Origin of the sequence: Curtobacterium sp. PhB172 (assembly GCF_003752545.1) — a bacterium.
Classification (GTDB): Bacteria; Actinomycetota; Actinomycetes; order Actinomycetales; family Microbacteriaceae; genus Curtobacterium.
In genome coordinates, this window is record NZ_RKIF01000006.1 from 230,687 (window position 1) to 288,357 (window position 57,671).

The 57,671-nt window shown below is 71.2% G+C and carries 51 protein-coding genes (2 of these 51 running past the window's edge); 43 read left to right on the forward strand and 8 right to left on the reverse strand.

Features of this window, described 5'->3' with window-relative positions; all coding sequences use genetic code 11:
* The 6 genes from EDF42_RS05450 to EDF42_RS05475 all read left to right on the forward strand — a co-directional run.
* Window positions 1-2,086, forward strand: partial view of an Ig-like domain-containing protein gene (locus EDF42_RS05450; RefSeq protein WP_123671687.1) — the 3' end only. The gene continues 3,740 nt to the left of window position 1, outside the view; the window shows 2,086 of its 5,826 coding nt (coding positions 3,741-5,826); its start codon lies beyond the left edge, outside the window; the stop codon is at window positions 2,084-2,086.
* A gap of 28 nt (window positions 2,087-2,114) precedes the next feature.
* Complete coding sequence (locus EDF42_RS05455) at window positions 2,115-3,086, forward strand: MoxR family ATPase (RefSeq protein ID WP_123294288.1); 972 nt, start codon at window positions 2,115-2,117, stop codon at window positions 3,084-3,086.
* The gene (locus EDF42_RS05460; RefSeq protein ID WP_111083878.1) at window positions 3,083-4,495 is read left to right on the forward strand and encodes a DUF58 domain-containing protein; all 1,413 of its coding nucleotides are present in this window, start codon (window positions 3,083-3,085) and stop codon (window positions 4,493-4,495) included. The genes EDF42_RS05455 and EDF42_RS05460 overlap by 4 nt, the downstream gene beginning before the upstream one ends.
* Window positions 4,492-6,951, forward strand: a complete 2,460-nt coding sequence (locus EDF42_RS05465) for a DUF3488 domain-containing protein (protein WP_148067625.1) — start codon at window positions 4,492-4,494, stop codon at window positions 6,949-6,951. Before EDF42_RS05460 ends, EDF42_RS05465 begins: the two co-directional genes overlap by 4 nt.
* A gap of 68 nt (window positions 6,952-7,019) precedes the next feature.
* On the forward strand, window positions 7,020-8,837 hold the full coding sequence (locus EDF42_RS05470; protein ID WP_221181004.1) for an FHA domain-containing protein: 1,818 nt from the start codon (window positions 7,020-7,022) through the stop codon (window positions 8,835-8,837).
* A gap of 70 nt (window positions 8,838-8,907) precedes the next feature.
* The gene (locus tag EDF42_RS05475; protein ID WP_123671690.1) at window positions 8,908-9,594 is read left to right on the forward strand and encodes a hypothetical protein; all 687 of its coding nucleotides are present in this window, start codon (window positions 8,908-8,910) and stop codon (window positions 9,592-9,594) included.
* A gap of 5 nt (window positions 9,595-9,599) precedes the next feature.
* On the opposite strand, the gene EDF42_RS05480 is transcribed toward EDF42_RS05475, so the two are convergent.
* Window positions 9,600-10,592 (reverse strand): asparaginase, encoded by a 993-nt coding sequence (locus EDF42_RS05480; RefSeq protein WP_123339735.1) that lies wholly within the window; start codon window positions 10,590-10,592, stop codon window positions 9,600-9,602.
* A gap of 58 nt (window positions 10,593-10,650) precedes the next feature.
* Here EDF42_RS05480 and EDF42_RS05485 point away from each other — a divergent pair, with 58 nt between their 5' ends.
* Together EDF42_RS05485 and EDF42_RS05490 are read left to right on the forward strand one after the other, a co-directional pair.
* A complete protein-coding gene (locus EDF42_RS05485; protein WP_123339734.1) occupies window positions 10,651-11,160 on the forward strand; it encodes an OsmC family protein in 510 nt (169 codons plus the stop codon).
* Between the two features lie 6 nt (window positions 11,161-11,166).
* A complete protein-coding gene (locus EDF42_RS05490; protein WP_123339733.1) occupies window positions 11,167-12,138 on the forward strand; it encodes an FKBP-type peptidyl-prolyl cis-trans isomerase in 972 nt (323 codons plus the stop codon).
* Between the two features lie 75 nt (window positions 12,139-12,213).
* Here EDF42_RS05490 and EDF42_RS18640 read toward each other — a convergent pair whose 3' ends face one another.
* A complete protein-coding gene (locus tag EDF42_RS18640; RefSeq protein ID WP_148053826.1) occupies window positions 12,214-12,693 on the reverse strand; it encodes a hypothetical protein in 480 nt (159 codons plus the stop codon).
* Window positions 12,694-12,791: 98 nt separating this feature from the next.
* On the opposite strand from EDF42_RS18640, the gene dxr reads away from it, so the two are divergent.
* From dxr to rbfA, 10 genes are all read left to right on the forward strand, one after another.
* Window positions 12,792-13,883 (forward strand): 1-deoxy-D-xylulose-5-phosphate reductoisomerase, encoded by a 1,092-nt coding sequence (dxr, locus tag EDF42_RS05495; protein ID WP_123671691.1) that lies wholly within the window; start codon window positions 12,792-12,794, stop codon window positions 13,881-13,883.
* 174 nt (window positions 13,884-14,057) lie between these two features.
* Window positions 14,058-15,392 (forward strand): RIP metalloprotease, encoded by a 1,335-nt coding sequence (locus EDF42_RS05500; RefSeq protein WP_185040792.1) that lies wholly within the window; start codon window positions 14,058-14,060, stop codon window positions 15,390-15,392.
* Between the two features lie 24 nt (window positions 15,393-15,416).
* Complete coding sequence (locus tag EDF42_RS05505) at window positions 15,417-16,889, forward strand: cytosine permease (protein WP_123671693.1); 1,473 nt, start codon at window positions 15,417-15,419, stop codon at window positions 16,887-16,889.
* Window positions 16,886-17,446: a cysteine hydrolase family protein gene (locus EDF42_RS05510; protein WP_123671694.1), complete on the forward strand. Its 561-nt coding sequence runs from the start codon at window positions 16,886-16,888 to the stop codon at window positions 17,444-17,446. Before EDF42_RS05505 ends, EDF42_RS05510 begins: the two co-directional genes overlap by 4 nt.
* A 74-nt stretch (window positions 17,447-17,520) precedes the next feature.
* On the forward strand, window positions 17,521-18,654 hold the full coding sequence (ispG, locus tag EDF42_RS05515) for a flavodoxin-dependent (E)-4-hydroxy-3-methylbut-2-enyl-diphosphate synthase (protein WP_111083888.1): 1,134 nt from the start codon (window positions 17,521-17,523) through the stop codon (window positions 18,652-18,654).
* Between the two features lie 461 nt (window positions 18,655-19,115).
* Window positions 19,116-20,867, forward strand: coding sequence for a proline--tRNA ligase (locus EDF42_RS05520; protein WP_123671695.1), 1,752 nt, complete (start codon window positions 19,116-19,118; stop codon window positions 20,865-20,867).
* A 159-nt stretch (window positions 20,868-21,026) separates the two neighbouring features.
* Window positions 21,027-22,022, forward strand: coding sequence for a transcription termination factor NusA (nusA, locus tag EDF42_RS05525; protein WP_111083890.1), 996 nt, complete (start codon window positions 21,027-21,029; stop codon window positions 22,020-22,022).
* Window positions 22,023-22,088: 66 nt separating this feature from the next.
* A complete protein-coding gene (locus EDF42_RS05530; protein WP_111083891.1) occupies window positions 22,089-22,400 on the forward strand; it encodes a YlxR family protein in 312 nt (103 codons plus the stop codon).
* A 73-nt stretch (window positions 22,401-22,473) separates the two neighbouring features.
* Window positions 22,474-25,326: a translation initiation factor IF-2 gene (gene infB, locus EDF42_RS05535; RefSeq protein ID WP_123294300.1), complete on the forward strand. Its 2,853-nt coding sequence runs from the start codon at window positions 22,474-22,476 to the stop codon at window positions 25,324-25,326.
* A gap of 111 nt (window positions 25,327-25,437) precedes the next feature.
* Window positions 25,438-25,902 (forward strand): 30S ribosome-binding factor RbfA, encoded by a 465-nt coding sequence (gene rbfA / locus EDF42_RS05540; protein WP_123294301.1) that lies wholly within the window; start codon window positions 25,438-25,440, stop codon window positions 25,900-25,902.
* A gap of 61 nt (window positions 25,903-25,963) precedes the next feature.
* Here the strand turns inward: rbfA and EDF42_RS05545 are convergent, their stop codons facing one another.
* Window positions 25,964-26,854 carry an A/G-specific adenine glycosylase gene (locus EDF42_RS05545; protein ID WP_395865179.1) on the reverse strand — a complete coding sequence of 297 codons (891 nt, stop codon included), beginning with the start codon at window positions 26,852-26,854 and terminating at the stop codon, window positions 25,964-25,966.
* Between the two features lie 121 nt (window positions 26,855-26,975).
* Here EDF42_RS05545 and EDF42_RS18855 point away from each other — a divergent pair, with 121 nt between their 5' ends.
* The 5 genes from EDF42_RS18855 to EDF42_RS05570 are packed head-to-tail and all read left to right on the forward strand — an operon-like array spanning window position 26,976 to window position 30,229.
* The gene (locus EDF42_RS18855; RefSeq protein ID WP_185040795.1) at window positions 26,976-27,422 is read left to right on the forward strand and encodes a hypothetical protein; all 447 of its coding nucleotides are present in this window, start codon (window positions 26,976-26,978) and stop codon (window positions 27,420-27,422) included.
* Window positions 27,423-27,444: 22 nt separating this feature from the next.
* On the forward strand, window positions 27,445-28,404 hold the full coding sequence (gene truB / locus EDF42_RS05555; RefSeq protein WP_123671696.1) for a tRNA pseudouridine(55) synthase TruB: 960 nt from the start codon (window positions 27,445-27,447) through the stop codon (window positions 28,402-28,404).
* Complete coding sequence (locus EDF42_RS05560) at window positions 28,401-28,766, forward strand: hypothetical protein (protein ID WP_111083896.1); 366 nt, start codon at window positions 28,401-28,403, stop codon at window positions 28,764-28,766. Before truB ends, EDF42_RS05560 begins: the two co-directional genes overlap by 4 nt.
* Window positions 28,767-28,811: 45 nt before the next feature.
* Entirely contained in the window at window positions 28,812-29,258 is a 447-nt protein-coding gene (locus EDF42_RS05565; protein ID WP_123339724.1) for a hypothetical protein, read from the forward strand.
* An 8-nt stretch (window positions 29,259-29,266) separates the two neighbouring features.
* Window positions 29,267-30,229: a bifunctional riboflavin kinase/FAD synthetase gene (locus EDF42_RS05570; protein WP_123671697.1), complete on the forward strand. Its 963-nt coding sequence runs from the start codon at window positions 29,267-29,269 to the stop codon at window positions 30,227-30,229.
* A gap of 101 nt (window positions 30,230-30,330) precedes the next feature.
* On the opposite strand, the gene EDF42_RS05575 is transcribed toward EDF42_RS05570, so the two are convergent.
* Both EDF42_RS05575 and EDF42_RS05580 read right to left on the reverse strand, forming a co-directional pair.
* The gene (locus EDF42_RS05575) at window positions 30,331-31,563 is read right to left on the reverse strand and encodes a DUF349 domain-containing protein (RefSeq protein ID WP_173168634.1); all 1,233 of its coding nucleotides are present in this window, start codon (window positions 31,561-31,563) and stop codon (window positions 30,331-30,333) included.
* Between the two features lie 113 nt (window positions 31,564-31,676).
* The gene (locus EDF42_RS05580; protein WP_123671698.1) at window positions 31,677-32,489 is read right to left on the reverse strand and encodes a peptidylprolyl isomerase; all 813 of its coding nucleotides are present in this window, start codon (window positions 32,487-32,489) and stop codon (window positions 31,677-31,679) included.
* Between the two features lie 129 nt (window positions 32,490-32,618).
* Here EDF42_RS05580 and EDF42_RS05585 point away from each other — a divergent pair, with 129 nt between their 5' ends.
* The 9 genes from EDF42_RS05585 (at window position 32,619) to aroB (ending at window position 43,286) form a co-directional block, all read left to right on the forward strand.
* The gene (locus EDF42_RS05585; RefSeq protein ID WP_111084157.1) at window positions 32,619-33,971 is read left to right on the forward strand and encodes a replication-associated recombination protein A; all 1,353 of its coding nucleotides are present in this window, start codon (window positions 32,619-32,621) and stop codon (window positions 33,969-33,971) included.
* A 223-nt stretch (window positions 33,972-34,194) separates the two neighbouring features.
* Entirely contained in the window at window positions 34,195-34,824 is a 630-nt protein-coding gene (gene rpsD / locus EDF42_RS05590; RefSeq protein WP_111083900.1) for a 30S ribosomal protein S4, read from the forward strand.
* A 408-nt stretch (window positions 34,825-35,232) separates the two neighbouring features.
* A complete protein-coding gene (locus EDF42_RS05595) occupies window positions 35,233-35,415 on the forward strand; it encodes a hypothetical protein (RefSeq protein ID WP_111083901.1) in 183 nt (60 codons plus the stop codon).
* Between the two features lie 80 nt (window positions 35,416-35,495).
* Window positions 35,496-38,153 carry an alanine--tRNA ligase gene (gene alaS / locus EDF42_RS05600; RefSeq protein WP_123671699.1) on the forward strand — a complete coding sequence of 886 codons (2,658 nt, stop codon included), beginning with the start codon at window positions 35,496-35,498 and terminating at the stop codon, window positions 38,151-38,153.
* Window positions 38,154-38,161: 8 nt separating this feature from the next.
* A complete protein-coding gene (ruvX, locus tag EDF42_RS05605) occupies window positions 38,162-38,605 on the forward strand; it encodes a Holliday junction resolvase RuvX (RefSeq protein ID WP_181437412.1) in 444 nt (147 codons plus the stop codon).
* A gap of 89 nt (window positions 38,606-38,694) precedes the next feature.
* Entirely contained in the window at window positions 38,695-40,266 is a 1,572-nt protein-coding gene (gene mltG / locus EDF42_RS05610) for an endolytic transglycosylase MltG (RefSeq protein ID WP_260235141.1), read from the forward strand.
* Window positions 40,267-40,309: 43 nt separating this feature from the next.
* Window positions 40,310-41,530 carry a chorismate synthase gene (gene aroC / locus EDF42_RS05615; protein ID WP_123671700.1) on the forward strand — a complete coding sequence of 407 codons (1,221 nt, stop codon included), beginning with the start codon at window positions 40,310-40,312 and terminating at the stop codon, window positions 41,528-41,530.
* Complete coding sequence (locus EDF42_RS05620; RefSeq protein ID WP_260235144.1) at window positions 41,527-42,192, forward strand: shikimate kinase; 666 nt, start codon at window positions 41,527-41,529, stop codon at window positions 42,190-42,192. Before aroC ends, EDF42_RS05620 begins: the two co-directional genes overlap by 4 nt.
* Window positions 42,189-43,286 (forward strand): 3-dehydroquinate synthase, encoded by a 1,098-nt coding sequence (aroB, locus tag EDF42_RS05625; RefSeq protein ID WP_173168631.1) that lies wholly within the window; start codon window positions 42,189-42,191, stop codon window positions 43,284-43,286. Before EDF42_RS05620 ends, aroB begins: the two co-directional genes overlap by 4 nt.
* Here aroB and EDF42_RS05630 read toward each other — a convergent pair.
* On the reverse strand, window positions 43,283-44,596 hold the full coding sequence (locus tag EDF42_RS05630) for an LLM class flavin-dependent oxidoreductase (protein WP_123671701.1): 1,314 nt from the start codon (window positions 44,594-44,596) through the stop codon (window positions 43,283-43,285). The two genes, aroB and EDF42_RS05630, sit on opposite strands and share 4 nt — an antisense overlap.
* Window positions 44,597-44,992: 396 nt before the next feature.
* On the opposite strand from EDF42_RS05630, the gene EDF42_RS05635 reads away from it, so the two are divergent.
* Window positions 44,993-45,607 carry a deaminase gene (locus EDF42_RS05635; protein ID WP_123671702.1) on the forward strand — a complete coding sequence of 205 codons (615 nt, stop codon included), beginning with the start codon at window positions 44,993-44,995 and terminating at the stop codon, window positions 45,605-45,607.
* Window positions 45,608-45,614: 7 nt separating this feature from the next.
* Here EDF42_RS05635 and EDF42_RS05640 read toward each other — a convergent pair whose 3' ends face one another.
* Together EDF42_RS05640 and EDF42_RS05645 are read right to left on the reverse strand one after the other, a co-directional pair.
* A complete protein-coding gene (locus tag EDF42_RS05640) occupies window positions 45,615-45,794 on the reverse strand; it encodes a hypothetical protein (protein ID WP_123671703.1) in 180 nt (59 codons plus the stop codon).
* Window positions 45,794-46,096, reverse strand: a complete 303-nt coding sequence (locus tag EDF42_RS05645; RefSeq protein ID WP_123294312.1) for a hypothetical protein — start codon at window positions 46,094-46,096, stop codon at window positions 45,794-45,796. The genes EDF42_RS05640 and EDF42_RS05645 overlap by 1 nt, the downstream gene beginning before the upstream one ends.
* A 135-nt stretch (window positions 46,097-46,231) precedes the next feature.
* On the opposite strand from EDF42_RS05645, the gene EDF42_RS05650 reads away from it, so the two are divergent.
* The 10 genes from EDF42_RS05650 to pyrF all read left to right on the forward strand — a co-directional run.
* Entirely contained in the window at window positions 46,232-47,923 is a 1,692-nt protein-coding gene (locus tag EDF42_RS05650) for an AarF/ABC1/UbiB kinase family protein (RefSeq protein ID WP_123671704.1), read from the forward strand.
* Window positions 47,924-48,014: 91 nt separating this feature from the next.
* On the forward strand, window positions 48,015-48,578 hold the full coding sequence (gene efp / locus EDF42_RS05655; protein ID WP_111083909.1) for an elongation factor P: 564 nt from the start codon (window positions 48,015-48,017) through the stop codon (window positions 48,576-48,578).
* Window positions 48,579-48,588: 10 nt separating this feature from the next.
* On the forward strand, window positions 48,589-49,041 hold the full coding sequence (nusB, locus tag EDF42_RS05660; protein ID WP_123339715.1) for a transcription antitermination factor NusB: 453 nt from the start codon (window positions 48,589-48,591) through the stop codon (window positions 49,039-49,041).
* Window positions 49,042-49,065: 24 nt separating this feature from the next.
* A complete protein-coding gene (pyrR, locus tag EDF42_RS05665) occupies window positions 49,066-49,665 on the forward strand; it encodes a bifunctional pyr operon transcriptional regulator/uracil phosphoribosyltransferase PyrR (RefSeq protein WP_111083911.1) in 600 nt (199 codons plus the stop codon).
* Window positions 49,665-50,624, forward strand: coding sequence for an aspartate carbamoyltransferase catalytic subunit (locus EDF42_RS05670; RefSeq protein ID WP_123294316.1), 960 nt, complete (start codon window positions 49,665-49,667; stop codon window positions 50,622-50,624). The genes pyrR and EDF42_RS05670 overlap by 1 nt, the downstream gene beginning before the upstream one ends.
* The gene (locus EDF42_RS05675) at window positions 50,621-51,979 is read left to right on the forward strand and encodes a dihydroorotase (RefSeq protein WP_123671705.1); all 1,359 of its coding nucleotides are present in this window, start codon (window positions 50,621-50,623) and stop codon (window positions 51,977-51,979) included. The genes EDF42_RS05670 and EDF42_RS05675 overlap by 4 nt, the downstream gene beginning before the upstream one ends.
* Complete coding sequence (locus tag EDF42_RS05680; RefSeq protein WP_123671706.1) at window positions 51,976-52,539, forward strand: hypothetical protein; 564 nt, start codon at window positions 51,976-51,978, stop codon at window positions 52,537-52,539. Before EDF42_RS05675 ends, EDF42_RS05680 begins: the two co-directional genes overlap by 4 nt.
* Window positions 52,536-53,735: a glutamine-hydrolyzing carbamoyl-phosphate synthase small subunit gene (gene carA, locus EDF42_RS05685; protein ID WP_123671707.1), complete on the forward strand. Its 1,200-nt coding sequence runs from the start codon at window positions 52,536-52,538 to the stop codon at window positions 53,733-53,735. Before EDF42_RS05680 ends, carA begins: the two co-directional genes overlap by 4 nt.
* Window positions 53,735-57,028 (forward strand): carbamoyl-phosphate synthase large subunit, encoded by a 3,294-nt coding sequence (gene carB / locus EDF42_RS05690; RefSeq protein ID WP_123671708.1) that lies wholly within the window; start codon window positions 53,735-53,737, stop codon window positions 57,026-57,028. Before carA ends, carB begins: the two co-directional genes overlap by 1 nt.
* On the forward strand, window positions 57,025-57,671 hold the 5' portion of the coding sequence (pyrF, locus tag EDF42_RS05695) for an orotidine-5'-phosphate decarboxylase (protein ID WP_260235145.1). Its footprint extends 238 nt past the window's final position; 647 of the gene's 885 nt are visible here — the first part of the coding sequence; it begins with the start codon at window positions 57,025-57,027; its stop codon lies off the right edge, out of view. Before carB ends, pyrF begins: the two co-directional genes overlap by 4 nt.

Sequence of the window (57,671 nt, forward strand, 5' to 3'; positions counted from 1 at the left end):
CGGGAAGGGCCGGGTCGCGACCCTCGTGCTCCCGGTCGCCGTGACGCCGCGGTCGAACCAGCCGCCGGCGTTCACCGGATCGGCGGTCGAGATGCAGCCGGGCGAGACCCGCACCGTCGACCTGACCAAGCTCACCGACTACCCGTACCCGAAGGACCTGCCGGAGTTGCGGTACTCCGTGGTGAGCAAGCCGACCAGCGGTGCCACCGCGACGATCTCGGGCCAGCAGCTGACCATCGCCGTGCCGGACACCGCGAAGAAGAACACGACGGCGTCGATCGGCATCGGCGTGCAGGACGACGCCAACGCCGGACGTGCCGGCACCGTGACCGTCGGCGTGGTGGCGTCCACCCGCCCGCTCGTGCAACCCGGCGCCGACAGGTCGATCACCAAGCGTGGTGCGACCACGACCATCGACGTGCTGACGAACGACCAGCCGACCAATCCGTTCCCCGGTGAGCGGCTGCGCGTCGTGAACATCCGCGGGCTCTCCGGCGGCCTGCCGAGCGGTGTCTCGGTGACGCCGAGCGCCGATCGCTCCCGCCTGCAGGTCCGGGTCTCCGACACCGCGAAGCCCGTCGACGCCCACCTGCAGTACCAGGTCGCGGACGCCACGAACGACCCGGACCGGTACGTGTGGGGCGACGTGACCGTCTCCGTGCAGGACGTCCCCGACGCCCCGGGCACACCGACCCGCACCGGCTCGTACGACGGCGGTCAGGCCACGTTGACCTGGTCGACGCCGCAGGGGAACAACTCGCCGATCACCGGGTACCGCGTGACGGGCACGAACGGCGTCTCGAAGAACTGCGGCACCGCGACCGTCTGCACGCTGACCGGGCTCGACCCGAAGGCGTCCTACCGGTTCCAGGTCATCGCCACCAACGCGATCGGCGACTCGAAGCCGTCGGGCAGCTCCGCTCCGATCAGTGCGGACTTCGTGCCGGCGCCGCCGAAGGGCATCACCGTCACGCCGAACGCATCGACGCCGAACCAGCTCGACGTGAAGTGGAACGCCGTCGCCACTCCGAACCGGGGCAGCGCGGTCGACAACTACGTCGTGACGATCGAGGGTCCGGGGCTGTCCGACACCCGCAACACCGGCACTGCGACGAACACCTCGTTCGTCGGTGCCCAGAGCGCGGCGCAGTACACGGTGACCGTGTCGGCGCGGAACAGCGCTGATCGCAACGGCACGGTGGTGCAGTGGAACTCGGCGTCGGCGACGGGCTCGGCGATCGGTCGACCCGGAACCCCCTCCCTGAGCGCGACGGGGAACCGTCAGGGCTCGACCACTGCTGTCTCGTTGAACGCGACCGAGTCGAACTGGGCCGGTGGAGCACCGGGATGGACGATCGCGAAGTACGCTGCCAACACTCCGATCCCGGCCGGGTGTTCGACCGACGGCGCGGAGAGGACCTGGTCGAGCAGCAGCGTCAGCGACACGATCACGAGCCAGTACCGCTACGTCGCGTACGCCGACAACGGCCTGTTCTGCGCGCCCTCCCAGCCCGCCGGCGTCGAGGGCTACCAGACGCCGGACGCGCCCACCGGCACCGTCAGCATCGGAACCGACGTCCGGAACCCACAGAACCACGTCGTCGACATCGCTGCGAGCGGGACGACCCGTTACCTGTACTACTCGGTGAACGACGGTCCCCGGGTTCGGTTCAACGGCAGCGCTTCGCTCGGTGCCGGCGCCGGGAACGGGATCGAGTCGAGGGTGGTCTTCACCGCGTGTGCGACCGATGGTGACTACTGCGCATCGAGCAGCGAGTCGAAGGGCACCGCGTACACCACCCGCGCCTCGGTGGTGAGCGCCGTGGTCGGCCAGGCGCCGGTCGTGAACCCACCCGACAACAGCAACAACGCGGCTCTGGTCCCCACGTACAAGGTGGAGTACTGCACCGACGGGCTTCTGGGAAGCTACAACTGCACCGAGGACAAGCCCGACGGTGCGGGGAAGTACGCGCTGAGCGACAACGTGCCGGTCGGGTTCGATGCGATCCGTGTCACCGCAACCGTCAACGGCACGCCCGACCCGAGCCCGGACACGTTCGTCATCACCCCCGCCGCCGGCAACTGACCATCCAGAAGGACGAGGACCACCCCGCATGAGCATGACCCCGGAGCAGGCCACCTGGTTCGCCGACGTCGCAGGCCGCATCGTGACCAACGTCGAGCAGGTGCTCCTCGGGAAGACGTTCGTGATCCGCCTCGCGGTGACGGCGATGCTCAGCGAGGGCCACCTGCTCCTCGAGGACGTCCCCGGCACGGGCAAGACGAGCCTGGCGCGGGCGATGGCGCAGAGCGTGCAGGGGACGACGAACCGCATCCAGTTCACCCCCGACCTGCTGCCCGGCGACATCACCGGCATCAGCGTCTACGACCAGCGCACGCAGGAGTTCGACTTCCACCGCGGCCCGGTCTTCGCGAACATCGTCCTCGCCGACGAGATCAACCGTGCGAGCCCGAAGACGCAGTCTGCCCTGCTCGAGGCGATGGAGGAGTCGGCGATCACGGTCGACGGCGTGAACCACCGCCTGGCGGCCCCCTTCATGGTCATCGCGACGCAGAACCCCATCGAGCAGGCCGGCACGTACCGTCTGCCCGAGGCGCAGCTCGACCGGTTCCTCATGAAGACCTCGATCGGCTACCCCGACCACGCCGCCACCGTGAAGATCCTCGAGACCTCGTCGGCTCCGTCGGCATCGGTTCCGCTCGCGAGCGTCGTGCCCGCGGCGACGATCACCGAGATGGCCGCGCTGGCCCGCACGGTGCACGTCGACGCCGTCATCGCCGACTACGTCGCACGGTTGGTCGACGCGACGCGTTCGGCCAGTGAGGTCCGCCTGGGCGTCAGTGTCCGCGGCGCGATGGGCCTCATCCGTTCGGCACGCGTGCTCGCCGCGCTGAGCGGCCGCCACTACGTCACGCCGGACGACGTCAAGGCCCTCGCCGTCCCGGTGCTCGCGCACCGCCTGGTGCTCGACGCCGAGGCGGAGTTCGACGGTGTCAGCGCGCCGAGCGTCATCGCACAGCTGCTGGTGGAGACGCCGCCGCCGGCCGACCGAGTCACGACGTGACGGACCGCCGGCCCGTCTCCACGCGCTCACGCCGTCCGTCCTCGACGCGGTCGCGTCGCGGGACGACGGCGTACGAGCGCACGGGGACGGTCGCCGGCCTGACCAACGTCCGCTCGCGCATCGTCGGTGACCGTGAAGGCGTCGCCGCGGATGCGGTCGTCGGGATCGTCCGGGTGTGGGCAACGGCCTGGAGGCTCGTCAAGCGTTCCTGGGGCGAGGTCTCGTCCGTCGTCACCGGGCTCGGGTGGACGGTCGCGGCCCTCACGCTCGTCGCGTTCGTGGCCGGCTACCGGTTCGGCCTGCGGGAGATCGTCGTCGTCGGGTTCGCGGGAGCGGTGCTCGTCGTCGTCGCCGCGATCGCGCTCATCGGTCGCACGCGGCTGGTGATCCGGATGCGCCTGCCGCAGCACCGTGTGGCGGTCGGTGACGAGGCCGGTGTGGTGGTCACGGCGGAGAACCCGACGCGTCTGCCCTCGGTGCCGACGACGGTCGAGGTGCCGGTCGGCCCGGGTCTCGTCGACGTCGCGATCCCGGCGATCGGCGCGCACGGCACGTTCGAGCAGCTGGTGCCCGTGCCGACCGTGCGCCGCGGCGTGCTCGATGTGGGGCCGGTCACCGGTGTCCGCGCCGACCCCGTCGGTCTCGTCCGTCGCGAGGTCGTCTGGACCGCACGCGAACAGGTCATCGTGCACCCGCGCACGATCGCGATCCCGTCGACGAGCACCGGCCTGGTGCGTGACCTCGAGGGGCAGGCGACCACCGACCTGTCGCCGGCCGACATCGCGTTCCACGCCATCCGCGAGTACATGCCGGGTGACGACCCCCGCACCATCCACTGGAAGTCGACGGCGAAGTCGGGCGCGCTGATGGTGCGCCAGTTCGAGGACACGCGCCGCTCGCACCTGGTCGTGGCGCTGGGCATCGCCCGGTCGGAGTTCGGGGACGACGAGGAGTTCGAGCTCGCGGTGAGCGCTGCGGCCTCGCTCGGTGCTCGTGCGATCCGCGACGGCCGAGAGGTCTCGGTCGTGGTGTCGGAACGCACCCCGGAGTTCGCGAAGCGTGCCGTCTACGCGGTGCGGACCCTGCCGACGGTCACCCCGACGCGACTGCTCGACGACTTCGCCTCGGTCGGACTCGCCGATGCTTGCCTGCCCATCGCCGAGGTCTCCCGGATCGTCGGCAGCGACACCGAGGGCATCTCGGTGGCGTTCCTGGTCGTCGGTTCGACGATCGGACTGCCGGCGCTCCGGCTCGCGGCGACGCGCTTCCCCGTCGGGGTCGAGGTCGTCGCGGTGATCTGCGAGCCCGAAGCACAGCCACGGTTCCTGCGGGTCGCGGGCCTGACCGTGATGACCATCGGCTACCTGGACGACCTCCGGCACGCCCTGCACCGATCGGCCGCCGCGTGAGCGCCCCTCCGGTGGCCGCGCCGACGCCGCCCGCGGAGCGTGCCCGTCGGTCGACCCGGCGTTCCGATCGCCGCGATGCCCGGCGGCTCGTACCGTTCCGTCTGGCCGGCGGGACCCTCGTCGTGTGGCTCCTGCTCGCGGTCGCGAGTGTGTCGTGGTGGCCGGTCTACCGCGACGACTCGATGATCGTCGCGGCGGTGACCGCGATAGCGTTCGGCACGCTCGTCGCCCTCGTCGGCGCGGTCCTGCGGCTGCCGCTGGTCGTGGTGGCGGTCGCGACGGTGGCGGCGTTCACGCTCGCCGGTGTGCCCGCCGCCGTGCCCGGTCAGGCCAACGGGGTCCTGCCGACGGGCCCGGGCCTGCTCGCGCTGTTCGCCGGCGTCGCGCTGGGATGGAAGCAGCTGGTGACCATCAGCCTGCCGGTCGGCTCGTACGAGGCGCTCCTCGTGCCGTACTTCGTGACGCTCCTCGTCGCCACGGTGACGGCCGTGAGCGTGGCGACCCGGGCCTCCAGGCAGGAACTCGCGAGCATCCCGGCACTGGTGCTGTTCGCGATCGGGGTGGTCGTCGGGCCGAGTCGGCTGGACACGTCGATCGTGACGGCCGTCGTGCTCGTCGCCGTCGCGCTCGTGTGGGCGCTGACGGTGCGGCACGCCCGTCGCGCGGTCGCCGTGGCGACCACGATCGGGTCGTCGGTACCGATCGCCCGGTCGGTCGTCCGCCCGGCGCTCGTCGGCACGGGGACGATCGTGGCGGCGGCCGTCGTCGCGACGGGGCTCGGGCTGGTCGCACCGCCGGCGAACGAGCGCACCGTGGCCCGGACGGACGTCGTCAAGCCGTTCGACCCTCGCGACTACGTCAGCCCGCTGAGCGGCTTCCGCGCGTACGAAGAGCAGAGCGCGGCGGACACCGCACAGCTCCGGGTCACCGGACTGCCGGAAAACGGGTTCGTGCGCATCGCGACGCTCGACACCTACGACGGCGTGGTCTACCGCGTCGGCGGGTCGGACGGCTCCTCGTCGTCGGGGACGTTCGAGCGGGTGCCGACGTCGGTCGACGTCCGTGGCGTGGACGGCACCACGGTGCGCGTCGGGGTGACCGTCGACGGCTACAACGGGGTCTGGCTGCCGACGGTGGGGGACCTGGAGCGCGTCGACTTCACCGGGACCGACGCTGACGACGAGCGCGGGTCCTTCTTCTACAACGGCTCGACGCAGACGGGCGCCGTGGTCGGCGGTGTCCGCGAAGGCACTTCCTACGACCTGACCGCCGTGGTCCCCGACCAGCCGACGGACGAGCAGCTCGCAGCCGCCCGCCCGGGCAGTGCCGCGGTCCCGACGGCGCGCGAGGTGCCGGACGCCGTCCGCGAGACGGTCGAGGCGACGACCGACGCCGATGCGGCGTCGGGTGCGAAGCTCGTCGCGGTGATCCAGGCGCTCAAGCGCAACGGGTACGTCAGCCACGGCGTCGGTGACGACCGGATGAGCCGTTCGGGGCACGGCGCCGACCGCATCCAGGAGCTCCTGACGTCGCCGCTGATGATCGGCGACCAGGAGCAGTACGCCGCCGCCGCAGCGCTGATGGCCGACGAGCTCGGGTTCCCGGCACGGGTGGTCATGGGCTTCACTGCGGGCGGCGACTCGGGGTCCGGCGGGGCGTCGGTGAGCGGCGGCACCACGACGTTCCGCGGCTCGGACGTCACCGCGCGCATCGAGGTCGACACCGCGCAGTGGGGGTGGGTGATGCTCAACCCCAACCCGAGTGTCCGCGAGATCCCGAACGAGCAGCAGCAGACGCCGCAGCCGGTGACCCGTCCCGAGACCGTCGTGCCGCCGCCTCCCGTCGACCAGCAGGACCAGGACCAGCAGGCGCCGCCGCAGAGCGATCGGAACACGCCGCCCGTGCAGCCGCTGTGGTTGCAGATCCTGCTGGCAGCGCTGCCGTGGGTGCTCGGTGCACTGGGGCTGATCGCCCTCGTGCTCCTGCCGTTCGGGGTGATCGTCCTGCTGAAGCGGGTCCGCCGCCGTCGGCGGCGTCGTGCTCCGACGCCGCGCGGTCGCATCGTCGGGGCCTGGGACGAGTACCGCGATGCGCTCCTCGACCGTGGACACGACGTGGCCGGATCGGCCACGCGACGCGAGACCGTGGCCGGTGCTCCGGGTGAGGGCGGGACCGGACTGGCCGCCCTCGCCGACCGGGCGGTGTTCGGACCGAGCGACGTCGACCAGGCCGCCGCCGACCGGATGTGGTCGGCGACGGACGACGCGGTGGGGACCCTGCGCGCCGGTCGGACGCGCCGTGAGCGGTTCCGCACCGCTGTGTCGCTCCGGTCCCTGCGCGGACCCGAACGACCGCGCGCGACCACCGGTCAGGGCTCGGCGAGACGCGGTGACTACGATGGCCGGAGGCCTGACGAGCGTCGTGGACGGCCGAGTGAGGACAGAGGCAGACCGTGATCAGATGCGAACACTGTGGATCGATGCTCCCGGAGGGGGCGATCTTCTGCGGTGAGTGCGGACGCGCGGTGACCGCCGGAGCGAGCCGCCGGCCGGTCGCTCCGACCCCCGTCGAGCAGGCGCCGCCACCGCCCCTGCAGCAGCCCGACTCCCACGGACGTCGCTCCGACCCTGCGGCTGACGCATGGTTGCCCGAGTCGACCCTCGACCCAGCCACCCGCGCCTGGCTGACCGGTGCCGACCGCCGCAGCACCGAACCGCCGCCCGCGGTGCCGGTCCAACGCCCCGACGACCTCGCCCCGCGCGAGGCGCCGTCGCACGTGCACGGTGCGGGCTCCGGCCTCGGCGACTGGTCGAACGCGGCCGCGCAGCCCGACGCCGTCCCTGCCCCGGACGAACCGCCACTGGACCCGGACGCCTACCGCTCCGAGCCCGCAGACGCCCTCGCCGACGACCCCGAGCGGACCCGGCTGGCTCCTGTCGAGGACCGTCCCGCGACCCCGCCTGGTGCTGACGAGGCGCCGGCACCCGTGTGGGCGCCGCCGGTCGCTCCGGCCCCGACCGCGGCGCCGGCCGGACCGTCCTGGTGGGTCGGCCGCGGTGCCACCACCGAGGCCGCGCAGCTCGCGTCCGGAGCCGAGTCCGCTCCTGTCGTCCCGCCGGTCCCGAGTGCACCGGCCGCCGCTGACGACACGCCCGACGACACCGCGGCGTCCCCGCACGCGACGGTCGACGCGCCCGTGCACGTCGAGTCCGACGACGCCGACGACACGTCGTCCACCCGCTCCGGCGAGCCCGTACAGGACGGTGTACTCGACGAACCGACCGCCGCCGCGCCCGTCGTGTCGCCGCCGCAGCCGGGGGACACCGCCGTCGTCGAGCCCCTGATCGACCGCCGACCGCCTCGGCCCGCGCCGCTCGTCACGCCGGGCATGCACGCCACGACCATCTGCCACGTCTGCGGCAACCGCCTCGAGCCCGACGACATCTTCTGCGGCGAGTGCGGAGCAGTCCGCCCCGCCGTGACCGCCGCGTTCACCGGACCGGTCGTGCCGCTGCCGATGGCGCGTCCGGACTGGGCGACCGAGCACTCCGGTGTGGAGTCGGCCGGCGCCGGCGGGTCGTCGTCGACCGACGTGCCGGACGACGAGATCCCGGTCGATGCGCCCGCGGACGACCAGATCACGAGCGACGAGACCGGGTCCGACGAGACCGGGTCCGACGAGACTGGGTCCGACGAGACCGTCGCCGATGACGAGTCGGCCCTGCCGGACAGCGAGGCCTCGCGCCCGGGTGGCCGTCCCCGCGGCGCACACGCGGCGCCGGTGACCGAGCCGACCGAGCCCGGGGACGCGGCACCGCACGGAGAACCGCAGGACCCCGACCGGTCCTGGGCCCCGCCGGCGCAGGCCCCGCTCGCCGCGCCGCTGCCTCCGGTCCCCGGGGCGACGGCACCCGAGCTCCCGCTCCCGCCGTCGGACCGTCCCGAGGCCAGTGCGGACGCCGACGAGCTCGACGAGGACGTCGACGAGACCCGCATCGTCTCGAAGACCCCGACGCGCGCGCCGTTCCTGCTGCACTTCAGCACGGGCGAGCGGTTCGGGGTGCACGGCACCGGCCTGCTCGGTCGTCTGCCTCGTCCCCAGCCGGGGGAGCGCTACGACGACCTGCTGACCGTCCACGACCCGGGCAAGTCGGTGTCGAAGACCCACCTCGAGCTCGGCCGCGACGGTGACGACCTGTGGGTGTCCGACCGGTTCTCCGGCAACGGCACCGTCGTCCGCCACATCGACGGTTCGATCCGTCGCTGCGAGCCCGGTCGTCGGTACCGCGTGGAGCGCGGGGCTCGGGTGGACATCGGCGAGCAGTTCTTCCTCGTGCAGTAGCGCTGCCGGACTTCTCCACAGATCGGTCGTCGGCGCCCCGGAGACGCCGCCGTCCTGCTGCGATGGAGGCATGACCCCGTTCGCTGCTCGGTGCGTCCTGGTCGGGACCGCCGTCATGCTCGTCCTCGCCGGGGTGTTCGCGCCCCTCGACGGTGCTTCGCGTGCGGTGGTGTTCGCAGCCGCCGGGTGCTGCGCGGTGCTCGACGTCCTGCTGCACCGGTCCGGCGCAGGCGGGCCCCGCGAACCGGAGTCGCTGGCCGGCGACTACTCCGCCGCGGCGGTCGAGCCCCGCTGTCCGAGCGGATCCGGACGGCTCCTGCTCGGCCACGGCCCGGACGGTGTCCCGTGGGAGACTCACGCGGCCGGTCACGTCGTGGTCGTCGGCACCGGGGCACTCGCCGCCGCGGTGTTCCAGGCGATCGCCGAACAGCTCCGCGCCACCGCCGATCCGTGGGACGACCTCCGCGCAGCCGGCACACTCGGAACTGTCGCTGGGGACGCCGCGGCGCTGCCCACCGGCGCGGCCCTACCCAACGGTACGGCCCTACCCGACGGCACGGCGGTGCTCGCCCGCCTCGACCGCTCCGGACGTCCGAGCGGCACGGTCGTGCTCGTCCCGGGCCTCGGCGCGATGCCACGGCTGTGGGACGCCGCGGTCGAGGTCACCCGCTACGGCTGCACCGCGCGTCGTCCACCCGACCGACGCGGTGTCACGCTCAGACCGGTGCTCCCGGTGCTCCCGGAGCTCGTCGGGTGACGGCCTCAGCGCAAGCCGGAGCCGACCCGGACCGCGCCGACCGGCACGCCACCGCCGAGAACCTGCTCACCCGTCGCGGCCAGGACGTCGGCCACGCCGTCGGCACCCACCAGCCCGTTCCGCTGCAGCAGGGTCAGCGCTGCGAGCGTGCCTGCACGCTGCGACCCGTCCAGCACCTTCACCGCGACCGCGGCCCCACCGGGCAGCCCCATCACCATGACGCCCTCGGCACCGAGCTTCGCCAGGACCTGCAGCCGCTCGATCGTGACGGTGTTGGCCCGCCCGACCCCGTCGATCGCCCACGGGTGCGCCAGCACGGCGTCGGTCAGCGCCGCGGAGTCGTCGTCGGCCCGAGCGACGACACCGGCGAAGCCGCGTGCCAGTGCGGTCAGCGTGAGCGGGAACACGGGAGCCCCGCAGCCGTCGGTGCCGACCAGGTCGACCGTCTCGTGCGTGTACTCCTCGACGACCGAGCGGACGCGCTGCTGCATCGGGTGCTCGATGTCCAGGTACGTCGCCTCGTCCCACCCGTTGACGCGGCAGGCGGCGAGCATGCCGGCGTGCTTGCCCGAGCAGTTCATCGCCAGGCGCCGGGGGCCGTCCATCGTCCGTCCGGTGGCTCGGTCGAAGGGCATGTCCGGCGGGCATCCGAGGTCGGCTTCGACGTGGTCGAACGACTCGAGCATGTGCAGCGCGAGGGCCTGGTGCGCGGGGGTTCCGGCGTGGCTCGCGGTGGTCAGGACGAGTTCCTCGTCGGAGAACCGGGCACCGGCGCGGCGGACGGCCAGGGCCTGGAACGGCTTCATCGTCGAGCGCGGGTAGATGCTGGCGGCGACGTCGCCGACCGAGTCGACCACGGCACCTGCGGAGTCGACCACGACCCCGGCGCCGATGTGCCGGCTCTCGTCGAACCCCGACCGGTCGAGGACCGCGAGTTCGACCGACCCGTCGGCGGTGAGAGGATGGCGATCAGTGCGGACTTCGTGGCTCACCGTCATGCCGCCATGCTAGCCAGGGCGGACGACCGCCAGTGACGCCGACGAAGGGGCAGCACCCGTGCAGGACCACACCTACGAGGTCTCCGTCAGCTGGACGGGAGACCGCGGCACCGGTACCTCCGGCTACCGCGACTACGGGCGCGACCACGTCGTCTCGGCGGTCGGCAAGCCCGACGTGGCCGGCTCGGCCGACCCAACGTTCCGCGGTGACCGCGACCGCTGGAACCCGGAGGAACTCGTCGTCGCCGCGTTGGCCCAGTGCCACATGCTCAGCTACCTGCACGTCGCGGTGACCCAGGGCTTCACCGTCGTCGACTACCGCGACACGGCCACGGCATCGCTGAACCTGAACCGCGACGGCTCGGGCGAGCTCACCGGGTCGACGCTGCACCCGGTCGTGACGATCCTCGAGGCGGACCGGGTCGCCGACGCCGAAGCCGCCCACGCCACGGCCAACCAGCTGTGCTTCATCGCCCGGTCGGTGTCGTTCCCGGTGCACCACGAGGCCGAGACCGTCGTCCGTGCTGCGACATTGGCAGGGGACTCTTCAACGGGTGGGGCAGACTAGGTTCCCGTGAAGCGTCTGCGCCTGCTCCCGATCGCCCTCGTCCCCGCCGTCGTGCTGGGACTCGCCGCCTGCTCCGGCTCCGGCTCGGACGGGGCCACGGCCTCGCCGACCCCGACCGCCAGCGCGACCGCCTCGGCGATCACGTCCTGCCCGGACCCCGGCAAGTCCTCCGACGCGATCCGCGCGACCGGCTCGTTCGGCGGCACGAAGGCCCCGACGGTGAAGTTCACGGCCGGCCTCTCGGCGAAGAAGCCGCAGGCCACGAAGCTCGTGTCCGGCAAGGGCGCGTCGCTCGACGAGGGCGACTACGCCCAGGTGTCCTACACGGTCTACGAGGCCAAGGACGCAAAGAAGCTCGGCACCGTCGGCTTCGACGAGGGCAACCCGCAGGTCCTGTCCGTCGGCGGCTCGGGCTTCGGAGCCCTGCTCGCCTGCTCGAAGGTCGGCGACCGTGTGGCCGCCGTGGGCCAGTCGTCGGCACTCGGCTTCAACACCGGTGGCGAGATCGTGGTCGTCGCCGACGTCGTCGCGCAGACCCCCACCAAGGCGAACGGCACCCCGAAGGACCAGGACCCGGCACTGCCGACGGTCACGGACAAGTCGAGCGGCGAGCCGGAGATCACGATCCCCGACGGCGTGAAGGCCCCGACGAAGACGACGGTCGAGGTCCTCAAGCAGGGCAACGGCGCCGCGATTGCCGACGGCGACACCGCCCTCGTGCAGTACAAGGGCGTCGTCTACGACACCGGCAAGGAGTTCGACTCCTCGTGGTCGAAGGGCGCCCCGACGACCTTCACGGTCTCCGAGAGCGCACTCATCAAGGGCTTCGTCACGGGCCTCGTCGGCCAGAAGGTCGGCTCCCAGGTGCTGATCGTCGCCACGCCGGAGGACGCCTACGGCGCGACTCCTCGAGAAGGTTCAGGCATCCCGAAGAACGCCACCCTCGTCTTCGTGGTCGACATCCTCGCCAAGGGCTGAGCGCCGAAGTCGACACGACGTGAAGAGGCCGACCACTGACAACAGTGGTCGGCCTCTTCCGTCCTACGACAGCAGTCAGCGGCTCACCTTGGTGACCGTGACAGCTTTCGTCCACGTCACCGAGGCACCTGCTCGATACTCGTAGGCCATCCCGTTCGATGCCCAGAAACTCGTCCGTCGATCTCCGGACTTCACGCCGGTGACCCCCCTCCATGTGCCGGTCTTCGTTCCGGTACCGGTCAAGCCGTACGGCCCGCCCGACGAACGCAGCATGCATGCGCTGGTGGCGGAGCATCCGGGTCCCACCGGTGTGAGCGCACGCGATCGAACGCTCATCGCCGCGAGGATGTCTCCGGTGTCTGGATCGGCCAGGGCCTCGACTGGAGCTGCGCCCTGCATCACGGCATCGATCTCCGCGTGTGACTGGGTCCCCCGCAGATCGGTCAGTACCGCGAGTGTGGTCGGCGCGGGAGTCGTTGCGTTCGCTGCCGTCGGCAGCGCTCCGATCCCCAACACCACGATCACGGCAGCGGCAACTGTGTTCTTCATCGACATCATTCATCCCCTCCTGAGGTTGCGTCGTCACCATAGCGACAGTGAAGTGCGGTGTGCAACATACTGCGCGCCTCGAGGGCGCAGATAGGCTGTGTGCCGTGGACACCCTTGAGAAACGCCGCATCGTCGTCCTCGGCAGCACCGGCTCGATCGGCACGCAGGCGCTCGACGTCGTCGCCCGCAACCCGGACCGGTTCGAGGTCGTCGGTCTGACCGCCGGCAGCAACCGTGACCTCGTCGTCGAACAGGCCGCGCGGTTCGGCGTCCGCGACACGGCGTTCGGGGCGCAGGACTCCGAGCGGCTCGTCCGAAGCGTCGAGGCCGACGTCGTCCTGAACGGCATCACGGGGTCGGTCGGCCTCGGGCCGACGCTCGCGGTGCTCGATACCGGTGCCACCCTGGCGCTGGCCAACAAGGAGAGCCTCATCGTGGGCGGTTCCCTGGTGCAGCAGGCCGCAGCGCCGGGCCAGATCGTCCCGGTGGACAGCGAGCACTCGGCGATCGCGCAGGCGCTTCGCTCCGGTGCCGACACCGAGGTGCAGCGGCTCGTCCTGACGGCGAGCGGCGGTCCGTTCCGCGGCCGCACCCGCGAGCAGCTCCGCGACGTCACCCCGGCGCAGGCGCTGGCGCACCCCACGTGGGACATGGGCCTCGTCGTCACGACGAACTCCGCCACGCTCGTCAACAAGGGACTCGAGGTCATCGAGGCGCACCTGCTCTTCGGCGTGCCGTACGACCGCATCGAGGTCACGGTGCACGCGCAGTCGATCGCGCACTCGATGGTCGAGTTCGTCGACGGCTCCACCATCGCGCAGGCCTCGCCGCCGGACATGCGTCTGCCGATCGCGCTCGGCCTGGCGTGGCCGGACCGCGTGCCCGGGGTCGGTGTGCCGCTCGACTGGACCACGGCGAGCACCTGGACCTTCGAGCCGCTCGACGCCGACGCGTTCGGCGCCGTCGCCCTCGCGAAGCGTGTCGGTGAGCTCGGCGGGACCTTCCCGGCCGTCTTCAACGCGGCGAACGAGCAGGCCGTGGCCGCGTTCCACGCGGGTGCCATCGGCTTCCTCGACATCGTCGACACGGTCGAGCGCGTCGTCGAGGAGCACACCGCGGGGGAGCCGTCACTCGACGGCGTGCTCGCTGCGGAGCACTGGGCCCGCGCCGCGGCGGACCGCGCGCTGACCCGCTGACGCGATCCGCGCCTCCCGTCGGTTGCATGGTCACCACGTGACGGACTGGGCCCACACCGCCGGTTCCGGCGCGACGCGCCAGCGGCGGGACGGCCGTGCCGGTGGGGAGAGGCCCGTCCCACCTCTCAGACGGCGCTCGGCTCCGTCATGGCAAGCGTCCCGTACCCTTTCCCGGTGACCGTCGAATCCGTCCTGCTCTTCGTCCTCGGCGTGGTCGTCTTCATCATCGGCCTGCTGGTCTCGATCGGACTCCACGAGCTGGGGCACCTGTCCTTCGCGAAGCTGTTCAACGTCAAGGTGACGCAGTACTCGCTGGGGTTCGGCAAGGCCATGTGGTCGTTCAAGCGGGGTGAGACCGAGTACGGCATCCGCCCGATCCTGCTCGGCGGCTACATCTCGATGGTCGGCATGCTCAAGCCGCGTGCCTCCGGCCGCCCGAGTGCGATCACGAACACCGGCATGTACGGCGCGTTCGTGCAGGATGCCCGCCAGGCCAGCGCGGAGCAGATCGCGGACTCCGGCGGCGACGACTCCCGTGCCTTCTACCGGCTCACCCCGTGGAAGCGCATCATCGTGATGGTCGCTGGACCCGCGATGAACCTGGTGATCGGGATCGTGCTGTTCGGCGTGTTGCTGTGCGGCTTCGGGTCGCCGACCACGACGTTCACGTCGAGCGTCGACTGCGTCCTGCCGACCAGCCAGACGACCGAGTGCACCTCGGCCGATGCGGAGTCGCCGGCGAAGCAGGCCGGCATCGCGTCGGGCGACGTCGTGCTCTCGGTGAACGGTGAGCAGGACCCGACCATCGCGCGCGTCTCCGAGGTCTTCCAGAAGTCGGCCGGCGAGCAGGTGACGGTCGTCGTCGAGCGTGACGGTGCCCGGAAGACGCTCGAGATCACCCCGACGACCGCCACCCGCGACGTCTACGACGCCGAGGGCAAGGTCGTCACGAACGACGACGGCACGACGAAGACCCAGCGGGTCGGTGTGGTCGGCGTCAGCATCGGGCAGTCGCTCGTGCGGCAGTCGCCGGCCGAGGTGCTGCCCGCGACGGGTTCGCAGATCTCCGCGTCGGCGCACCTGATCATCGACCTGCCGCAGCGGCTGGTCGCCGTCTGGAACGCGGCGTTCGGCGCGCAGGAGCGGTCGCAGGACAGCCCCGTGTCGGTCGTCGGTGTCGGCCGAGCGATCGGCGAGGTCTCGTCGATGAGCGGCGTGCCGGTGGTCGACAAGGCGTACACGATCCTCGGGCTGCTGGCCTCGCTGAACATCGGCCTGTTCGTGCTGAACATGGTGCCGCTGCTGCCGCTCGACGGCGGGCACATCGCCGGCGCCCTGTGGGAGGCGATCAAGCGACGGTCCTTCAAGCTCGTCGGCAAGGCGGACCCGGGCCCCATCGACCTGGCGAAGACGATGCCGCTCACGATGGTCGTCGTGGTGCTGTTGGCGGGGATGAGCGCGCTGCTGATCTACGCCGACATCGTGCGGCCCGTGAACCTGTTCGGGTAGTCGCTGCGGCGCTACGCTCAGCGGATGAGCACAGCGCCCACGAACTCCGGGCCCACCACCGCCGCGCCCGAGGTCCGCACCGTCGAGCGGCAGGGTCTCGACGTCATCGCCGAGTCCGACCGCAAGGGCACCCCGCGGGGACTGTTCTGGCCGTGGTTCGCGGCGAACATCTCCGTCCTCGGCATCGCCTACGGATCGTTCGTCGTCGGGTTCGGGATCTCGTTCTGGCAGGCCACCATCGTCTCGGTCGTCGGGGTGGTGTTCTCGTTCCTGCTGTGCGGCGTCGTCGCCATCGCCGGCAAACGCGGGTCGGCGCCGACGATGGTGCTGAGCCGTGCGGCCTTCGGGGTCCGCGGCAACCGGGTGCCCTCGTTCCTCAGCTGGATCCTCACCGTCGGGTGGGAGACCGCCCTCGCCGCGCTGGCGGTCCTCGCGACCTCGACGGTCTTCACCGAGCTCGGCTGGGACGGCGGGGTGCTGACGAAGGTCGTCGCCCTCGTCGTGGTCGCCGCGCTCGTGGTCGGGGCCGGCGTCGCGGGCTTCGACGTCATCATGCGCCTGCAGACCTGGATCACGGTGATCACCGCTGTGCTGACGGTCGTCTACGTGGTGCTCGCGGTGCCGTCCATCGACTTCGGCGCGATCGCCGCGCTGCCGACGGGCAGCAGCCAGCAGTTCATCGGAGCACTCGTCCTGGTGATGACCGGGTTCGGCCTCGGCTGGGTGAACGCCGCTGCCGACTACTCGCGGTACCTGCCGCGGTCGTCGTCCACCGGGGGAGTCGTCGGGTGGACGACCTTCGGCGGGGCGCTCGCACCGGCCGTCCTCGTGGTCTTCGGTGTCCTGCTCGCCGGTTCGTCGCCGGACCTGAACGCCGCGATCGGTGCCGACCCGATCGGTGCCCTCACGTCGATCCTGCCGGTGTGGTTCCTCATCCCGTTCGCCCTCGTCGCGATCCTCGGGCTCGTCGGCGGCGCGGTGCTCGACATCTACTCGTCGGGCCTCGCGCTGCTGAGCGTCGGCGTGAAGATCCCACGGCCGGTCGCCGCCGGAGTGGACGGCGTGTTCATGGTGGCGGGTGCGATCTACATCGCCTTCTTCGCGACGGACTTCGTCGGCCCGTTCCAGGCGTTCCTCATCACCCTCGGCGTCCCGATCGCCGCCTGGGCCGGCATCTTCGTCGCCGACGTCCTGCTCCGGCGCACGGCCTACGCGGAATCCGAACTCGACGAACGTCGCGGCCGCTACGGCGACGTCCGGTGGGGCGCGATCGCCCTGGTCGCGGTCGGCACGGCGCTCGGGTGGGGCCTCGTCACGCTGGCGTCACCGGCGTGGCTGTCGTGGCAGGGCTACCTGCTCGGACCGTTCGGCCTCGGCGGACGCGACGGCGCCTGGGCCTACGCGAACCTCGGCGTGCTGGTCGCGCTCGTCGTCGGGTTCCTCGGCACCCTGCTGTTCGCCCGGGGCTCCGTGCGACGACAGGAAGCACAGCGGTGAGCACGATCGTCCCCGACGACGCCTGGCTCGTCGTCATCGACATGCAGCAGGTCTTCACGGGGGAGTCCCCGTGGGCCGCGCCGCGGTACGACCACGCCGGAGTCGGCATCGAGCGCCTGCTGCCCCGCTTCACCGGACGCACGGTGTTCACCCGGTTCGTCGCACCCCAGCGCCCGCAGGGCGCCTGGGTGCCGTACTACCGCGAGTGGCCCTTCGCCCTCGTGCCGGACGCCGACCCGCTGTACGTGCTGACCGAGCCCTTCGCGAGTGCGGCAGGGGACCGGAACGACCCCGTCGTGACCGAGCCGACGTTCGGCAAGTGGGGGACGGGCCTCCAGGCAGTCGTCGGTGACCACCCGCACCTGGTGCTCACGGGGGTGTCGACCGACTGCTGCGTGCTGTCGACCGCCCTGGCGGCGGCGGACGCCGGCGCGACCGTGACGGTCGTCGCGGACGCCTGCGCCGGGGCGAGCGACGCGGACCACGAGCGGGCGCTCGACGCGATGCGGCTGTACGCGCCGCTCATCACCGTGGTGGACAGCGCCGCCCGGCTCTGAGCGTCCGGTGTGACCGGGCCGGGACGGTCGGAGCGAGCGCGTAGAGTGCTCACGTGCCCGCTGTGAACCTCGGTATGCCCAAGTCGCCCGAAACCCTCGCCCCCCGACGCAAGTCGCGCCAGATCCGGGTCGGCAAGGTGCTCGTGGGCGGCGATGCTCCGGTGTCCGTGCAGTCGATGACCACGACCCCGACGACGAACATCAACGCGACGCTGCAGCAGATCGCCGAGCTCACGGCCTCGGGCTGCGACATCGTCCGGGTCGCCGTGCCGACGCAGGAAGACGCCGACGCGCTGCCGATCATCGCGAAGAAGTCGCAGATCCCGGTCATCGCCGACATCCACTTCCAGCCGAAGTACGTGTTCCAGGCGATCGACGCCGGCTGCGCCGCGGTCCGCGTGAACCCGGGCAACATCCGCAAGTTCGACGACCAGGTCGGTGCGATCGCCGCCGCGGCGAAGGCCGCAGGCGTGTCGCTCCGCATCGGCGTCAACGCCGGGTCGCTCGAGCCGAGCCTGCTGCAGAAGTACGGCAAGGCCACACCCGAGGCGCTCGTCGAGTCCGCCGTGTGGGAAGCCAGCCTGTTCGAGGAGCACGACTTCCACGACTTCAAGATCTCGGTCAAGCACAACGACCCGATCGTCATGGTCAAGGCCTACCGCCAGCTCGCCGCCGCCGGTGACTGGCCGCTGCACCTCGGTGTGACCGAGGCAGGCCCCGAGTTCCAGGGCACCATCAAGAGCGCCACCGCGTTCGGCATCCTGCTGGCCGAGGGCATCGGCGACACCATCCGCGTGTCCCTGTCCGCGCCGCCCGCGCAAGAGGTGAAGGTCGGCCTGCAGATCCTGCAGTCGCTCAACCTGCGCGAGCGCAAGCTCGAGATCGTCTCGTGCCCGAGCTGCGGCCGGGCCCAGGTCGACGTCTACCAGCTGGCGAACGACGTCACGAAGGGGCTCGAGGGCATGTCCGTCCCCCTGCGCGTCGCCGTCATGGGCTGCGTCGTGAACGGCCCGGGCGAGGCGCGCGAGGCCGACCTCGGCGTGGCGTCGGGCAACGGCAAGGGCCAGATCTTCGTCAAGGGCAAGGTCGTCAAGACGGTGCCGGAGCACGAGATCGTGCAGACCCTCATCGCCGAGGCGAACCGCATCGCCGACGAGATGGGTCCGGAGGCCGCGCTCGGCAGCCCCGAGGTCATCACCACCCCGTAGGTCGCGCTCCGGCACGGTGCGGATTCCGCCACTCTGTGCCGGGTTGACGGCTCGGTGCGGGGTCAGCGGGCGGCACGGTGCGGCTGAGGCCGCTCCGCTCGGCGAAGCTCGCACGGTGCGCGCCCGCGCGCGGCGAGCGTCGCGGCGTGCCGGACGGGAGGCCCGTGGCGGCCTGGCACCGAGCGTCCCGTCCGCACCGTGCGGACTTCGCGAACCCGTGACGGGAGGCCCGTGGCGGCCTCGCACCGGGCGTCCCGTCCGCACCGTGCGGACTTCGCGAACCCGTGACGGGTCAGCAGTCCGGTGCGCGCTTGTGACACCGCACGATGCGGCTTGCGCCGCACCGTGCGGCGAACCTCGCACGGTGCCCGCCCGCCCGGACCTTGCACCGTGCGGCGAACCTCGCACGGTGCGCGCCCGCCCGTGCCGCGCCGTCGGCGCACGCCGCTAGGCTGACCCCCGTGGTCACACGGCTTTCGCATCTGTTCCTCCGTACGCTCCGCGACGACCCCTCCGACGCCGAGGTGACGAGCCACAAGCTGCTCGTCCGCGCCGGGTACGTCCGTCGCCAGTCCCCGGGGATCTTCGCCTGGCTGCCGCTCGGTCTCCGGGTGCGCGCCAAGATCGAGGGGATCATCCGCGACGAGATGGTCGCCGCGGGTGCGCAGGAAGTGCTCCTGCCGGCGCTGCTGCCGCGCGAGCCGTACGAGGCGACGAACCGCTGGACCGAGTACGGCGACGGCATGTTCCGCCTGCAGGACCGTAAGGGTTCCGACTACCTGCTCGCCCCCACGCACGAAGAGATGTTCGCGCTCCTGGTGAAGGACCTGTACTCGTCGTACAAGGACCTCCCCGTCACGCTGTTCCAGATCCAGGACAAGTACCGCGACGAGGCACGCCCGCGCGCGGGGCTGCTGCGCGGTCGCGAGTTCACCATGAAGGACGCGTACTCGTTCGACCTCACCGACGAGGGCCTCGAGCGCAGCTACCAGGTCATGCGCGACGCGTACGAGAAGATCTTCGCCCGCCTCGGCCTCGAGTACGTCATCGTCAAGGCGGACGCCGGCGCGATGGGCGGCTCCAAGTCGGAGGAGTTCCTGCACCCGATCGCCGTGGGCGAGGACACCTTCGTCCGCAGCGCCAACGGCTACGCGGCGAACGTCGAGGCCTACGTCACGCCCGTGCCCGCGTCGCTGCCGATCGAGGGGCAGCCCGACGCGGTGCTCCTGCCGTCGTCGGACACCCCGACGATCGACACGCTCGTCGCCCACGCGAACGAGGTCGCCCCGCGCGACGGCGTGCCGTGGACCGCTGCGGACACGCTGAAGAACGTCGTCCTCGCCCTCACCCACCTGGACGGCACGCGCGAGGTCGTGGTCGTCGGGCTCCCCGGTGACCGCGACGTCGACCTGAAGCGCGCCGAGGTGGCGTTCGCCCCGGCCGAGGTCGAAGCCGCAGGCGACGACGACTTCAAGAAGCACAAGGGCCTGGTCAAGGGCTACATCGGCCCGCAGGTCCTCGGCGCCGACAGCGCCACGGGCATCCGGTACTTCGTCGACCCGCGCGTGGTCGACGGCACGGCCTGGGTCACCGGCGCCAACGAGCGCGGCGTGCACGTCTCGGGCCTGGTCGCCGGCCGTGACTTCGTGGCCGACGGTGTCGCCGAGGTCTCCGACGTCCGCGCGGGGGACCCGTCGCCCGACGGCTCGGGTCCGCTCGAGACCGACCGCGGCATGGAGATCGGGCACGTCTTCCAGCTCGGCCGCAAGTACGCCGAGGCCCTTGGGCTCAAGGTGCAGGACGAGAACGGCAAGCTCGCGACCGTCACGATGGGCTCGTACGGCATCGGCGTGACGCGCATCCTGGCGATCCTGGCCGAGGCGCACAACGACGACAAGGGCCTGGCCTGGCCGAAGAACGTCGCGCCGTTCGACGTGCACATCGTCGCGACCGGCCGTGACCAGGTCGCCTACGAGCTGGCGACGTCGATCGTCGCCGAGCTCGAGGGCGAGCGGTTCGACGTGCTCTACGACGACCGTCCGAAGGTGTCGCCCGGCGTCAAGCTCCGCGACGCCGAGCTGCTCGGCATGCCGATCGTGGTCGTCGCCGGCCGCGGCGCCGCCGACGGCGTCGTCGAGTTGTGGAACCGTGCCAGCGGCGAACGCCGCGACGTGCCGGTCGCCGAGCTGCTCGACGCGGTCCGCGCGATTTAGTCGCCACCAGGAGACGGACTGGAGGCCCGGTGCCAGCTGGCACCGGGCCTCCCGTCCGTCTCGGCTCGGGTCCGCGAGCCGCAGTGCGGTACGCTTGTGGCCGACTTCTGCGACGGTTCCATCCGCAGGAGCGACTCATCTGAATACGGAGGCACCTCGGTGAAGATCGATCTCGCAGTCCTGCGACTCATGGAGCGCGAGCGGGAGATCCCGTTCGACGAACTGGTCCAGATCATCGAATCTGCCATCCTGACCGCCTACCAGAAGCACGCCGAAGAGAACGGCGAGCCGGCCCACGCGCAGTCGCGTGTCGAGCTCGACCGCAAGTCCGGCGAGGTCAGTGTCTACGTCCCCGAGCTCGACGACGAGGGCACCGTCATCGGTGAAGCCGTCGACCAGCCGAGCGACTTCGGTCGCATCGCGGCCTTCGCGGCGAAGCAGGTCATCAACCAGCGCCTGCGCGACATCGGTGACGACAAGATCCTCGGCGAGTTCCGTGGCAAGGAAGGCGACATCGTCGCCGGTGTGGTCCAGCAGGGCCCGAACCCGCGCATGGTGATGGTCGACCTCGGTACGGTCGAGGCGATCCTGCCGCCCGAAGAGCAGGTGCCGGGCGAGTCCTACGCGCACGGTTCGCGCATCCGCGTGTACGTGACGAGCGTCGCCCGCGGCAACAAGGGCCCGCAGATCACGGTGTCGCGCACCCACCCGGGCCTGGTCCGGAAGCTCTTCGCCCTCGAGGTGCCGGAGATCGCCTCGGGCGTCGTGGAGATCACGTCGCTCGCGCGCGAAGCCGGTCACCGCACGAAGATCGCGGTCAAGGCGAACGAGCCCGGCGTCAACGCGAAGGGTGCCTGCATCGGCGAGCTGGGCGCGCGCGTGCGTGCCGTCACCAACGAGCTCGGTGCCGAGAAGGTCGACATCGTGGACTGGTCCCCGGACCTGTCGGCGTTCGTCGCGAGCGCCCTGTCGCCGGCCAAGGTGACCAGCGCCTTCGTGCTCGACGCGTCGACCAAGGCCGTCCGCGCACTCGTGCCGGACTACCAGCTGTCGCTCGCGATCGGCAAGGAAGGGCAGAACGCCCGCCTGGCCGCCAAGCTCACCGGGGCCCGGATCGACATCCAGCCGGACTCCATCCTGGACGGCGACGACTAGGCGATTTCGCCGCCGGCGTGCCCAGAAGGGCGCGCCGGATCGCGGACGTCCGAGGCAAGGAGTAGAGTGGTTCCCGTCAGAACGTGCATCGGCAGTCGTCGTCGCGCTTCCCGATCCTCACTTCTCCGAGTCGTCGCCCTGAGCGACGGCCGCGTCGTGGCGGATCCGAAGGCAGTCATGCCGGGCCGGGGAGCATGGCTCACACCGACCGTTGATGCCTACGATCTGGCCGTCAAGCGCAGGGCTTTCCGCCGTGCGCTCCGGTTGGATCGCGATCCCGACACGTCCGCGGTGCTCGACCACATCGTCGGCCTCTCACGAGCGTCGACCGAGCGCCCGGACATGACAGAACAGGCTGAACGGCTTATGGACAACTGATGAGCGGCTCGAAATGAGACCCGTCATCCATTGAGTCCTGCCCTTTACGGGGTGGGACCCGTGAAGGAGAACAGTGGCTAAACCACGCGTACACGAGATCGCAAGCGAACTCGGCGTCGACAGCAAGACCGCACTCGAGAAGCTCAAGGAGCTCGGCGAGTTCGTCCGGGGTGCCAGCTCGAGCATCGAGCCCCCCGTTGCCCGGAAGCTCCGTGCCGCCCTGCAGGCGGACGGTGTCCCGGCATCCAAGCCCGCAGCCTCGGCCCCGGCGCCGAGCACGCCGGCCAAGAGCAGCACGCCCGCGTCCGGCGCGCCGAAGCCCGGTGGCCCGCGCCCCGGCCCGGTCCGTCCGGCACCCGCACCGGAGCCCGAGGTCCAGGCAGCACCTGCTGCCGAGGACGTCCCGACCCCGGCCGCACCGAAGTCCGTCGCCCAGCGACAGGCCGAGGCCGAGGCCGCACAGAAGGCCCGTGCCGAGAAGGCCGCCGCCGAGCAGCAGGCTGCCACGCAGCCGGCCGACTCGACCGGTGACGAGCCGAAGACCGACGCGGTGAAGCCCGGCTCCAGTGCCAAGCCCGCCGCTGCCGGTCCGAAGCCCGGTGGCCCGAAGCCCGGCGCACGTCCGGGCAACAACCCCTACGCGTCGAACCAGGGCATGGGCTCGCGCCCGCCGCGCCCCGGCAACAACCCCTTCGCCTCGAACCAGGGCATGGGCCAGCGCCCCGCCGCTGGTGCCGGTGGAGCGGGCATCCCGCGTCCGCAGCCCCCGCGTCCCGGCGTCCCGCGTCCGGGTGCACCGCGTCCGGGTGGACCCGGTCAGGCGAACCGTCCCAACGGCTTCGGGCAGCGCCCGGGCCAGGGGGGCGGTCGTGGCGGCCCCGGTGGCGCCCGTCCGGGTGCCGGCGGCGGTGCCGGTGGCGGCTTCCCGCGTCCGGCCTTCAGCGGCCCGCGTCCCGCCGGTGGCGGTGGCCGTGGTCGTGGCCCCGGTGGTGGTACCGCCGGTGCGTTCGGTCGCGGTGGCGGCAAGAGCCGTGCCCGCAAGTCGAAGCGGACGAAGCGCGCCGAGTACGAGATGCGTCAGGCCCCGTCGCTCGGCGGTGTGCAGGTCCCTCGTGGCGACGGCAACACGGTCGTCCGGCTCCGTCGCGGTGCGAGCATCTCGGACTTCGCGGACAAGATCGACGCCATGCCCGGCAACCTGGTCACGGTGCTGTTCCACCTCGGTGAGATGGCGACCGCGACCGAGTCGCTGGACGAAGCGACGTTCGAGGTCCTCGGTGACGAGCTGGGCTACAAGATCCAGATCGTCTCGCCCGAGGACGAGGACAAGGAGCTCCTCGAGGGCTTCGACATCGACATCGATGCCGAGTACGCCGACGAGGACGACTCCGTCCTGCAGGTCCGTCCCCCCGTCGTGACCGTCATGGGTCACGTCGACCACGGTAAGACGCGACTGCTCGACGCGATCCGGAACTCCAAGGTCGTCGAGGGTGAAGCCGGTGGCATCACCCAGCACATCGGTGCGTACCAGATCGTCACCGAGCACGAGGGCATCGAGCGTCCGATCACGTTCATCGACACCCCGGGTCACGAGGCCTTCACGGCCATGCGTGCTCGTGGTGCGCAGGTCACCGACATCGCGATCCTCGTGGTCGCGGCGGACGACGGCATCATGCCCCAGACGATCGAGGCGCTGAACCACGCGCAGTCGGCCAACGTGCCGATCGTGGTCGCGGTGAACAAGATCGACAAGGAAGGCGCGAACCCGGCCAAGGTCCGCCAGCAGCTCACCGAGTACAACCTGGTGGCGGAGGAGTACGGCGGAGACGTCATGTTCGTCGACGTCTCGGCTCGGCAGAACATCGGCATCCAGGACCTCCTGGACGCCGTGCTGCTCACCGCTGACGCCGGGCTCGACCTGCGTGCGAACCCCGACAAGGACGCCCGCGGCGTCGCGATCGAAGCACGGCTCGACAAGGGCCGTGGTGCGGTGGCTACCGTCCTCATCCAGTCCGGAACGCTGCACGTCGGCGACGCCATCGTGGCGGGCACGGCCTACGGCCGCGTCCGTGCGATGACCGACGAGAACGGTGTCGCGGTCAAGGCCGCCACGCCGAGCCGCCCGGTCCAGGTGCAGGGTCTGTCCTCCGTGCCCCGCGCCGGTGACACGTTCCTCGTCACCGAAGAGGACCGCACGGCACGTCAGATCGCCGAGAAGCGTGAAGCCGCCGAGCGCAACGCCCAGCTGGCCAAGGCCCGCAAGCGCATCTCGCTCGAGGACTTCACCCGTGCACTCGAAGAGGGCAAGGTCGACTCGCTCAACCTCATCATCAAGGGTGACGTCTCCGGTGCCGTCGAGGCACTCGAGCAGTCGCTCCTGGACATCGAGGTCGACGACAGCGTCCAGCTCCGCATCCTCCACCGCGGTGTCGGTGCGATCACGGAGTCGGACATCGACCTCGCCACGATCGACAACGCCATCGTGGTCGGCTTCAACGTCCGTCCGGACGTCAAGGCCCGCGAGCGTGCGGCACGCGAAGGCATCGACGTGCGCTTCTACTCGGTCATCTACAACGCACTCGACGACATCGAGCAGTCCCTCAAGGGCATGCTCAAGCCCGAGTACGAAGAGGTCCAGTCCGGTGTCGCCGAGATCCGCGAGGTCTTCAGCTCCTCGAAGTTCGGCAACATCGCGGGTGTCATCGTCCGCTCCGGCACGATCACGCGCAACGCCAAGGCGCGCGTCATCCGTGACGGTGTGGTGCTGGCCGACGGACTGGCGATCGAGTCGCTCCGTCGCTTCAAGGACGACGTCACCGAGGTCCGTACGGACTTCGAGGCCGGTATCGGTCTCGGCAAGTTCAACGATCTCCAGATCGGTGACGAGATCGAGACCACCGAGCTCGTCGAGAAGCCGCGCGACTGATCGTGTGACTACCCTGGGCCCCGGCCTCCCTTCGCGGGAGGTCGGGGCCCGACCCCTTTCCACGCAGAACCACCGGCGGGAAACGTCCCGCCACTGCCTCAGGAGGCACCCATGGCCGATCCGCAGCGCGCACGCAAGATGGCGGACCGCATCAAGGAAGTCGTCGCACGCCGTCTCGACAAGGGTCTGCGCGACCCGCGTCTCGGGTTCGTGACGATCACCGACGTCCGCGTGACCGGAGACCTGCAGCACGCATCGGTCTTCTACACCGTGTACGGCACCGACGAGGAGCGCGCCGACTCCGCCGCGGCACTCAAGGCCGCGACCGGCATGCTCCGCTCCGAGGTCGGCAAGAACATCACGGCGCGGCTCACCCCGTCGCTCGAGTTCATCGCCGACGCACTGCCGGAGACCTCGGCGCACATGGAGGACCTGCTCGTGCAGGCCCAGGTGCGTGACGAGCAGGTGCGAGCCGCGTCGGTCGGTGCGACGTTCGCCGGCGACGCCGACCCGTACAAGCACGACGAGGACGAGGACGACGAGTCCGACGACGAGCAGGACGTGGCGCGGGCGTAGTCACCGCCTGTCCGAACGCCCCGCTGCGCACCTGTGCAGCGGGGCGTTCGCACGTCAGGCGTCAGGCGTCCGGCAGCCGGTACCCGGTGGTGTCGTCGCCGACCGCCAGTCCGTCGTGCAGCAACGACGCGAGCGCTCGGTCCCGCTGCTCGGCGTCCGGCCAGACCGGTTCGATCTCCGACCGGGCGACCGGCACGTCGCTCGCACGCAACTCGGCCATGATCAGCCCGCGCACCTGCCGGTCGCTGCCGGCGAACTTCGCCTGCTTCGGTGCACGCGGCCCGTCGTGTTCGGGGTACCCGGCCGCACGCCAGGCGCAGCGGTCCGCGATCGGGCACGCGTCGCACGCGGGGGAGCGGGCGACGCACACGAGCGCTCCGAGTTCCATCACCGCCGCGTTCGTCGCAGCGGCGTCGTCGCGGTCGGCCGGCAGCACGGACTCCATCAGGGGCAGGTCGTCCTTGGCCTTCGCCGGCCCGGGCTCGCCCTGGCCGAGGAGCGCGCGCTTCAGGACCCGCCGCACGTTGACGTCGACGACCGGGTGCCGGTCGCCGTACGCGAACACGGCGACGGCCCGTGCCGTGTAGTCGCCGATCCCCGGCAGCGCGAGCAGCGCCTCGACGTCCCGTGGGACGACGTTGCCGTGCTCGGTCGCGATCACCGTGGCCGCCGCGTGCAGCGCGAGCGCACGTCTCGGGTAGCCGAGCCGGTCCCAGGCACGCACCGCGTCCGCCGGGGGCGACGCCGCGAGGTCCGCAGGCGTCGGCCACCGGGTGAGCCACGCCTCCAGTCGAGGGATCACGCGCGCGACCTGCGTCTGCTGCAGCATGATCTCGCTGACCAGGGTGCCCCACGCGGGGAAGCCGGGGCGACGCCACGGCAGGTCGCGGGCCTCCTGTCGGAACCAGGTGGTCAACGGGGTCGCGATGTCGGGGACGCTCGCGTTCTCCACATCCGGCCAGGGCCCACGCTTTCCGGTTCCGGCGCGTCGCGGAGCCTGCGGAGCGGCGGGACGGCCGTGGAAGTGGGGAGAGGCCCTGCTCGCGTTCACCACGACAGCCTACGGTGGACGCATGGCACGCTGGGCACCCGAAGAGACCGACACGATGGCCGCGATCGCTGCTGAGGTGATCGCGCAGGTCGGCACGAACCGAACCGTGATCGGCATCGACGGGCAGGACGGCACCGATCTCGAACACGTCGCCGCCACGCTGGTGGCCGGCTTCGAGCAGCACGGGGTGTCCGCGATGGCCGCGGCGGCGCCGTCCGCCGATCCCGACACGCTGCGCGACGAGGTGGTCGCCCCGTTCCGCACCACCGGCGCCGGTGACGGCGTGCTGGTCGTGCACGGGCACGGGCTGCTGGCCCCGGGTGTCCGCGGGCTCTGGCGCTGGTCGCTGTGGGTCGAGCAGGAAGCCGGCCGGCTCGAACGTCGGGCGGACGTCAAGATCGCCGCCTCCGCCGTCCTCGACGTCACCGATCCCGAGCACCCTCGTCGCGAGTGGAACGACGCCTGCTGACCGGCGCTGGTAATCTCCTCTGGTGCTCGAAACCGTGCCGGACGGCATCCTCCTCGTCGACAAACCGCAGGGGATCTCCAGCCACCGCGTCGTGTCGATCGCCCGCCGCCGCCTCGGTCTGAAGAAGGTCGGTCACGCGGGGACCCTCGACCCGATGGCGACCGGGCTGCTGCTCCTGGGGATCGGGCACTCCACCCGGTTGCTCACCCACCTGGTGGGCCTCGGCAAGACCTACACCGCCACCATCCGGCTCGGCGTGTCCACGGACTCCGACGACGCCGACGGCACCCCGACCGCCGCGACCGGCGTCGCCGCAGCGGACGTCTCGGACGAGTCCGTCGAACGCGCTGTCGCCATGCAGCGCGGCCGGATCGACCAGGTCCCGTCCACCGTCAGCGCGATCAAGGTCGACGGGCGCCGCGCGTACGACCTGGCGCGCAAGGGCGAGACCGTCGAGCTGAAGTCCCGCACGGTCACCATCTCGCGGTTCGACGTCACCGGGCGGAACGACCGCACCGTCACGGTCGACGGTGCCGAGGTGGCGGTCGTCGACCTCGACGTCGTCGTGACCTGCTCGTCCGGCACGTACGTCCGCGCCCTTGCACGCGACGTCGGCGCCACCCTCGGCACCGGCGCGCACCTCACTGCGCTCCGCCGCACCCAGGTCGGTCCGTTCGACGTGGCCGACGCGATCGACCTCGAGGACGACGCCGTCGACGTCCGCGCGGCGCTCGCTCGTCCGGCCGACGTGGCACGCCGGTTGTTCTCGTCGGTGTCGCTCGACGCGTCCGCGGCGAAGGACCTGACCGACGGCAAGCGCGTCGCAGCCGACCACCCTGACTCGGACGAGCCGGTGGCTGCCGTGGCCGTCGACGACGACCGCCTCGTCGGACTGGTCTCGGTCCGGCGCGGACTGCTCCGGGTCATCACGAACTTCCCGGCGCCGGCTGCTCCGGCGTCGCAGAACGGAGCGCACGCGTGATCGAGTGGTTCATGTGGGTCCAGCTCGTCGTCGCGGTCCTGGCCGGGCTGTTCGCCGTCGTGGTCGGCTTCATCGGCTGGAAGCCGAACGACTACACCGTGGGGTCCCTCGCGCTCATCGAGGTCCTGCTCCTGGTGCAGGGCGTCATCTCGATCGTGCTGCCCGCGACGGGCAGCCCACCGGACGGCAACGCCCTCGAGTTCGGGGTCTACGCCGTGTCGGTGCTCCTGGTGCCGCCGGCGGCCATCGTCTGGGCGCTCGTGGACCGCACGAAGTGGAGCACCGTCGTCCTCGGTGCCGGCGCGTTCACCGTCGCGGTCATGATCTACCGGATGTACCAGATCTGGTTCGCCCTGAACTGACGCCGAGCGTCATGGTGGTCCGCGCACGTCGGTAGAATCGGTGCAATGGCGACCAGATCCTCACTCGCGACCGGCATCGGCCGCGTCCTCATCGCCGTGTACGGCATCCTCGCCCTGGCGGCGACGGGCCGGAGCGTCGTCCAGATCATCGAGAAGTTCTCGTTCGCGCCGTTCGCGTACACGGTGAGCGCCATCGCCGCCGTCGTGTACATCGTGGCGATGATCGCCCTGATCGTGCCCGGACGCTTCTGGTACCGCGTCGCGTGCGTCACGATCGTGTTCGAGATGACCGGCGTCCTCGTCATCGGCACGCTCTCGCTGTTCGACCGGCAGCTCTTCCCCGACGACACGATCTGGTCGTACTACGGCATGGGCTACGCCTTCGCGCCGCTGGTGCTGCCGATCGCCGGACTCTGGTGGCTCCGCAAGCACCACCGCACCGCGACGGTCGAACCGGTGCCCGCATCGACCACCGCCCCCGTGGGCGAGTAGGAGCAGCCGTGCAGTTCTACGACGACATCGCCGACGTGGCAAAGGGCTTCGGTCCGAGCGCCGTCACGATCGGCAAGTTCGACGGCGTGCACGTCGGACACCGCGCGGTGATCGCGCACCTGGAGGGCGCCGCCCACGAACAGGGCCTGGTCGCCACCGTGGTGACGTTCGACCGGCACCCCCTCAACGTCATCGACCCGCAGCACGTACCGCCGGCCCTCACGAGCACGGCGCAGCGGCGCGAGCTCCTCGACGACGCCGGGGTCGACGCCACCCTGCTGCTCCGCTTCGACGAGGAACTGCAGTCGAAGTCGCCCGAGGCGTTCGTGTCCGAGATCCTCGTCGACACCCTGCACGCCCGGCTCGTCTTCGTCGGCAGCGACTTCCGCTTCGGGGCGAAGGGTGCCGGCGACGTCGCCCTGCTCCGCACCCTGGGGGAGCAGCACGGCTTCACGGTCGAGCTCATCGACGACGTCGACCTGGTGGACGACGTCCGCCCCGACGGCGAGCGACGCGTCTCGTCGACCTGGATCCGTGAACTCCTCGGCGACGGGCGGGTGGCCGAGGCCGCCCGGTTGCTCGGGCGTGAGCACGCGGTCCGCAGCACGGTCGTGCACGGCAACCAGCGCGGGCGCGCCATGGGGTACCCGACGGCGAACCTCGACCCGGCGTTCGAGGGGTTCGCACCGGCCGACGGCGTCTACGCCGCGCGGGTGCTGCACGACGGCACGGTGTACCCGGCGGCCGTCTCGGTCGGCAACAACCCGACGTTCGAGGGCGTGCCTGCCAAGCAGATCGAGGCGCACCTGCTCGACGTCGACCTCGACCTGTACGGCGATCGCATCTCGGTGCTGTTCGTGTCCTACGTCCGCGGCATGGTGAAGTTCGACTCGATGGACGAGCTCGCCACCCAGATGCGGCAGGACGATCTCGACATCCGGTTGCTGCTGGGCCTGCCCACGCCGGTCTGAACGGCGGCGCGACACGGGACACCAGACGCCGGCGCCACACGGCGCCACACGACGACGCCCCCGTGACCGATCGGTCACGGGGGCGTCGTCGTGTGCGGTGACTAGCTGCCGAGCGCGTCGAGCCAGATCTTGCGGGCGTCGAGCGCTTCCTGGGCGTCCTTGATCTTGCGGGCGTCGCCGGAGGCCTGCGCGTCGGCGAGCTCGGACTCGAGCTTGCCGATGGCGTCCTCGAGCTGGCTCGCGAGTCCGGTCTGCCGGGCCTTGCGCTCCGGATTGGACTCCTTCCAGTGCGCGTCCTCGAGGCCACGCACGTGGTCCTCGATCGCGCGCAGGCGGTCCTCGATGCGACGGACGTCCGCGCGGGGGACCTTGCCGACCTCGTCCCAGCGGCGCTGGATGCCGGTCAGGGTCTTGCGCGCAGCCACCCGATCGGTCGCCTTGAGGAGCGGCTCGGCCTCGGTCAGGAGCGCCTGCTTGGCCTCGAGATTGCCCGAGAACTCCTCGTCCTCGGCTGCGCTCTCGGCGTGGCGCTGCTCGAACAGCACGTCACCGGCGGCCTTGAACCGTGCCCAGAGGGCGTCGTCGTGGCGCTTGCCGGCACGTCCGGCGTTCTTCCAGTCGTCGAGCAGCTGGCGGTAGTCCGGGATCGCGTCGGACCCGCGCGAGGCGAGTGCCTCGGCCTGGGTCACGAGTTCCTGCTTGCGGGTGCGGGCGTCGCGGTGCTGTGCGTCCAGCTCGGAGTAGAACGCGCGACGGTGCTGGTCGACGGTGGACCGCGCTGCGCGGAACCGCTTCCAGAGCTCGTTGGCCTCGTTCTTGGGGATGCGCGGGCCGTCGTGCTGGTGCTGCTGCCAGCGGGCGAACACGTCGTCGAGCTGCGCGGTGATCTGCTTCCACTGCGCGCGTGCCGGGTCGACCGCCGCGAGTGCCTCGGCCTCTTCGACCAGCGCCGCACGGTGCGCCAGGGCGTCGTTCAGGGCCTGCTGCGCCTGCTCGGCCTGCTCCTTCGTGAGCGAGCCGAGCTGCTCGGTGAGCGCACCCACTCGGGTCTCGAGTGACTTGATGTCACCGACCACGCGGGCTTCGGCCACCAGGGTCGTCAGGTGCTCGACCGTCCGGGCGACGTCGTTCGCCGACGCACCACGCTGGACGCGCTGCTCGGCGATCTTCACCTGCCCCTCGAGGTCGGCGTACTTCCGCGCGAAGTAGGCGAGGGCTTCTTCGGGGGTGGCGTCCGGGTACTCACCGACAGCACGTTCGGTCTCTTCGTACCGGACGTACACGGTCCCGTTCTCGTCGACCCGCCCCCAGGTCGTTGCTTCGTCAGATCCCACAGGTCTCGCCTCGATCGTGGTCGTGCATCGCCGACGTCACCGTCGGCACGGTCAGGTCGTCAGCCTATTGCACGGACGGGCTCCGCGGCCCGCCGGACGCAACGGCTTGTGGACTACTTCTCCTGGGCGATGGTCGCGGCGGTGATCGTCGTCGCCACCTTCGGCTCCCCGGTGCCGTCCTGGCCGGGCGAAGAGATGCCCTTCGCGGCGATCTTCGACTCGAGTTCGGACAGGCCGCTCGTGACCTTCCCGACGACCGTGTAGCCGCCCGTGGAGCCGTCGAGCGTGGTGTCGCCGTAGACGATGAAGAACTGGGTCGACTGCGAGTACGGCGACGTCGATCGCGCGATCGCGATGGTGCCCTCGTCGTAGACCCCGTCGCTCGGGACGTTCTCGAGCGGGCCGTACTCGAACCCGGCGTCGCCCGTGCCGTCGCCGTTCGCCGAACCGCACTGCAGGAACTTCAGCCCGTCGCTGTCGGCCAGCCGGTGGCAGGTGGTGCCGTTGTAGAACTGCTCCTTGATCAACGAGATCTCGACGCTCGCGGCCTGCGGGGCCTTCGCGCCGTCCAGTTCGATGCCGAGGTCGATCGACTTGTTGAGCGTCAGCGAGCCCGTCCAGGTCGCGCCCTTGGCGATCTCCTTGCTCGGCACGTCGCCCGTGTTCGCCGCCGTGGCGCTGGCCGAGGGCGTCGGTGTGGCGGTGGCGCTCGCGCTGGCGTCCGCCGACCCGTTCCGCTGCGAGCCCGCGAAGGCGAGCTGTGACCCGGTGGCCAGGGCGGCGACCAGCACGAGGACACCGGCGCCGACCAGGTTGTCGCGCACCCGCCGGCGGCGCTGCCGGTCGTGGAGTCCCTGGCGGGCCTGGTAGAGACGGAGGCGCTCGCGCGCCTCGCGGTTGTCGCGCGCTGGGTTCTTCGGTGCCACGGTGCTGTTCTGCCCTCTCGTCGCAGTGTGGAACGAGCGTATCCGAGTCGTCACCATCAACGGCCTGGGAGGCGCGGGGCTGTCAGTGGGTCGGCCTACGATTGGTGCATGGCAGCGGACCGTTCGAGCATGCGCGCGCCCACGACGGGCGGTCGCGCCGGTCTCGCGCAGGGCTCCGTCCCACTCGCGGTACGGATGCGCCCGACCAGCCTCGACGAGGTCGCCGGCCAGCAGCACCTGCTCGGCCGCGGGTCGCCGCTCGTGCAGCTCGCCACCGGTACCCGCGACAACCCGGGCGGTGTGTCGGTCATCCTCTGGGGTCCTCCCGGCACCGGCAAGACCACGTTGGCGCAGGCCATCGCGCGGCAGTCCGGGCGCGAGTTCGTCGAGCTCTCCGCGGTCACCGCCGGTGTCAAGGACGTGCGCGAGGTCATGGAGAAGGCCCTCACCCACCGCGACCTGTACGGGTCCACGACGGTGCTGTTCCTCGACGAGATCCACCGGTTCAGCAAGGCCCAGCAGGACGCCCTGCTGCCCGGTGTCGAGAACGGGTGGGTGATCCTCATCGCGGCCACCACCGAGAACCCGTCGTTCTCGGTCATCTCCCCGCTGCTGTCCCGGTCCCTGCTCCTGACGCTCAAGCCGCTCACCGACGCCGACCTCGGCATGCTCGTCGACCGTGCGGTGGAGGACCCCCGCGGCCTCGGTGGCGCGGTCGTCCTCGGTGACGAGGCACGTGGGGCCATCGTCCGGCTGGCCTCGGGTGACGCTCGACGCGCCCTCACGGCGCTCGAAGCCGCAGCGGCCTCGGCCACCGCGGCCCAGGACGACGACGACGACACCGTGCCGGTGGTCGACGCGGACACCGTCGCCGCGGCCGTCGACCGTGCACTCCTGCGGTACGACCGGCAGGGCGACGAGCACTACGACGTCATCAGCGCCTTCATCAAGTCGGTGCGGGGGAGCGACGTCGACGCCGCGCTGCACTACCTCGCGAGGATGATCGAGGCGGGCGAGGACTCCCGGTTCATCGCGCGCCGGATCATCATCTCGGCGTCCGAGGACATCGGTATGGCGGACCCGCAGGCGCTGCCCATCGCCGTCGCGGCGGCTCAGGCCGTGCAGCTCATCGGCATGCCCGAGGGCCGCATCCCCCTGGCCGAAGCCGTCGTGTACCTGGCGACCGCGCCGAAGTCGAACGCCGCCTACAACGGTGTGAACGCGGCGATGGCGGACGTCAAGGCCGGCCGGATGGGCACCGTGCCGATGCACCTGCGCGACGCGCACTACGCCGGGGCGAAGCGACTCGGCCACGGCAAGGGCTACGTCTACTCGCACGACGCCGAGCACGGGGTCGCCGAGCAGCAGTACCTGCCCGATGCGCTCGAGGGCACCGAGTACTACACCCCGACGGCGAACGGCTACGAGCGCGAGGTCGGTCCGCGGCTCGAACGACTCCGGAAGATCACCCGCGGGCAGTAGGACGGCACGTCGACTTCCTGCTAGCATTGCCGGGCCTACGTCCTGGTCCTCGAGCACGGCTGCGTTGAGGACAGAGTGCCACTCCGGTGGTACGGGGGCAGAGGTTCGGACTGTAGCCGTCCGATCCCACAGGCTCATCCCTCTGGATCCCGTCGTCGGGGCCGCGGGCACTCGCGTGCCCGGCCTCCGGTGAGTATTCAGTTCGAACAGAGAAAAGGACCCTGTGTCTACCAAGTCACGTACCCGCAGCAAGACCCGCCTGTCGCGCGCACTCGGCATCCCGCTGACGCCGAAGGCGGCCCGTTACCTCGAGAAGCGCCCCTACGGCCCCGGTGAGCACGGCCGTACGCGCCGTCGTGCGGACAGCGACTACGCCGTCCGCCTCCGTGAGAAGCAGCGTCTGCGCGCCCAGTACGGCATCCGCGAGAAGCAGCTCCGCATCGTCTTCGAAGAGGCCCGCAAGACGAAGGGCCTGACCGGTGAGAACCTGGTCGAGCTCCTCGAGCAGCGCCTCGACGCCCTCGTGGTCCGTGCCGGCTTCGCCCGCACCACCGCGCAGGCCCGTCAGCTGATCGTGCACCGTCACCTGCTGGTGGACGGCAAGCTCGTGGACCGCCCCTCCTTCCGCGTCAAGGAGGGCCAGCTGATCCACGTCAAGCCGAAGTCCGAGTCGATGGAGCCCTTCCAGGTCGCCGCTGCCGGTGGCCACCAGGAAGTCCTGCCGAAGGTCCCGGGTTACCTCGAGGTCGAGATCGACAAGCTCCAGGCCCGCCTCGTGCGTCGCCCGAAGCGCGCCGAGGTCCCCGTGACCTGTGAAGTGCAGCTCGTCGTCGAGTACTACGCAGCTCGCTGATCCACTGATCACACCCGAACGGCGGGTCGTCCTCTCGAGGACGGCCCGCCGTTCGGCGTTCCGGCCCGCAACACGACGTCGTCTTGGCGATACGCCTCCAGCTGCGCGAGACGCCGCCGGTTTCGGCGGCGTCGTGCGGACACGACGGCGTCTTGCTCGGGGCAGTGGGCGCGGTCTCGGGCGGACGGGAGGCTCGGGCCGCGACGTGCGCACCGCCTCCCGTCCGGTCCGTGGTCGGCCGCAACACGCCGGCGTCTTGGCGGTACACCTCCAGCTACGTGAGACGCCGCCGGTTTCGGCGGCGTTGTGCCGACACGACGGCGTCTTGCGGACGGGGACGCGTCGAAGTGCCCGGCGGCTAAGCTTGTCCGGGCATGCACCGCCAGGGTGCACAGAGGGAGAGGCACCGTGAAGCAGCTGTTCTTCGTCGCGGTCGGCGTCGTCATCGGGTTCGCCGTGGCGCACCAGGTCGCCAGGACCCCCGGAGGCGCACGGCTCTTCGCCGTCGTCGACGCGAGCACGAAGGCCTTCACGGGCGCGGTCGCCGACGGGTACCGGTCCCGCGGGGCCGAGCTCCGCACCGACGTCTGAGTCGTCGAGCTCCACCGCGGTCCGGCCGCACCGTCGACCCGCCTCCACCTCCCACCCCCGACCTGAACGCAGGAAGCACCATGCAGACCGCAGAGATCCGCCGCCGTTGGCTCCAGTACTTCGGTGACCGCGGCCACACCGTCGTCCCGTCCGCGTCCCTCGTCTCCGACGACCCGTCGCTCCTCTTCACGGTCGCCGGCATGGTGCCGTTCATCCCGTACCTGACCGGGCTCGTCCCCGCGCCGTACCCCCGTGCCACGAGCGTGCAGAAGTGCATCCGCACGAACGACATCGAAGAGGTCGGCAAGACCCCTCGCCACGGCACGTTCTTCCAGATGAACGGCAACTTCTCGTTCGGCGACTACTTCAAGGAGCAGGCGATCCAGTTCGCCTGGGAGTTCCTGACCAACCCGGAGTCCGACGGCGGACTCGGCTTCTCGCCCGACGACCTGTGGGTGACGGTCTACGAGGACGACGACGAGGCGATCGCGTTCTGGAAGCAGCACTCCTCCCTGCCCGAGGAACGCATCCAGCGCCTCGGCAAGGACACGAACTACTGGTCCACCGGCCAGCCCGGACCCGCAGGCCCCTGCTCCGAGATCTTCTTCGACCGCGGGCCCGAGTACGGCATCGACGGCGGCCCGGCCACCGACGACGACCGGTACGTCGAGATCTGGAACCTCGTGTTCATGCAGTACCAGATCGCGGACGTCCGCTCGAAGTACGACTTCGAGATCACCGGCGAGCTGCCGAACAAGAACATCGACACCGGCATGGGGCTCGAGCGCGTCGCCTTCATCAAGCAGGGCGTCGACAACATGTACGAGATCGACCAGGTCCGCCCCGTCCTCGACCGCGCGTCCGAGATCTCCGGCCGCCGCTACGGCGCCGTGCACGAGGACGACGTCCGCATGCGGGTCATCGCAGACCACGTGCGCTCCGCGCTCATGCTCATCGCCGACGGTGTGAGCCCGTCGAACGAAGGCCGCGGGTACATCCTGCGTCGGCTGCTGCGTCGCACGGTCCGTGCGATGCGCCTGCTCGGGGTCGAGACCGCGACGTTCCCGGAGCTGTTCCCGGCGTCCCGCGACGCGATGCGCGACGCCTACCCCGAGGTCGCCTCCGACTACGAACGCATCGCGCGGATCGCCTACGCGGAAGAGGAGACGTTCCTCCGCACGCTCGCGCAGGGCACGACGATCCTCGACGTCGCCGTCGAGCGCGCGAAGCAGGACGGTGCGCCGTCCATCGGCGGGGACACCGCGTTCCTGCTGCACGACACCTTCGGGTTCCCGATCGACCTGACGATGGAGATGGCCGAAGAGGCCGGGGTCCACGTCGACCGGACCGCGTTCGAGACCCTGATGTCCGAGCAGCGTGCCCGGGCGAAGGCCGACGCGAAGAGCAAGAAGACCGCGATCGCCGACCTGAGCGTGTACAGCGCGTTCCGGGCGAAGGGCGAGACGGTCTTCCTCGGCTACGACGCGCTCGAGGCCGAGACGAACGTGCTCGGCATCATCGTCGGCGGCGTCAGCGTCGACCGGGCCGTGGCGGGCGACATCGCCGAGGTCATCCTCGGCGAGACGTCGCTGTACGCCGAGTCGGGTGGTCAGGACGCCGACCAGGGATCGATCGTCGGCAACGGCTTCGACCTCGAGGTCCTCGACGTCCAGCGTCCCGTCGCCGGCCTCTGGAGCCACACCGTCCAGGTCCGCTCCGGCGAGGTCGGCGTGGGCGACGCGGCGAGCACCGTGGTCGACGCCGAGTACCGCCGCGGCGCCACGCAGGCGCACTCCGCGACGCACCTGGTGAACGCCGCGCTCCGCGACATCCTCGGCCCCGAGGCGCTGCAGGCGGGTTCGTACAACAAGTCCGGCTACATGCGCCTCGACTTCTCGTGGTCGCAGCCGATCTCGCTCGCGACCCGCTCCGAGATCGAGGAGGTCGTCAACACCGCGATCCGCACCGACCTCGAGGTCTCCACGCGCATCATGCCGATCGACGAGGCCAAGGCGCTCGGTGCGCAGGCGCTCTTCGGTGAGAAGTACGGCGCCGAGGTCCGCATGGTCGACATCGGCGGTCCGTGGTCGCGCGAGCTCTGCGGTGGGACGCACGTCGCGTCGAGCGCCCAGATCGGACTCGTCAACCTGGTGGGGGAGTCGAGCGTCGGGTCGACCAACCGCCGCGTCGAGGCGCTCGTCGGGCTCGAGGGCTTCCGTGACCTGGCGGTCGAGCGGACCATCGTCTCGCAGCTCTCCAGCGCGCTGAAGGCGCCCCGTGCCGACCTGCCCACGCGCGTGCAGTCGCTCATGGAGGATCTCCGCACCGCGCAGAAGCGGATCGCCGAGTACGAGTCGGCGAACCTGCAGCAGCGGGTCCCGTCGATCGCCCGGACCGCGACGACCGTCGGCACGACCACCGTCGTGGCCGAGACCGTCGACGGCCTGCAGTCCGGCGACGACCTGCGCTCGCTGGCGACCGGGGTCCGCGCACAGCTCGGTGACGGCGCTGCCGTCGTCGTGCTCGGTGCCGTGGTGAGCGGGAAGCCGATCGTGATCGTCGCGACCAACGACGCGGCGCGCTCCGCGGGCGTCCAGGCGGGTCCGCTCGCCAAGGAGGCCGCCGGTGTGCTCGGTGGTGGCGGCGGCGGCAAGCCGGACCTGGCCCAGGGCGGCGGCACCGACCCGGCGGCGCTCCCGGCTGCGCTCCGCGCCGTGACCGCTCGGATCGCGGGCTGATCGTGGCGATCCGGTCCGGGCGGCGGCTCGGCGTGGACGTCGGCCGCGCCCGGATCGGGATCGCAGTGTGCGACCGCGACGGGTTGCTCGCGACGCCGGTCGAGACCGTGCGTCGCGACGACTCGTCCGACCTGCGTCGGATCCTCGAGATCGCGGACGAGTACGACGTGCTCGAGCTCGTCGTCGGACTGCCCCTGTCGATGTCCGGCGGCGACACCCCGTCGACGGACGACGCGCGGGCGTTCGCGGCCCGGATCGCCGAGCGCCGCCCGGTCCGGCTGGTCGACGAACGATTGTCCACGGTGACCGCCCAACGCGGACTGCACCAGGCCGGCAAGAACACGAAGAAGTCGCGGTCCGTGATCGACCAAGCGGCCGCTGTTATCATTCTGCAACACGCGCTCGACCACGAGCGCAGTGCCGGTGCCCCTCCGGGCACCACGCTTCCCTGACAGGGCGATCCACCGCGATCCGGCCGCCCTTCCGTCACCCGAGGACGACGGTGCCCAGGCGGAGTTCCCGACCGAGAGACCGAGAACCGTTGGCAGACGATCTGGACTGGAACGCGATCATCGCGCCCGGCAACGAAGCCGAGCGGCGGAAGACCACTTCCGACCGCGCAGCAGGTACCGATGACCGTGACGACTCCGCGCGGGTGACCTCGCAGCCGGACCGTCCGATGTCCCGTCGCGAGGCTCGGGCGCTCGAAGCGGAACGCGCTCGTCGCGACGCCGTTCCCGGGCCCGACTCCGAGCCGGCACCCGAGGAGCCCGCCGCCGCCGACCGCGTGGACCCCGATTCGACCGCGCCGCGTGAGCAGCCGGTACCGGAGCCCGCGCAGCCGCAGCAGGTGGCGCCGGACCTCCATCCCGAGGTCGCCGCGCTGCTGACCGGCGAGGTGCCCTCGGCGCCCGCCGCCGGCGGAGCCGGATCCGACGGTACCGACGACGCCGGGCGCACCGGCGGCGGTGGAGCCGCGGGAGGCGGCGGTCGTGGTGGCCGTGGCGGACGCGGGGGAGCCTCCAGGCCGCCGCGCGAACCGCGACCGATGCGCCGTCGCGGACCGCTCATCGCCGGCATCGTCATCGTCGCCGTGGTCCTCGCTGTCGGTGTGAGCGCGTACGCGTTCGCCGCCCCGAAGATCCAGCAGATCGTCGCCGCGGTCAGCGGCGCGCAGGAGCCGGATGACTACACGGGCACCGGCAAGGCCAAGGTGACCATCACGATCAAGCAGGGCGACATCGGCGAGAACGTCGCCGCGACGTTGCAGCGCAGCGGGGTCGTGAAGGACTCGAAGGTCTTCTACAAGCTGCTGCTGGCGTCACCCGACGTGCAGTTCCAGCCGGGTTCGTACTCGCTGAAGAAGCAGATGAGCTCGAAGTCGGCGCTGGCCGCGCTGCAGGACGAGAAGAACCGCGTCCAGGCCTCGATCGTGATCCCCGAGGGCACCGCGCTGGCCGACATCGAAGCCGGCATGGTCTCCAAGGCCGGACTGACCAAGGCCGAGGTCGACGCGGCAGCGAAGGACCTGTCCGCCTACGGGCTGCCGTCCGGCGTCACCACGCTCGAGGGCTGGCTGTTCCCCGCGACGTACCCGATCAACCCGGGGTGGACGGCGGAGCAGTACTTCAAGTCGATGGTCGACACGATGAAGGAGCGCCTGTCCGCAGCGGGCGTCGCCGAGGCCGACCAGGAGCACGTGATCGTGTTCGCATCGCTCGTGCAGAAGGAAGCCGGACTCGCGGCCGACTACCCGAAGGTCGCACGGGTGTTCCAGAACCGCCTCGACAAGGGCATGAAGCTGCAGTCCGACGCCACGGTCGCCTACGGCACGGGCAACACGCACACCGTCACGACGACCGACGCGGAGCGCGCCGACGCGTCCAACGAGTACAACACCTACGTGCACGACGGACTGCCGCCGGCACCGATCTCGAACCCGGGCGACGTCGCGATCACCGCGGTGACGAAGATGGCGACGGGGAACTGGGAGTACTTCGTGACGGTGAACCTCGAGACGGGCGAGACGGTGTTCTCGGACACGTACGCCCAGCACCTCGTCGCCGTGAAGCAGTTCCAGGCCTGGCTCCGCGCGCACCCCGATTACCAGTAGGACGGCGACGTCGCACGCCGGTGCGCTGTGGGAGGATTGCTCCATGCTTCGTTGGTTGACTGCTGGTGAGTCCCACGGACCCGAACTGATCGCGATGCTCGAGGGCCTGCCCGCGGGTGTCCCGGTGTCGTTCGAGTCCATCCGTACCGATCTCGCGCGCCGCAAGCTCGGCTACGGCCGTGGCTCGCGCATGAAGTTCGAACAGGACGAGTTGCACGTGTCCGGCGGTGTCCGGCACGGGTTCTCGCTCGGCAGCCCGATCGCGATCCGGATCGGCAACACCGAGTGGCCGAAGTGGGTCGAGGTCATGAACCCCGAGCCGGTCGAGTCCACCGAGATGTCGCGTGGCCGCAGCGCTCCGCTGACCCGCCCGCGCCCGGGCCACGCCGACCTGGTCGGCATGCAGAAGTACGGCTTCGACGAGGCCCGCCCGATCCTCGAGCGTGCGAGCGCCCGTGAGACCGCGGCCCGCGTCGCGCTCGGCGCCGTCGCGAAGTCCTTCCTCGCCGAACTCGGCATGCGGTCGGTCGCGCACACCCTGCAGGTCGGCACGGTCCGCGTGCCGGACGGCACCGACCTGCCGCTGCCCGACGACGTCGACCGTCTCGACGACGACCAGTTGCGCTGCTTCGACGCCGACACCTCGGCGCGCATGGTGACCGAGGTCGAGGCCGCGAAGAAGGACGGCGACACCCTCGGCGGCGTCGTCGAGGTGCTGTTCTACGGCGTCCCGCCGGGGCTCGGTTCGCACGTGCAGTGGGACCGTCGACTCGACGCCCGGCTGGCTGCGGCGATCATGGGCGTCCAGGCGATCAAGGGCGTCGAGGTCGGCGACGGCTTCGCGACCGCTGGTCGTCGCGGCTCCGCGGCCCACGACGAGCTCTACCGCGAGGACGGCGAGATCTACCGGACGAGCGACCGCGCCGGCGGCACCGAGGGCGGCATGTCCACGGGCACCGTCCTGCGCGTCCGTGCCGGCATGAAGCCGATCGCGACCGTGCCGCACGCGCTGCACACCGTCGACGTCGTCTCGGGCGAGGACGCCTCGGCGCACCACCAGCGGTCCGACGTCTGCGCGGTCCCGGCCGCCGGGGTCGTGGCCGAGGCGATGGTGGCGCTCGTGCTCGCCGACGCCGTGCTCGAGAAGTTCGGCGGCGACAACGTCGTCGAGACCAAGCGCAACCTCGACGCCTACCTCGCGTCGATCCCGGAGACGCTCCGCACCCGTCGGACGGAGCCGGCGGCACCGGCCGACGCGTCGTGAGCAGGAACGGCGGCGGCGCCGCGCCCGGGGGTGCCCCGCCCGGCGGCGCCGCACGAGGTCCGGCTGCGCCCGTCGTCGTGATCGGCCCGATGGGCGCCGGCAAGTCCAGCGTCGGCAAGCGCGTCGCGAAGGCGCTGGGCGTGCCGTTCACCGACACCGACCGGGTCATCGTCCGCGAGCACGGCCCCATCCCCGGCATCTTCTCCGACCGCGGTGAGCCGGCCTTCCGTGCACTCGAGGCCGACGCCGTCCGGACCGCCCTCGGTACCGGGGGCGTCATCGCCGTCGGCGGCGGAGCGGTGACGCACGCCGCCACCCGCGAGGCACTGTCCGGCGCCCGCATCGTCCTGCTCACCGTCTCGCCCGAGGCCGTCGCCGAGCGGATCGCCGGCTCGGACCGGCCCCTGCTCGCGAACGGCGGCATCGACGCCTGGCAGACGATCATGGACGAGCGCGCGGCGACCTACGCCGAGCTCGCGCACGTGGTCGTCGACACCTCGCGCCGTCCGATGTCCCGGGTGGTCGACGAGGTCGTCACCTGGCTGCGGAGCGACAGCAGCGCCAGCGGCGACAGCAGCGACAGCAGCGCCAGCAGCGACAGCGGCGCCAGCAGCGCCAGCCGACGCGACGACACCAGCACCACCACCGAAGGAGCACCGTGACCGACCCGATCCTGCCCGCAGGCACCACCGAGATCCGCGTCGGCGGTGACGACGGCTACGTGGTGGCGGTCGGCTCGGGTCTGCTCGGCTCGCTGCCCGCGATCCTCGGCCCCCGCGTCGCCAAGGTCCTCATCGTGCACGCCCCGACCCTCGGTGCGCGGGCGAACGACCTGCGCGACCTGCTCGTCGACGCCGGGCTCGAAGCCCTCATCGCCGAGGTGCCCGACGCCGAGGCCGCCAAGCGCATCGAGGTCGCGTCGTTCTGCTGGCAGATCATGGGCCAGTCCGACTTCACCCGCACCGACGCCGTCATCGGCCTGGGCGGCGGTGCCGTCACCGACCTGGCGGGCTTCGTCGCGGCGACGTGGCTGCGCGGGGTGCCGTACGTGTCGGTGCCGACGAGCGTGCTCGGCATGGTGGACGCCAGCGTGGGCGGGAAGACCGGCATCAACACGAACGAGGGCAAGAACCTCGTCGGTTCCTTCTCCGCCCCCCGCGCGGTGGTCGCGGACCTCGACCTCGTCCGCACCCTGCCGCGCAACGAGATCCTCACCGGCTTCGCCGAGATCGTGAAGGCCGGGTTCATCGCCGTGCCGGAGATCCTGGACATCATCGAGGCCGACGTCGCCCGCGTCACCGACCCGACGTCGCCGGAGTTCCGCCGCGTGGTCGAACTCGCCATCGCCCTGAAGGCCGAGGTCGTGTCCGACGACTTCACCGAGCAGGGACGACGCGAGATCCTGAACTACGGGCACACGCTCGGGCACGCCATCGAGCACGCGGAGCGGTACCAGTGGCGGCACGGTGCTGCGGTGTCGGTCGGCATGGTGTTCGCCGCCGAGCTCGCACGCCTGACGGGCCACCTCGACGACGCGACCGTGGACCGGCACCGGGCGATCCTGGACTCCCTGGACCTGCCGACGTCGTACGGTCTCGGCCGGTGGCAGGGCCTCCTCGCCGCGATGCGTCGCGACAAGAAGGCCCGTGCCGGCATGCTCCGGTTCATCATCCTCGACGGTGTCGGCAAGCCGGTGATCCTCGAGGGCCCCGAGGACCACCTGCTGTTCACCGCCTACCAAGAGGTCGGCGTCTAGTACTTCTGCACGCCCAGGTGGTCGCGCAGGTGCGGTCCGGTGTACTCGGTGCGGTGCAGTCCGCGGCGCTGCAGCTCCGGCACGGCCTTCTGGGTGAAGTCCTCGACCCCGGCCGGGAAGTGCGTCGGCACCGCCAGGAACCCGTCGCACGCCCCGGCCTCCGACCACGCCTGCATGGTGTCGGCGATCGTTGACGGTGACCCGATCATCTTCCGGTAACTGCCCTCGGCGAAGTACCGGGCGGTCTCGATGACCGACAGTCCCTGTTGCCGCGACACCGCCATGATCGCTGCACGGTGCGACTTGCCGGCGTTCGACTCGGGCAGCTCCGGCACGGGCGCGTCGAGGTCGAACTGCCGGAAGTCGACGCCACCGGCGAGGGGCTTCAGGTTGCTCAGTGCCAGGTCGTCGGGGATCAACGCCATCATGCGGTCGGCGAGGTCGCGTGCGTCCTGGTCGGTGTCGCCGACGATCGGGGTCATCCCGACGAGCACCTTGACGTGATCGGGGTCGCGGCCGAACCGTTCGGCGCGCGCCCGGATGTCGTCGCGGAACGCACGGCTCTCGTCCGGGTCGGACTGCAGGGTGAACACGACGTCGGCGGTGCGCGCCGCGAGTGCGCGGCCCGGCTCCGACGCACCCGCCTGGAACACGACGGGCCGTCCCTGCGGACTCCGACCCGTCGTCAGCGGTCCTCGCACGCGGAAGTGCTCGCCGTCGTGCTGCAGGAACCGCATCTTCTCGATGTCGAAGTAGGTGCCGGACTCCTTGTCGCGCACGATCGCGTCCGGGTCCCACGAGTCCCAGAGCCCGGTGACGACGTCGACGAACTCGCTCGCCCGCTCGTACCGGGCGGCGTGCTGCACGTGGGCGTCGAGTCCGAAGTTCTGGGCTTCGTCCTCGTTGAAGGACGTCACGAGGTTCCACCCCGCGCGGCCCTTGCTGATGTGGTCGAGGGTCGAGAACCGCCGCGCGAGGTTGTAGGGGTCGTTGAAGGTCGTGGTCGACGTCGCCGCGAGACCCAGGTGTGTGGTCCGCATCGCCAGGGCGGGCAGGAGCATCGTCGGGTCGAAGTGGATCGAGCGGGGGTTCGCGGCACCGTAGGTGTCGCCGGCCAGGATGTCGTTGCTGCGTCGGACTGCGGCCTGGTCCTCGAAGAACAGGGCGTCGAGCTTCGCCGCCTCGGCGAGTTCGGCGGCGCGGACGTAGTGGTCGATGCCGAGGTCGAGCTCGGGGACGGCGTCCGGCAGGCGCCAGGCGCCGAGGTGGTATCCGGGGAACAGGAACACTGCGAGGTGGATCGTGGTCACGGGGGTCCAATCGGAGGGGACGGCGGAGCAGGTGGGTGGGTGCGTCCGGCGGACGGCCGGGAGGCACGGAGCAGGGTGCGCGGATCGGCGCGGCTCGGCGAGACGGCGCGCTCCAGAGCACGTGGACCGCCCGGCGGATCGGCGCGCGGCGGTCAGACGGACGAACGGTCGGTCGGTCGGACGGACGTCAGTGTCCGTGCGCGATGGCGCCCCGGGGCCAGCAGCGGGACGCGGCGGTCGCGTGGTGTGCCGTCATCGTCGCCCCCCTGTCTCCCGTGCTCGTGTCGCGTTCTCTCACCGGCTCGAGCCGGTGGTGGACGACGCTACGGGCGCGGTGTTTCGGCATCGTTTCGATCGGGAAACACCGTCGAAACGATGCGCCGTTAGCGTCGCCGCATGTCTGCAGCAGCCCTCGCCCCGTTCCCGACCGAGCTCCGTGTCGGCGTCCCCGACTGGCTCCGCGACGCGCAGGCCGCTGCTCCGGAACACCTCGGCACCCGTGCGGAGCGGTTCGCGCTCGTGAACGCCCTCGCCGAACGGAACGTCGAGGAGGGCACCGGCGGTCCGTTCGCGGCGGCCGTCGTCGACGAGGACACCGGCGCGGTCGTCGCCCTCGGGGTGAACCTGGTGCTGCACACCAACCTGTCGTCGATGCACGCCGAGGTCGTCACCCTCGGACTCGCACAGGCTCGGACGGGAGCCTGGAACCTCGGCCGTGACGTCGGCCACGGGCGTGTGCTCGTGGTGAACGCCCAACCGTGCGTGATGTGCCTCGGCGCCCTGCTGTGGTCGGGGGTCTCCGCGCTGGAGTTCGCCGCCGACGGAGCCACGGTCGAGCGGATCACCGGCTTCGACGAGGGTCCGGTGCCGGGGGACTGGCGCGAGCAGCTCGTTGCTCGGGGGATCGACGTGCACCAGGAGCACGGCACCGGTGCCGAGACGGCGCTCGAGCGCTACCGCGACCTGGTCGAGTCCGGCGCCACCGCGCGCTACAACGGCAGCGGTGCCTGACCCGGCGTCAGCGCAACACCCGCCGCGTCCGTCGCCACCACCACTTGACGTGCATCGAGACGGTGAGGACGCCGGTCCGCTGCCATTCCCGGAACTCCGCGACGGTGGCTCCGTTGTCCCACGCGAAGAGCACGTCGTCGTCCGCATCCACGTCGGGCGCATCCGGCAAGGGTCGCAAGATCGGCATCAGGTGGACTCCTCTTCCTCAGGGTGGACGTGATCGGCGGCGGTTCGCCTCCGGAGTGCACGAGTGGCGAGCCGTCGGTCCGCCTTCGACCACCACCGTACGGTCTCGAGTTCCCGGAGCACAGTTCTCGAAATGTCGTATGCACGGCCGCCTCGTGGCTGGGCGAGCGACCAGGTGAACCGCTTCCAGGCGTGCTCTCGATCGGTCGTCCGCCGGCTCTGGAACGCCCCGAACCAGCTGACGACCGCCGCCACGATCGCCGCGCCGGCGGCGATGCACGCCGCGACCAGTGCTGTCTCCATGGGGCAAGCCTGCGGCAGTGGGCGCGACCCGACGCGACACGCGAGCCGACCTGTGGATGCCGGACCGCGCCTCCCGGCCTGTGCACGACAACGGGCGCACCCGGCGGACCCAGCAGCGGGGAGCAGACTGACGACGTGCCCAACCCACCCCGACTGAGCGACCTGTCCGGCTCGCAGGAGGCCGACAGCGGCACCCTCCGGTCCCGCGGCCGCCGGTTCACCGAACTGCTGTCGATCGCGAGACGCCACCGCCTCGTCCCGTTCCGTCGCCTCGACTTCTCGCACGACCCGGCCACCTCCGACCTGCGCCGCAGTCAGGCCGAGCACCTGCGCCGTGCGCTGGAAGAGGCCGGCGGCGGGTTCGTGAAGATGGGCCAGCTGCTCTCCACCCGTGACGACCTGCTGCCGGAGGAGTGGACCGAGGGCCTCGCCCACCTGCAGCGCAACGTCACCGCCGCCCCCGCCGACCAGGTGCTCGCCCTGCTCGAACAGGAACTCGGCGCACCGGTCGACCAGGTGTTCGCGTCCTTCGACCCGGTGCCCGTCGCCGCGGCCTCGATCGCCCAGGTCCACCGCGCCCGCCTGCCCGACGGCACCGCGGTCGCGGTCAAGGTGCAGCGCCCCGGCATCGACGCCGCCGTCCGCCGAGACGTCGACATCGCGCTCCGTGTCGTCCGCTTCATGGCGCGCTGGTCGACCGAGGCCCGGCAGGTCGGTGTGCAGGACGTGGCCGCGCAGTACGCTGACGACCTGGTCCGCCAGGTCGACTTCGTCTCGGAGCTGCGGAACCTCACCGCCCTGCGCGCCGCACAGGCCCGCAGCGCCCGTCCGGACGAGGTCCGGTTCCCGGACCCGTACCCGGACCTGTCCGGGCGCCGCGTGCTCGTGATGGAGTTCCTGGAGGGCGACACGCTCAGCGCGATCCGCGCCGAGCGTGCGGACCGCGACCTCGACGGCCCGATGCGCGCGATCCTGCGCGCGTTCCTGCGACAGGTCGTCTTCGACGGCCTCTACCACGCCGACCTGCACCCGGGGAACGTCCTGGTGCTGCCCGATGGGCGGCCCGCGTTGATCGACTTCGGATCGGTCGGGAGGCTCGACCCGACCCTCCGGGACACGGTCCAGGACCTGCTGGTCGCCTACCTGCAGGACGACACCTCGCGGATCGCCGATGCGGTCCTGCGGATGGCACCGGTGCGCGACGCGCACGACGAGCCCGACTTCCGTCGGGACATCGCGCGCTTCGTCGCGGACGAGCTCGGACCGGGCGCGCGCATCGGCGTCGAGACGGTCGACGACGCCGTCGAGGTGTTCGGGCGGTACCGGCTCAAGGCGCCGGCGGACTTCGTCGCCGCCGCGCGGGCGCTGGCGATCTTCGAGGGCACCCTCCGGACGCTCGCGCCCTCGTTCGACCTGCTCGAGGAGTCCCGCGGGCTCGCCCGTGAGCAGATCACCGACCAGCTGCGCCCCGGCAAGCTGCGCGACCTGGCGGCGAGGGAGCTGATCGGCGTCGTCTCCGCGGCCCGACGGCTGCCGCGCCGGGTCGACCGGATCGGCGAGGCGATCGAGACGGGCAAGTTCACCGTCAACATCCGGCTCTTCGCGGACCGCCGCGACCGCGAGCTCGTGTCCGGCATGATCCGGCGCATCCTGCTCGTGCTGCTCGGCGCCGGTGCCGGCATCCTGGCGATCGTCTACCTGGCGCTGCCCGCCCGACCGGACGCGGCGATCTCGACCGCGGTGGCCGGGGCACTGCTCGGGGGAGCGGCCGTGGTGCTGCTCGGCTGGGCGGCGATCGACTCCTGGCGCGCCCGGCGACGGCGCTGATGGCGACGGGCGGGCGTCCGCTACACTCGTCCGGGGCCCAGCGCGGCCCGAAGACCTTTCACAACACGACCGAACGGGACACCGAAGACTCATGGCCAGTACCACTGACATCAAGAACGGCGCCGTTCTCATCATCGACGGCCAGCTGTGGTCGGTCGTGGAGTTCCAGCACGTCAAGCCCGGCAAGGGTGGCGCGTTCGTCCGCACCAAGCTGAAGAACGTCGTCTCCGGCAAGGTCGTCGACCGCACCTTCAACGCCGGTGCGAAGATCGACACCGCCGTGGTCGACCGCCGCGACTACCAGTTCCTCTACGAGGACGGCGACTCGTACGTGTTCATGGACACCGACACCTACGACCAGATCCCGGTCTCGGCGACGGTCGTCGGCGACGCGAAGAACTACCTGCTCGAGTCCGCGATGGTCACCATCGCGATGAACGAGGGCAACCCGCTCTACGTCGAGCTCCCGACGTCCATCGTGACCGAGGTCGAGACCGAGCCGGGCCTGCAGGGCGACCGCTCCTCCGGTGGCACCAAGGACGCGACCATCATCGCGACCGGCCACCGCATCCAGGTCCCGCTCTACCTCGAGAGCGGCACCACGGTGAAGATCGACACGCGCGACGGCAGCTTCCTCGGCCGCGTCAACTCCTAGGCGACGCTGTATGAGTGCTCGTTCGAAGGCCCGCAAGCGCGCCCTCGACATGCTGTACGTGGCCGAGGTGCGTGAGCTCCCGATCGCGGACGTCCTGGCCACCGAGACCGTCCGCCACCTGGACCAGCCCGAGCGCGCCTCGAGCTGGGACTACGCACGGCAGATCGTGACGGGCGTCGACGAGGCCCGTCACGAGATCGACTCCGTCATCATCGACCACGCCCAGGGGTGGTCGATCGCCCGGATGCCGGTCCTCGATCGCTGCATCCTGCGGATGGCCGTCTGGGAGCTCCGGTTCAACCCGGAGGTGCCCGACGCCGTCGCGATCGCCGAGGCCGTCGAGCTCGCCCAGTCGCTCTCGACCGAGGACTCCGCGGGCTTCGTGAACGGTGTCCTCGGAGCCGTCGCCGGCGGTCGTGCACCGTCCGGTCGGACGGTCGCAGGGGACCAGGAGTCCCGCTAGGCTTGTGCACGTCAGCATCCTTTAATGCCGTCCAGTGAGGCGGGGAAGGGGGTCGACGTGGGTACCAGAACGGTCCTGCAGCAACCCGACATCACGCGCGCTCTGACGCGCATCGCACACGAGATCCTCGAGGCCAACCACGGCGGCTCGGACCTCGTCCTCCTGGGCATCCCGACCCGGGGCGCCGTGCTCGCCGAACGGCTGGGCCGCGTCCTGGCGGACATCGAGCCCGAGTGGCAGTCCGCTCGGGCGGGCATCGGATCCGAACGGGTCGGCACGCTCGACGTGACCATGCACCGTGACGACCTCGGCCACGGCATCGGACGGGCCCCGCACCGCACGGTGATCCCCGCCGGCGGCATCGACGGCAAGGTCGTCGTGCTCGTCGACGACGTCCTGTACTCGGGCCGCACGGTCCGGGCAGCGCTCGACGCCCTGCAGGGGATCGGCCGGCCGCGCGCCGTCCGGCTCGCCGTGCTCGTCGACCGCGGCCACCGCGAGCTGCCGATCCGCGCGGACCACGTGGGCAAGAACCTGCCCACCGCCTCGGACGAGCGGGTCACCCTGCACCTGTCCGAGACCGACGGCGACGACACCGTGTTCATCGAGCAGGGGGTGGCGTGATGCGGCACCTGCTCTCCACCGCCGACCTGTCGCGCGACCAGGCCGTGCACATCCTCGACGTCGCCGAGGAGATGGCCGAGGTCAACACGCGCGAGGTCCGGAAGCTCCCGGCCCTGCGCGGCAAGACGGTCGTGAACCTGTTCTTCGAGGACTCGACCCGCACGCGCATCTCGTTCGAGGCCGCAGCGAAGCGCCTGTCGGCCGACGTCATCAACTTCGCGGCCAAGGGCTCGAGCGTCTCCAAGGGTGAGTCCCTCAAGGACACCGTGCAGACCCTCGGCGCGATGGGCATCGACGGCATCGTCATGCGGCACGGCTCGTCCGGTGCGCCGCGCGTGCTCGCCGACGCCGACTGGATCGACGTCCCCGTGGTGAACGCCGGCGACGGCACGCACGAGCACCCGACGCAGGCACTGCTCGACGCCTTCACCATGCGCCGTCGCCTGCACGGTGCCGGCTCGCGCGGCCAGGGCCTCGACGGCGTCCGGGTCCTGATCGTCGGCGACGTGCTGCACAGCCGCGTCGCCCGGTCGAACGCGTGGCTGCTCCGGACCCTCGGCGCGAGCGTCACCTTCGCCGCACCGCCGACGCTCCTGCCCGCGACGACGACGCCGTTCGGAGCCGCGGTGCACCACGACCTCGACGCCGCCCTGGCCGAGGACCCGGACGTCGTCATGACGCTCCGGATCCAGCAGGAGCGGATGGACGACGCGTTCTTCCCGAACCCGCGCGAGTACACGCGGCACTGGGGCCTGACGGCTGCGCGGTTCGCGCGGCTGTCCGAGCGCACACTGATCATGCACCCCGGTCCGATGAACCGCGGGCTGGAGATCGCCGGCGTCGCTGCCGACGACCCCCGTTCCACCGTGGTCGAGCAGGTCGAGAACGGCGTCTCGGTCCGCATGGCGGTCCTCTACCTGGCCCTGACCGGCACCGAACCGAAGGAGTCCGCAGCATGACCGCTCACCTGATCCGCGGCGCGCAGCTGGTCGACGGCTCGCGCGCCGACATCCGACTGCAGGACGGCCGCATCACGGCGATCGGCTCCGGCGTGGACGCGAGCGGTGCCACGGTCGTCGACGCCGACGGGCTCATCGCCCTGCCGGGTCTCGTCGACCTGCACACCCACCTGCGCGAGCCCGGTCACGAGGAATCCGAGACGGTCCTCACCGGCTCGCGCGCCGCGGCGGCCGGAGGCTTCACCGCCGTCAACGCGATGGCGAACTCGAGCCCGGTCGCCGACACCGCCGGGGTCGTCGAGCAGGTGCAGGCACTCGGCGACGACGCCGGATACGTCACGGTCCGCCCGATCGGCGCGGTGTCGCAGGGGCTGCAGGGCACGCACCTGTCCGAGATCGGTGCCATGGCGACGAGCAGGGCGAAGGTCCGGGTCTTCTCGGACGACGGCTCCTGCGTGGCCGACCCGCTCCTCATGCGCCGCGCACTCGAGTACATCAAGGGCTTCGGCGGGGTGCTCGCGCAGCACGCGCAGGAGCCCCGCCTGACCATCGGTGCGCAGATGAACGAGGGCCGGCTGTCGTCGGAGCTCGGGCTCGCGGGCTGGCCGGCCGTGGCGGAAGAGGCGATCATCGCCCGCGACGTCCTGCTCGCCGACCACGTCGGGGCTCGGTTGCACGTCTGCCACGTCTCGACCGCCGGCAGCGTCGAGGTGATCCGCTGGGCCAAGTCCCGCGGCATCGACGTCACCGCCGAGGTCACCCCGCACCACCTCGTGCTCACCGAGGACCTCATCGCCGGGCACGACGGCGCCCCCGGGTACGACGCCCGCTACAAGGTGAACCCGCCGCTCCGTGCCCAGGAGGACGTCGACGCCCTGCGCGCCGCCCTGGCCGACGGCACCATCGACATCGTCGCGACCGACCACGCACCGCACACCGCCGAGGCGAAGTGCTGCGAGTGGCCGGCGGCGGCGAACGGCATGGTCGGCCTCGAGTCGGCGCTGAGCGTCGTGCAGTCCGCCGTCGTCGCGTCGGGGCAGCTCGACTGGGCCGACGTCGCCCGGGTCCTGTCCGAGGCGCCCGCGCGCATCGGCCAGGTCGAGGGCCACGGTCAGCGCATCGCCGAGGGCGCGCCCGCCGAGATCACGCTCTACGACCCGACGGCCAGCCGCGAGTTCGCGGTCGCCGACCTCGCCGGGCAGTCGCAGAACTCGCCGTACCTCGGCATGACGCTGCCCGGCCGGGTCGTCGCCACGTTCCACCTGGGCGCGCCGACGGTGCTCGACGGCCGTCTCGTCGACGCCGACACGGTCGCCGCGCACGCCGCGGCACTCCGGACGGGGGCGCGCGCATGAGCGGCGACGCCGCGCGCTGGTTGCTCGGCGGGGTGATCCTGCTCGCGGTGGCCGCGCTGTTCGTCGCCATGGCGCGCACCTGGCGGACGCGGACCAGGAAGCAGGCGGAATCCGTGCCTCCCGTCCCCGTCCCGACCACGATCGGACCGGAAGTCGGGTCCTGGGACGGTTTCTCCGTCGCGACGACCCGTGCCGACCAGCCGCTGGAACGCATCACCGCCGGCGGACTCGGCTTCCGCGGCCGCGGCGGCGTGCGCGTCCACGAGACCGGTGTGGTCCTGCGACTCGCCGGCACGGACGACCGCTGGATCGCACGCGCTGCGGTCCGCGGGGCCGACCGCTCGACGTGGGCGATCGACCGGGTGGTCGAGCCCGGGGGACTGGTCCGTCTGCGATGGACGGCGACCGGCGCCGCAGGTGCGACGGACCTCGACACGTACTTCCGGTTCCCGGAGGGCGACGCAGCCGCGCTGCTCGCCCTGCAGGGACTGACCGAGACCGGGCCGCAGGCGACTGCGGCCGATGCCCCGCGAACCGCGGGCGAAGGGAAGAAAGCATGACACGCGAACGGGCCGTCCTGGTCCTCGAAGACGGCACCCGGTACGACGGCTGGGCCTACGGCGCCCGCGGGCGCACGCTCGGCGAGGTGGTCTTCGCGACCGGCATGACCGGCTACCAGGAGACGCTGACCGATCCGTCCTACGCCGGCCAGATCGTGGTGCAGACCGCGCCGCACATCGGCAACACCGGCGTCAACGACGAGGACCCGGAGTCCCGTCGCATCTGGGTCGCCGGGTACGTGGTGCGCGACCCCAGCCGCGTGGTCTCGAACCACCGCGCGAACGCGTCGCTCGACGACCACCTGGTGCGCGACGGCATCGTCGGGATCTCCGGCATCGACACCCGCGCCCTCACTCGCCGGATCCGCGACGCCGGCGCCATGAAGGGCGGCGTGTTCAGCGGCGCCGACGCGCAGCTGTCGGAGTCGGAGCAGCTGGACGCCGTCCGGTCGCAGGCCACGATGGCCGGCGCGAGCTTCTCGGCGATCGTGTCCACCCCGGAGACCTACGTCGTGCCGGCCGAGGGCGAGCAGATCGGGCGGCTGGCCGTGCTCGACCTGGGCGTGAAGGCATCGACCACCCGCTACCTCGCCCAGCGCGGCTTCGAGGTGCACGTCGTGCCGCAGGACATCTCCGCTGCGGCGCTCGAGGAGCTCGCACCGGACGCCCTGTTCTACTCGAACGGCCCCGGGGACCCCGCGGCGTCGGACGCCCAGGTCGAACTGCTGCAGGGCAGCCTGCGGACCGGTCGCCCGTTCTTCGGCATCTGCTTCGGCAACCAGCTGCTCGGCCGCGCGCTCGGCTTCGGCACCTACAAGTTGCCCTTCGGTCACCGCGGCATCAACCAGCCGGTGCTCGACACCACCACGGGCAAGGTCGAGATCACGAGCCAGAACCACGGCTTCGCGGTCGACGCTCCCCTGGGGCAGGTCCTCGAGTCGCCGGCCGGGTTCGGCCGCGTCGAGGTCTCGCACTACTCACTGAACGACGACGTGGTCGAGGGCCTGCGGGCGCTCGACGTGCCCGCGTTCAGCGTGCAGTACCACCCCGAGGCCGCCGCTGGTCCGCACGACAGCATGTACCTCTTCGACCGGTTCGCGGACCTGGTGCGCGCGCGACGTGACGGGGAGCCGCTCGACGCGGCCACCGCCGACGCGACCACTCCCGCAGCAGACATCACCAAGGAAGCGAACTGATGCCCAAGCGCGCAGACATCAACTCCGTCCTCGTCATCGGTTCCGGCCCGATCGTCATCGGTCAGGCCGCCGAGTTCGACTACTCCGGCACCCAGGCGTGCCGTGTCCTCCGTGCCGAGGGCGTCCGGGTCATCCTCGTCAACCCGAACCCGGCGACGATCATGACCGACCCCGACTTCGCCGACGCGACCTACATCGAGCCGATCACGAACGCGTGCCTCGAGGAGATCATCCGCATCGAGAAGCCGGACGCCGTCCTGCCGACGCTGGGCGGCCAGACCGCCCTGAACGCTGCGATCGCGCTCGACGAGGCCGGCATCCTCGAGAAGCACGGCGTCGAGCTCATCGGCGCCAAGGTGGACGCCATCCAGCGCGGTGAGGACCGCCAGCTCTTCAAGGAGCTCGTGCTCGAGTCCGGCGCCGACGTGGCCCGGAGCCACATCGCCCACACGCTGGAAGAGGCGAAGGAGTTCGCGAAGGACCTCGGCTACCCGCTCGTCGTCCGCCCGTCCTTCACCATGGGTGGTCTCGGTTCGGGCTTCGCGTACGACGAAGCCGAGCTCGTCCGTTTCGTCGGCGACGGGCTGCAGTCCAGCCCGACGACCGAGGTCCTGCTCGAGGAATCGATCCTCGGCTGGAAGGAGTACGAGCTCGAGCTGATGCGCGACAACTACGACAACACCGTCGTCATCTGCTCGATCGAGAACGTCGACCCGGTCGGCGTGCACACCGGCGACTCGATCACCGTCGCACCGGCGCTCACGCTCACCGACCGCGAGTACCAGAACATGCGCAACATCGGGATCGACATCATCCGCCGCGTCGGTGTCGACACCGGTGGTTGCAACATCCAGTTCGCCGTCGACCCGTCGAACGGCCGCCTGATCGTCATCGAGATGAACCCGCGCGTCTCCCGTTCGTCGGCCCTGGCGTCGAAGGCCACGGGCTTCCCGATCGCGAAGATCGCCGCGAAGCTCGCCATCGGGTACCGCCTGGACGAGATCCAGAACGACATCACGAAGGTCACCCCGGCCAGCTTCGAGCCGACGCTCGACTACGTGGTCGTGAAGACCCCGCGCTTCGCGTTCGAGAAGTTCCCCGCGGCGGACGCCACGCTCACCACGACGATGAAGAGCGTCGGCGAGGCGATGGCCATCGGCCGCAACTACGCGACGGCGCTGCAGAAGTCGCTGCGCTCGCTCGAGAAGCGCGGCTCGAGCTTCCACTGGGACACCCCGGCGGCGGAGCTCGACAAGGACGCCCTGCTCGCGAAGTCGTCCGTCCCCACCGACGGCCGGATCGTCACGGTGCAGCAGGCCCTGGTCGCCGGCGCCACCGCCGCCGAGGTCTTCGACGCCACGAAGATCGACCCCTGGTTCATCGACCAGATCGTGCTCATCAACGAGGTCGCCGCCGAGGTCGCTGCCGCGGACGAGCTCGACGCGGACACCATCCGCTGGGCCAAGGAGCACGGCTTCAGCGACACCCAGATCGCGGCGCTGCGCAGCACCCCGGAGCGCCGGGTCAGCGAGCAGCAGGTCCGCGACGACCGGCACGCCCTCGGCATCCGCCCCGTCTTCAAGACCGTCGACACCTGCGCCGGCGAGTTCCCGGCCCTGACGCCGTACCACTACTCGTCGTACGACGCCGAGACCGAGGTGGTCGCGAGCGACCGCAAGAAGGTCGTCATCCTGGGCTCCGGCCCGAACCGCATCGGCCAGGGCGTCGAGTTCGACTACTCCTGCGTGCACGCGTCCTTCGCGCTGAGCGACGCCGGGTTCGAGACGATCATGATCAACTGCAACCCCGAGACGGTCTCCACCGACTACGACACCTCGGACCGCCTGTACTTCGAGCCGCTCACGGCCGAGGACGTCCTCGAGGTCATCGAGGCCGAGGCGGCGTCGGGCGAGCTCGTCGGCGTCGTCGTGCAGCTCGGCGGGCAGACCGCCCTGGGCCTGGCGAAGCCGCTCGAGGCGGCGGGGATCCCGATCCTCGGCACGAGTCCGACGGCGATCGACTCCGCCGAGGAGCGCGGCCAGTTCTCCGCCATCCTCGACGCCGCGGGGCTGCTCGCGCCGCGCAACGGCACCGCCCACGACCTGGCGAGCGCGACCGCCGTGGCCGAGGAGATCGGCTACCCGGTGCTCGTCCGCCCGTCCTTCGTGCTCGGCGGCCGCGGCATGGAGATCCTGTACGACTCCCCGTCGCTCGCCGACTACTTCGACCGGATGGCCGACCAGGCGATCATCGGCCCGGAGCTCCCGCTGCTCGTCGACCGCTTCCTGGACGACGCGGTGGAGATCGACGTCGACGCGCTCTTCGACGGTGAGCGGCTCTACATCGGCGGCATCATGGAGCACCTGGAAGAGGCCGGCATCCACTCCGGCGACTCCGCCTGCACCCTGCCCCCGGTCGGCCTCGGCCGTGCCGAGATCCAGGGCGTCGTCGACGCGACCGAGAAGATCGCCCGCGGCATCGGCGTGCAGGGGCTGCTCAACGTCCAGTTCGCCATCGGCGCCGGCGTGCTCTACGTCCTCGAGGCGAACCCGCGCGCCAGCCGCACGGTCCCGTTCGTCTCGAAGGCGCTCGGCATCGCGCTGGCCAAGGCCGCGTCCCGCATCATGACCGGCACCAGCGTCGACGAGCTCGTCGCCGAGGGCATGCTGCCGGCACGCGACGGGGCGTTCGTCCCGATGGAGGCGCCGGTCGCCGTCAAGGAGGCCGTCCTGCCCTTCCGCCGCTTCCGCACCCGCGAGGGCCAGGTCGTCGACTCGGTCCTCAGCCCCGAGATGCGCTCCACCGGCGAGGTCATGGGCATCGACCGCGACTTCCCGCGGGCGTTCCTCAAGTCGCAGGACGCCGCGTACGGCGGCCTGCCGACCAGCGGCACGGTCTTCGTGAGCGTCGCGGACACCGACAAGCGCGCCATCGTGCTGCCAGTGCACCGCCTGCAGCAGCTCGGCTTCACGATCATCGCGACCGAGGGCACGGCGGAGATCCTCCGCCGCAACGGCATCGAGGTCGGCATCGTCGGCAAGTACAGCCAGGGCGGCGAGAGCGTCGTCGACCTGCTGACGCGCAACGAGGTCGACATCGTCATCAACACGCCGTCCGGTGCCGCCGGTCGTGCGGACGGGTACGAGATCCGTGCGGCCACGGTCGCAGCGGACAAGCCGCTGTTCACGACGATCGCGCAGATCGGTGCGGCGGTCGCGGCGATCGAGACGATCGGCACGCCACTCAACGTCCGGAGCCTGCAGGACTACGCGCGGGAGCGCGCCACCTGGTGAGCGAGGGGCACACGGGAGGCCCGGCCTCCTTCGGCGATCGGCTCGCGTCCGCGATGCGCGAGCGTTCACCGCTCTGCGTCGGCATCGACCCCCACGCCACCACCCTGGCGGCGTGGGGGCTCGGCCGCGACGAGCAGGGCCTGACCGCCTTCGGTGCGGCCCTGGTCGACGCGGCCGCCGGCCGCGCGGCGATCGTGAAGCCGCAGATCGCCTTCTTCGAGGCGGCGGGGGTTGCGGGCTACCGCGCGCTCGACGCGACGATCCGTCGGGCACGCGATGCGGGCCTCCTGGTCGTCGCCGACGTGAAGCGGGGCGACATCGGCTCGACCGGTGACGACTACGCGCTCGCGTGGCTCGCCCGTGACGGGCCGTTCGCGGCCGACGCGATGACGGTGTCGCCGTACCTGGGCTACGGCTCGCTCAGCGGGACGGTCGACGTCGCTCGACGGAACGGTGCCGGGGTCTTCGTGCTCGCCGCGACGAGCAACCCGGAGGCGCGGGTGCTGCAGACCGCGGTCCTGGCGGAGGGCCCGCGTGCCGGGCGGTCCGTGGCTGCCGGTATCGTCTTGGACGTGGCAGACGACAACCGGGCCGCGGGCGAACAGGCCCTCGGCGACGTCGGGCTCGTGCTCGGCGCGACCCT

What these genes read in the sequence shown, in the direction of transcription:
- EDF42_RS05475 (WP_123671690.1), top strand. Translation starts at nt 8,908, where the DNA reads ATGACCCCGTTCGCTGCTCGGTGCGTCCTGGTCGGGACCGCCGTCATG.
- EDF42_RS05455 (WP_123294288.1), top strand. Translation starts at nt 2,115, where the DNA reads ATGAGCATGACCCCGGAGCAGGCCACCTGGTTCGCCGACGTCGCAGGC.
- EDF42_RS05645 (WP_123294312.1), bottom strand. Translation starts at nt 46,096, where the DNA reads ATGGAGACAGCACTGGTCGCGGCGTGCATCGCCGCCGGCGCGGCGATC.
- pyrR (WP_111083911.1), top strand. Translation starts at nt 49,066, where the DNA reads ATGCCGTCCAGTGAGGCGGGGAAGGGGGTCGACGTGGGTACCAGAACG.
- rbfA (WP_123294301.1), top strand. Translation starts at nt 25,438, where the DNA reads ATGGCCGATCCGCAGCGCGCACGCAAGATGGCGGACCGCATCAAGGAA.
- EDF42_RS05675 (WP_123671705.1), top strand. Translation starts at nt 50,621, where the DNA reads ATGACCGCTCACCTGATCCGCGGCGCGCAGCTGGTCGACGGCTCGCGC.
- carA (WP_123671707.1), top strand. Translation starts at nt 52,536, where the DNA reads ATGACACGCGAACGGGCCGTCCTGGTCCTCGAAGACGGCACCCGGTAC.
- aroC (WP_123671700.1), top strand. Translation starts at nt 40,310, where the DNA reads ATGCTTCGTTGGTTGACTGCTGGTGAGTCCCACGGACCCGAACTGATC.
- EDF42_RS05640 (WP_123671703.1), bottom strand. Translation starts at nt 45,794, where the DNA reads ATGCCGATCTTGCGACCCTTGCCGGATGCGCCCGACGTGGATGCGGAC.
- carB (WP_123671708.1), top strand. Translation starts at nt 53,735, where the DNA reads ATGCCCAAGCGCGCAGACATCAACTCCGTCCTCGTCATCGGTTCCGGC.
- efp (WP_111083909.1), top strand. Translation starts at nt 48,015, where the DNA reads ATGGCCAGTACCACTGACATCAAGAACGGCGCCGTTCTCATCATCGAC.
- alaS (WP_123671699.1), top strand. Translation starts at nt 35,496, where the DNA reads ATGCAGACCGCAGAGATCCGCCGCCGTTGGCTCCAGTACTTCGGTGAC.
- nusB (WP_123339715.1), top strand. Translation starts at nt 48,589, where the DNA reads ATGAGTGCTCGTTCGAAGGCCCGCAAGCGCGCCCTCGACATGCTGTAC.
- EDF42_RS05680 (WP_123671706.1), top strand. Translation starts at nt 51,976, where the DNA reads ATGAGCGGCGACGCCGCGCGCTGGTTGCTCGGCGGGGTGATCCTGCTC.
- ispG (WP_111083888.1), top strand. Translation starts at nt 17,521, where the DNA reads ATGCCCAAGTCGCCCGAAACCCTCGCCCCCCGACGCAAGTCGCGCCAG.
- EDF42_RS05505 (WP_123671693.1), top strand. Translation starts at nt 15,417, where the DNA reads ATGAGCACAGCGCCCACGAACTCCGGGCCCACCACCGCCGCGCCCGAG.
- EDF42_RS05480 (WP_123339735.1), bottom strand. Translation starts at nt 10,592, where the DNA reads ATGACGGTGAGCCACGAAGTCCGCACTGATCGCCATCCTCTCACCGCC.
- EDF42_RS05565 (WP_123339724.1), top strand. Translation starts at nt 28,812, where the DNA reads ATGGCGACCAGATCCTCACTCGCGACCGGCATCGGCCGCGTCCTCATC.
- EDF42_RS18855 (WP_185040795.1), top strand. Translation starts at nt 26,976, where the DNA reads ATGGCACGCTGGGCACCCGAAGAGACCGACACGATGGCCGCGATCGCT.
- EDF42_RS05585 (WP_111084157.1), top strand. Translation starts at nt 32,619, where the DNA reads ATGCGCGCGCCCACGACGGGCGGTCGCGCCGGTCTCGCGCAGGGCTCC.
- EDF42_RS05635 (WP_123671702.1), top strand. Translation starts at nt 44,993, where the DNA reads ATGTCTGCAGCAGCCCTCGCCCCGTTCCCGACCGAGCTCCGTGTCGGC.
- EDF42_RS18640 (WP_148053826.1), bottom strand. Translation starts at nt 12,693, where the DNA reads ATGTCGATGAAGAACACAGTTGCCGCTGCCGTGATCGTGGTGTTGGGG.
- EDF42_RS05670 (WP_123294316.1), top strand. Translation starts at nt 49,665, where the DNA reads ATGCGGCACCTGCTCTCCACCGCCGACCTGTCGCGCGACCAGGCCGTG.